We start from the raw sequence: 57,671 nt of genomic DNA, 5'->3' as shown, positions 1-57,671 counted from the left end.
GTACGGATCAGTTCGTCGTCTTCAATTGCACCTAACATCATATTTTTAGGAAAACGAGTTGTTCCGGTTAATCGCATGGAAAGCCCCCACTCGCCGTCTAAAGATACAAATAACGGGACTTTAGATGCTTTCTGCATTCGGTTGGTTACTTCGGCCTGTGCCGTGGGGTTTCCTTTATGAAATAAAACGCCGCCAATTTTTAGTTCATTGATGTAACGGAACATTTTCTGCATATTCCGGGTATCCGATTTAGGATCGGCGATAACCATGAAGAGTTGTCCGATTCGCTCGTCGTAAGTCATTGAGTCAAAAACAGAATCTACCCAATGATTCATTTTTGCTTGATCCGTTTTAGCGTATAAATTAGGATCAGCCTGCGCGTATCCGGTTGCAATGCCCGAAACACAGAGGCATGCGATATATATATAATGTTTTATGTTTATTCTCATACGAAATTCTATCTTTACTATCAGCTATTGAATACCAAAAGTACGTAAAAAAACGGGTTTAAAGAATTTTGCGGTAGAATTGATAAGAGGCTATCTTCGCAGACAGCCTCTTATTTAAACAACATTTGTTGTTAACCTAATTAAAATACTTATTTGTAAAAAGTGAGACAATCCGTCTCTGTTAAATTGCAGTTTTTGGGGGATTGAACCTGTTGGTTATAATGTGTAATGTTTAATATTGCTACATATTTCCTGTATTGTTCGGCTGTTAGAACATCCTTTAACGACTTCAGATTTTTGTAGACAACCTTTTTCATCTCTTGCTTATCTGTTTTTTTGTTTTTTGTTGCAAGATCATATTGCATTGAAATAAAATCCCTGTTAATTTCATCAACATTGCTGATCTGATACCCCTTCAGGTCAAGATATTTTATTAGCTGTTGCGTATCAGCAACAAATAATTGACCTCCTTTACCTTCCGCATGGAGCAGCCCGCCGGTCGCTATAAATACGGAGATAACTAATACCTTAATTAAATTATTCATAACACTGAGTTTTACGATAGATTAAACATGGAGTAAAGGTAAGTGTCATAAAATCAGGTTAATGTGGTTTGTTGAACAAAACGAAAAAGAATCGATCTATCACGAAATGATTTTAACCCGATGTTTTTTTTCGTTTTAAAGAACGTCTTTTTCTTTATTAGGTATAAGCGTTAATAAAGTATACAAGTATTTAATATATTTGTAATACATCAGATTGATTATGAAAATAATAGAAAACTATTCACGCCTGAAACTCCTGTTGATAGCCTTAGTCGGGGCCGTTATCATTACCTATCCGAATATTATATGCATTCCTTGGGAACTTACTGTATTACATGAGTCGCAATACTTTTCCATGTGGATGTTTTTAGGTATCAGGTATATATTTTACTCCGTGCTTCTTTGGCTTTTGCTCTACCAGAACCTGACAAAGATGAAAACGGTCGAATTGAAAACCCGATTTATTCGCACCTTCCTTATAGTGGTACCTGCCTACCTGATCTATCTTTGCATCAGTAAATGGTACGGACCGAAATTCGATTTTTTCAGCACAATTACTTGTCAGTTTCTTGTTATGGCTGCAATCAGTATATTGAGTGGTCATTTATCCATGCTTTATATCCGGCAAAGAAAAAATGAACAAGTAATAGAACAGCTGAAAATTGACAATCTGCAAAGCCGTTGTGATGCCTTGGCTAACCAGATAAATCCACACTTTTTTTTCAATTCATTGAATGGTATCGCCGCTTTGATACGCAAAAAGAATGATGAAAACACACTGGCGTATGTAGATAAACTTTCTGATGTGTTTCGTTATATTCTGCGAAGCGATAAAAGAGGGTTGGTCTCATTGGAAGAGGAATTAAACTTCATACACGCTTTTCGTTATATGCTGGAGGTGCGTTTCGCGAATAAACTGCTGTTTGATATTGTGATAGATCAACGTAAAATGAATCTGAAAATACCGGTTTTGTCGCTTTTGCCGCTTATCGATAATATAATTATGCACAACCGGATTGATAGTGATCATAACATGATGATTAAAATCTACATGAATAGTCATGACGAACTTATTGTCTCTAATCCGATATATCCTAAATTAACCTTGCCCGATACGAATGGTACGGGACTTAAGAATTTAAGCAACAGATTTCAGTTAATGTTGAATAAACAGATCCGGATTGAGGATAACGAGGAAACATTTAGCGTTTATTTACCTCTAAACTAAGGATAATATGAAAGTGTTGATAGTTGAAGATGAAACAACCGCTTATGAAAATATAGTGGATATGTTGTTTGAGATTGACCCGTTGATAGAAGTGCTTGGAAATACAGAGAGCGTTACTCAAACTGTTGCTTGGTTGCAGCTAAATCCTGCTCCGGATTTAATACTTATGGATATACACCTGTCTGATGGGTCGGCGTTTTCTATTTTCGACCATATAGAAATAGAAACGCCCATCATTTTTACTACCGCTTACGACGAATATGCCATAGATGCGTTTAAAGTGAACAGCATCGATTACCTGTTGAAACCAATAAAAATAAGCAACTTTAAACAAGCGCTGAATAAATTCAGCAAACTAACCAGTGTCGACGTGCTTCAATACCTGTCTCAGCTAACTAAATTGGCTCCGCAGGTAGTTTACGAAGACAAAATACTCCTTCCGTTTAGAGATAAGCTGTTGCCGATCGATCTGCACGACGTTTCTTTTATTTATACAACCGGAAAGCAGACCACCCTCTATTTAAAAAACGGGGATAAGTATCTCTATTCAAAATCGTTGGAGCAAATTATCCGCACATTGAATCCCGCAGACTTTTTTCGTGCAAACAAACAATTTATTATCTCGCGGGAGAGTGTAAAAAACATAACGATCTGGTTTGACAGTCGCTTGTTGATTACGCTGGATATTGAAGCACCCGAACGTCTCTATGTTAGTAAAAACAAAGCCTCCGAATTCAGAACCTGGATGGTGAAGTGCAAACAGTAAAAAACCAGTCAGGAAAGCCTGTAATCGACCAAAGGTCATTTACGAAAATCATAAGAAGCATTGTCAATGCCCGAAATAGATCGATCGCCACATTGCGCTGCGTAAAATCATTAGTACTTATTCCCATGTTTGGAATTTGTTCGTTTACTGTTGTGTTACAGTCCGGATGCATGCATTTTCTTATATTCGTTCATAAGCCGTTTTATCGTTGCGGCATCCGATTCTGTTGCCTGCGTTTCCTCCTGGTTGTAGTAATTCTTTAAGAAACTATCGGCTCCGGACCAAACGGTCGCGATGATGCCTTGAAAACGATCAGCCATCGCTGCCGTACTGTTTGTTCTGAATCGTAGCATATCGTTTAGTTGCTCTATGGCAATTTCCGGTTTTCGCCAAGGGCAGGTAGCCACATCAAAACCTTTCATCGCGAAATAAACAGCTGTCTGATCAGCGCGCTCATAGTGCCAGTCGCAAATAAAAACTTCTTTCGGAATTAAGTCTATAGCCCTGAACGTATTATTCATACTTGCTTCCCATTCTCCAATGCCTGTTGTTTTACCGTCAATCAGTCGGTCACCCCAAATCATTAATCTGGCGTTCTTTGTAGACAAATGATTCTGTATTTTTGTTACTTCACCGGCATAAAGTTCGGCTTTATCGCGTCCGCTGCAACGAGGGCATTTGTCGTCTCCGATATAAAAAACTTCATCCATCCCGGCGTGAAACAAATCCGCGTCAAATACCTCCATTAGCTCATCGACTAAGGCGAAAACTATTTTGTGTACTTCGGGATGAAGCGGACAATAGCTCTTGCAGTATAAACCATCCGGATTAGGCCATCCCGAATAGTTCTCGGTTTTTACATGAGGTGTCTCATCAAATTCGGGGTATAGGCGGAGTAGGCTATAGGTGGTTTCTGCCCACGATTGATGCCCTAACAGATTGATTTGAGGTGCGATTCGAATGTCGTGTTTTTTACACAGATCAACAATTCTTTTCACTTCAGTTTTTGTCAATGGGTTTGGATCTCTTAACTCCGGATGACTTTCATAAGCGTAATTCCAGTCGACGCGTAAGATCAATAAGTTGAAGTGAGCAGGAGCCATTTCTTCTTCAATAAACTTTAGAAACTGGTCAACTCCTTGTACCGAAGGAGCAGCAATGGCCAATCCACGTACCGGCAGGGTTGAGTTTAGTTTTTTTTCGTCTGCTTGTGCCCAAAGAGTGGTCGAAAAAAGTAGGATGGCGATAAAAGAAAATAATGTGTGCTTCATCACATAGTAATATAAAAAAAAAGATAAAGGTTATTTTTGAAAAGATATCCTTTATTTTCCCAAAAATAACCTTTATGTTTTTGGTGTTTGTAAGACGTTGATTATCAGTGTTTATGGAAAGGGGTAAATTTCGACCGGAATAGTTCGTTTTTTTGACCCGAAAATAATGGAAAAATGGACATTTGTTTTGAAGGAGATGTGGAGATTGGAAAAACAATAAAATCCAAACATCACCCTAATGCAATAGACCGTAAAATAGTACCTTTGCAAACAGATTAGAATTATGTTTAGGTTATTTAGGTATGAAAATTGTTGAAGGAGTATTTTTTATTTTTCTGTTTTATTTTTTAGGTGAATGCATAAGTTATTTAGTAGATGGGTTTTTACCGGGTAGTATCATTGGTATGGTACTTCTGTTTCTGTCGCTTCATCTTAAAATTATTAATTCGTCGAAGGTGAAAGCCACTGCTCAAATCATTACAGGAAATATGATGATCTTTTTTATTCCTGCGGCGGTTGGTCTGATGACTAATTTTGCTTTTCTTCGTGAAAACTGGATTCCACTACTTGTTGCCTGTGTTTTTAGTACAATACTTGTTTTGGTGGTCGTAGCTGTTATTCAGGAAAAGATGGAAGGAGGGTGGAGAAAATGAAATCGCTTTTTCTTTTACCGGAGTTTATGGTAGTGCTTATCTTGGGAAGCTACCTTTTGGGTGTATGGGTGTTTAAAAAAACGCGTATTCCATTTTTACATCCGTTGGTTGTTTCCGTTGCGCTTATTATTGGTTTTCTCTCTTTTTTTGAGCTCGAATATGACGATTTTATGCGAGGAGGTAAGTTTCTGAGTTTTCTTCTCGGTCCTTCTGTTGTCGCTTTGGGCTATCTTCTTTATGAACATCTGTTGCATGTAAAGGGGAATATCTTGTCTATCTCAACAGCTATATTTGTTGGAAGTGTTGTGAGCATTTTAAGCGTGGTTACTATCGCGAAGTTAATTGGGGCAGACGAAACATTGTTGATTAGTTTAGCTCCAAAATCTGTTACTATACCTATTGCTATAAATATATCGGAACATACGGGTGGCATCCCTTCATTAACGGTGGTAAGTGTAGTTATATGTGGTATTTTAGGTGGGATTGTCGGACCTTATATCTTACGACTCATCGGAATAGAGAGCAAAATTGCGAAAGGTTTAGCCATGGGGGCCGCTTCGCACGCCATTGGTACTGCAAGGGCTATTGAAATGGGAGCTGTGGAGGGAGCAATCAGTGGATTGGCAATAGGGCTTATGGGAATATGTACGGCTGTTATAATTCCTTTGCTTCTTCAGATTATACAGTGATTCTGTTATATTGATTTCTTTCGCTGTTATCTCAATTTCCCTCCTTGTCATCTCGACCGAAGTGGAGAGATCTCTGCGTATAGCTTCGTTAAAGAATAGTCTGATGGTATGAGATGCTTCGACGGGCTCAGCATGACAGGGGATGGGACAGGGTTTTAAGGGGTTTCACCCCTGTGACCCCACTTCATTTTTTGGCTTGATCCAAAAAACGAAGCAAAAAAGATCAAGGCTGCACTTCCTTCGCTAAAAAACACTGCGCTTTCGCTAAACAAATCGAAACTCGCTGCGCTCAAACAACGATTTGTTTTTAACGCTTTCGCTCCGTGTTTTTCTTAACGCTCATCCAGTGAGGCCGGTTTTTTCACGGCTCGCCGCTTATCGCGGCATCGCGCTCTTTTCTGGGTAGGAACCGCTTCTATTTGTCAACTCGACATCCTTTCCTTTCAACCCGACCATTCCTCTTTGTCATCTCGACCCAAGTGGAGAGATCTCTGCGTATAGCTTCGTTAAAGAATAGTCTGATGGTATGAGATGCTTCGACAGGCTCAGCATGACAGCGGGGAAGGAACCGTTCCTCCCTTTCAACCCGACCGTTCCTCTTTGTCATCTCGACCGAAGTGGAGAGATCTCTGCGTATAGCTTCGTTAAAGAATAGTCAGTTGGTATGAGATGCTTCGACAGGCTCAGCATGACAGCGGGGAAGGAACCGTTCCTCCCTTTCAACCCGACCATTCCTCTTTGTCATCTCGACCGAAGTGGAGAGATCTCTGCATATAGCTTCGTTAAAGAATAGTCTGATGGTATGAGATGCTTCGACAGGCTCAGCATGACAGTGGGGAATGGTTTGATTTTAAGATGGTATTGTTGATGAGGGTGTCCCACAAGGGCACTCTCTTTTATCTTTTTATGCTGCGTTCTTTTGTTGATTTAGCTTTGTCAGATTTATAATCTGAGTTTTTCTCTCTTCGTGGTGTTGATAGACTCTAAAAAGTTCTACATTCTTGTTTTTTACCGTTCTTTTTTGAGCAAAAACTGCCTTTTTCTGCTTTCGATATAGTTTGAGCAGGTTAAAGGCTATAGCAAAGACAGCAAAATCCATTGCCACTTTCTCTTTTGATTGATGGCGGAACCGATTGTAAGCTTTATTGTATTTGATTTGACCGAAAACAGCTTCGGGTTCTATGGGGCGTCGCTTTCGCATTCGTAGACCTTCTTCCGAGGTAAGCCTTTCACGGGCTTTCCGTTTATACTCCCTTAGCTTATGATTAACCTGTATTTGTCTGTCGTTTTCTGACTTATGGCATAAACTCCTGAGCGGACAACCTTGACAACGGCTGGCTTTGTAAACACTTATCTCTGAAACAAAGCCACTTTGAGTTTTACGATTTGTCGTATAAATCTTTTTCATTTGTTGCCCCATCGGACAGATGAAATAGTCTTTCTCCTTATTGTAATAGAGGTTGTCCTGTAGAAATGCATTGTTTTTAAAGGAACGTTTCTCTTCTTTGTGAAAATAATTGTATTTTACATAAGCCTCGATTTCTTTCTTTTCCAGGTAAGTATAATTCTCTTCACTTCCATAACCCGAGTCGGCACAAAGCTGTTCAGGACGTATCTTGTAGTTGCTTTCAAATCCATTCATAAAAGGGATAAGAGTCAATGTGTCTGTTGGATTAGGAAAGAGATCATAGTGTGTTATAAATTGGTTTTCTGTACCTATTTGAAGATTATACGCGGGCTTTAACTGTCCGTTTCTCATATGGTCCTCTTTCATGCGCATAAAAGTTGAATCCGTATCGGTTTTGCCAAAGCTATTACGCTCCCCCAGAGTATCCAACTTTTCTTCGTACTCCTGAAGTTTTGGCAAATGTTTATCTTCCAGCGTTTTGATTTGTTTAAGTTCTTCTTTACTACGGTTCTCCCGGTTTATCTGCTGTATCCTTTCTTTCAATTCCCGACTGTTGATGGGGGTAGGAGGCTCATCATCGGGAGCATTGTCTTGAGTAATACCGTCTTCTATCTGAGAGAGAATACCATGTATTTTAGATTCCAGCTTAGCCTTATTTCTTTCAACGCTTTTGCGCCATACAAAAGTGTATCGGTTAGCACGGCTCTCCAACTTAGTGCCATCTACATAGAGTTCTTTCAAACTGATGTAGCCCATATCTACCAGAATGAAGACGATCTGAACAAATAGCTTATGGATACTCTGCTTTAGACGAAGCGAACGGAAGTTGTTTATTGTCCTGAAATTAGGCTGTTGATCGCCAGAGAGCCAGATGTAATAAATGTTTTGTTCTAATTGAGCGGCTATTTTTCGACAGGAATAGACATTGTTCAGATAGGCGTAAAAAAGAATCTTTAGCAACATCCGGGGGTGGTAACTACTATTGCCTCCTCCTTTATATCCAAAATCAATGTCGGATAAGTCAAGCTCGTCAACAATATGATTGACTAAACGAACGGGGTGATCTTCAGGTATCTTACTGTCTATACTTACCGGAAAAAGAACACCTTGCCCCTGATTGTAGGGTTTCCATGATATTTTGGCCATAAAGCAATGATTGTCTTTGTTTTATGACTTAAATATAATAAAAAAAGAGCAATAAAAAAAGGATGTCCAAAACTTTTTGGACACCCTCATATTTCTATCCGACTACCCTTCCTGTCATCTCGACTTCCCCTCCTTGTCATCTCGACCGAAGTGGAGAGATCTCTGCATATAGCTTCGTTAAAGAATAGTCTGATGGTATGAGATGCTTCGACGGGCTCAGCATGACATTGGGTTGGTATGAGATGCTTCGACAGGCTCAGCATGACATTGTGTTGGTATGAGATGTTTCGACGGGCTCAACATGACATTGGGTTGACTATTAATATGTGTTATAATTCCCTTATTTTGATATTTTTAAACCAGCAATCGTAGCCATGGTCTTGCAAACCGATATAGCCTTCTTTGGCAGGTCCGTTTTTAAATCCTTCCCAATCTTTGAATTTGCTTTTTGAAACAAGTTCATACCACTCCGGTGTCCATAGTTCGTATTCTACCACCTTAACTCCGTTTTGTGTATGGGATACTTTACCATCTTTTACTCGAACAACAATCGTATTCCACTCTCCGGCGGGTTTGGCGTTTTGTGGTAATGCCGGTAATATATCGTATAGCGATCCGGCAAGATGGTTTGTAAGTTTATTGTCTCCGGCATTCCAGTTGTCTAAAACCTGAATCTCGGGTGCAGCATAATAGATAGGCTTGTCAGGATATTCAACAATATTGTAAAAAATACCGGAATTACCTTCTTTTTCTATTTTCCAGTCAATGGATAATTCGAAGTTCTGAAATTTCTTAGCTCCGAAAAGAATATCGCCACCTGATCCTCTTCCTGCTTTTTCTCCTCTTAACACTTTCATAGCATTGTCATCTATGATCCAGTTTGAAGCCATTTCTGTGGAATTACATTTACGCCATCCCTCTGTTGTTTTACCATTAAAGAGGAGTGTCCATCCTTCTTGTTTTTCCTGATTGGAAAGTGAATTGTCTTTTTGTGCATACACTGTCATCGTGCACATTCCTGCTAAAAGCAGTGATAAAGCCATTGTTTTCATTTTGTTTTTCATGATTTTTGATTCGATATTTATCGTTACGCCTGTTAATTCAAACGCTACAGGCTTCTAAATATAGTATTATTTTTCTAATAGTTTTGTTCCCTTGTGGGTTTTATACTATTGTAGGAATCAGCATAAATCATGCCGATTAATTATAGGTCTTTTATTTTAAGTGGATTGTACGATATGTTTTTGTCGTACACGTCACTGCCTTCTATTTTCTTTATGTATTTTACAACGCGGATGGTGATGGGCAGGATGATCACTTCATAAAGTGATTTGAGAACAGCCTGCGTGGCAACCATGATAAAGAGTTGATCGGTAGGCACAAGTCCGGCAAAGGCGATGGGGAAAAACAGTATTGAATCGATACTTTCGCCGGCCAGTGTAGACAAGATGGCGCGTGCGGAGAAGTTTTTCCCTTTTGAGGCGAGTTTCATTTTGCTCATAATAAAAGCATTGATGAAAGAACCCGCCAGAAAAGCAATTAAGCTGGCTACGGCAATTCGAGGGGCTAATCCGAATACGAAATTGAAGCCCTCTTCGCCATCCCAAAATGGCGCGTTAGGCAGTAGGATAGCGATTTGGGCAAAAGCGATCAACAGGAAATTGGACGCGAATCCACTCCAGATAATAAGACGCGCTTTTTTAAACCCCCAAACCTCGGCAATACAGTCGTTGATGATGTAAGAGATAGGGAACACGATCAGTCCGGCAGTTGTTGTAATGCCAAAGAGCTGAACTACTTTAGTTTCTAAAAGATTTGATGTGAGCAGGCATACATTAAACAGAATGCCCAGCAGCATGAAGGGTACGGATACTTTTGTTTGCATAATTACTTGTTTTTAACGAGGTGTTCAAGCACTCGGAGCGCAAAGTTAAGGAAAAACCTTTGTTTTTTCATAAAAAAAGCAAAGAAGGAGATTTATAGCTGTTTTTTTGCGAAAAAACATAACGTAAAAATGGGATTAATTTTGATATTTGCAATTGACAAAATTGATTTTATTTCATTACTAAGCTAAATAATACAGAACCGTTTTATTCTCTATGTATTTTATAGTAAGTAGACCGTGACTTGCTATTTTATAATTAATAACGACCAGAAAGCCTGACATATTCATAATCAACAGGATTCTTATTTTTTTCTATGTTAAATAGAAGATTGGTCTTGATTTGTGATGCGTTTTATTTAAAACAAGTCCTGATGATTTTTAGCTGTATTTAATATACTCTATGGAAATTACATTACAAAAAGAAAAAGAGAGCTGCCTCTATAATTGGCAAATAGAGAAAAACATTGTTGAAAAAATAGAGGTAGACAAAGATTACAAATACCTGATCGATACAACATCAAATAAAATTATTGTTGTAACAGAAGGTAGCGTGGAAGTTTGTTTCGACAATACAAAACCGTGTTTTATTCAGGAGGCGGAGATGTTTTATGTTGGTTTAGGAGTGCACCTTAGGGTAACGTCTAAAACCAATGCTGTTTTTTATATTTTCCGATTACGGGTCAAAATGGAATTGTGTAATTGTTTTCCGCTAGTAAAACTAACACATTATTTAGAACGCAATAAGGATGTGAAAGAGTTGGTTGAAAACTCAACACAGTTATACGTGCTTCCTGTATTGCCGGAGATATTAGCGAGTTTAATCTTGTTAAAAACGTTTATCGATTCGAAATTAAACTGCAATTACTTTTTCGATATTAAAATAAATGAATTGCTTTTCGCAATAGGTAAATTGTATGATCATAAGCAGCAGGCATTGTTCTTTAAAGATTTGATAAGTTCTGATATGTCTTTTTCCGAACAAATCAAGGAAAATGCTTTAAAATACAAGACTGTGTCTGAGTTGGCAGAATCTATGAATTATACCATTTCTGGTTTTGAGAAAAGATTTAAGAGAACATTCAACACTACGCCTCGCCAATGGATAAAACAGAAAAAAGCAGAAAAAATATATTATGATCTGACGATGACTGATATCTGTCTGAAAGAGATCATAGATAATCATGGTTTTAAGTCGGACAGTTATTTTAATGAATTTTGTAAAACTCATTTTGGGATTTCGCCCGGAAAAATAAGAAAAAACAGAAGTCTTAAAGAATAAAAGCCGGTTTAAATTGCGTTTGTCGCTGTTTTGAGAATTGATTTCGGCATTATACAATAATGTATTGAACCTTTTCTATGAATATTCGTCAAAAAAATATTTGATAATCAAGTGTTTTTTTTTGATGTTTTTGCCAATAATCTAAAAACTAGGGCGAAAAATCATGATAATCAAACGCGATAAACGTATGATCTTTGCAATATCAAATAAATGTTTTTTTATTAAAAACTAACCGTAAGACAAAAAAAGGATATACGAGCGAGAGAATAAAAAAAGAAGTTGTTTTTTTTAGTGTGATAAGTTTTAATAATATCCTGAGAGATGTTTGTCTGCGACAGAATCATATTATAGCCAGGCCATGATGAAAAAGATGTTGTTTATTGTATTTTATTGTTTATTGATTACTGAAGGAAAAGGGCAGGATTTTGCAGCAAAAATTAATGTTGCTGAAATAGCTACTACTACATTGAACCTTGTCGATGAGGTTGGTCTGTCAGAACAATATTCGTTGAATTTATCAGCGTCTTTAAACCCATGGACATTTTCTTATAATAAAAAAAATAAGCATTGGGTTATTCGTCCTGAAGCTCGTTATTTGACACAGCAGGTGTTTAAGGGGATTTCTATTGGTTTTCATGCGTTTAATGGCCGTTTTGTTGCAGGCGGAATTTTTGTTTTGGAATCAGTTTGATTTACACAAATTAAAATGTTTTCCTATATAAAGGATTATGCATTACGCGCAAGTATTACAGTTTGATATTTTTTTTACAAAAATAAGTGTTTCTATTATTAATTAAATTAATCTAACAAATGAAAAAAGAATTGAAATCCGCTATGTTGGCCTTTGCTGTTGTAGCTTCTACCTTTACAAGTTGCAGCAATGATGCCGAAGAACCGGTTGTTAACCCGGATGGTGCAAAAGGAAGTATTGCATTAACTATTAAAACAGGAGAGTTGAATACGCGTGCTGTTACAACAACTCAAACTGCGGCCGAATCGAAACTTAATACCGTATCTGTTTTGGTTTTCCGTGGAAGTGGAGCTGGAAACCTTGAGAAAATTGTAGATCTGAATGTTGGTACAGACTTACTTCCTGCTGGTACTAATCAGTACACTTTGAATACACCAATTGAAGTAATTGCTGAGGCAAACAAGAAAATAGTTCTTGTAGGTAATATTTCTACTAGTATCAAAAATAAAATTGTTGCTGAGGGGATGAATGCACTTGGTGCTACTTACAATGAAACATTAGCAAGACTTACAGAAGCAGATAAATTTGTTATGGCATCTGCTGTGCTTACGGAGAACGTATCTGTATCAAACACTGCTATTACCCCATTATTATTGAATAACGGTAATCCTATTGATTTGGAACGTTTAGCTGCAAAAGTAGCAGTGGTTCACTCACTTTCCGGAACAGAGGTTAGTGTTGCGGGTGGTACTATCGCACTGACGAGCGTGAAGTATAGTGTAGACAATGTGAATACCTTATTCAACCTTGTTACAACCGGACAGAAATCGCCTTTCATTGCTTTTGTTCCTCCAATAGCTAATGTATTTAATGACGTAGTGAAAGATCCTAACGGTCCTGTTAATAACTCATTTTATGTGATGGAAAACATCGCAAAGAGCACTGCTGACGATGCAACCTATGCACGTGTGCGTTGTAAATTTGTGCCTTCAAGTGTTTTAAACGGATCAGGAACAACAGGTACATATAGCCCTAATGGCACCTTTGCTATTTTGGCTATGGCTAACGGAACTGTTGCATTTTTTGAAAGTGCAGCTGCAGCTCAAAACTTTCAAACTAATAATCCATCTTTGGTTGCTCCGGGTGCTACCGTAATCGAATACAAAGAAGGACTGTGTGACTATGGAATTACTCTTGAAAAGAATCCTGGCGAATTTGATGTAGTTCGTAATACGTACTATGTAATTACAATTACCGGTTTTGGTGGTATTGGTATCCCAACTGATCCTCTTACTCCAATTCCTCCAACATCGAATGGTAGTATCAAATTTGATGTTAAGGTGAAAGATTGGGAAGGATCTTTTAACGATCAAACATTAAGCTAATAAGCACAAAATGATAGTTGGAAGTCGGGGAGTAAGAAGTATTCACTTCCCTTCTGCTACTCGACTTCCTTTACCAAAAAAATAAAAAAAATGAAATTAAAACCTCCCTTTATACAACTGCTTGTGACTGGTTTGTTTGTAGTCGGTTTGCTTTCGTGTGTGAAAGAAGACTTGTCGGGGTGTGAGGTGGATCCCCCTATTTCTGGTCAGGAGGTTGCATTTTCTTATTATCTTTCTTTTACCTATACACCTTATAATGAAGAAAAAGGCGAAGGGTATGATCCCGCTGAGCTGAAAAGCCTGACGGTATACGCCTTTGATGCCGAAGGATTTTTCGTTAAATCCGTAACCGACCATTCTCCACGTTTAGGAGATGAGAATTATGAAGTGGAAATTTCTCTTCTTTCAGGTATTTACAATTTTTTTGCCTGGGGAAATGCAGATGGCTGCTATAAATACGATCATTCAACGCTTGAACAGGGTGTAACCTCTTTTCAGGATATTAAATTGCTTTATGAAGGTGCGGTTAACGATACCGTTTCTGTGATTCCGCATCCCTTATTCTTCTCTACTATTAGAGATAAAGAATTTGTAGAACCCTCAACAACACGAGCAGAAGAAAACGATGTTATTGTACGGGATACGCTTCTGCTGCTGAAAAATACAAATAACCTCCGTTTTGAACTGAGAGGTCTTGAGATGGACAATGGCTCCTATCGTGCTGTAGTAACAGACAACAACGCCAGCTATAACTTTGACAACACATTTGCTTCCTCTGAGGAGCTACATTATACATCCCGGTTTGAAAACAAGAATACGCATTATTATGCCGAAATGACTTGCATGAAACTTGCACGTGACAGACGCCCACGTCTCAAACTATATGATGACAACACGGGTAAAATTCTCTATGAAGATAATCTGGTTGCGCTTATTCTTGAAGGAGAAAAAGCCGATCGACCGGTAGATTTTAGTATTATGCATGATTTTAAAATCCTGCTGGAGTTTGTGAGAGATCCTATTACAGGAAACTTAGGTTTAACTATAAAAGTGAACGACTGGAATGTGATTCACAAATATGTTACAATAAATTAAGGTAAACCTATTCTGTAAAGGAGTAAACAGTAAAAAATAATAAGTAAGAAAAAAAAGAAATGAATGAGACACGATATGGTGGAGTAGTTTCACCTTGCTCATTCTTCCTAAAAATATTAATAGATTCTATACAAAACAAATAGTCAAAAAGAATAGGGCATATTGTGAAATACGCTCTATTCGAACATAAATTTATTGTTCCAGAAACAACTGGAATATGATTTCCCGGGTCTGTACAAATTGTGAAATTAGTACAGACCTTTTTACATTTTAGGGGCATATCTCCGAAAAAAGAAACATTTATTTACAGATAATTCTCCTTAAAGACTTCTGTTTTTTTACTTTTATACGTTCAGTGGAACGTGTTTAATCGTGTGATAATAAGTTGTATAAGTATTTATGGCGGCTTGTTTTTATTTACTCTTTTCATTTACCCATCAAGAGTATTGGGGATAATGGTCTTTATCTTTGTTCTGTATTATGAAAGTGTAAATAATCGGTGTACTTCTATCAATCTTGTTAATCGAAGTAAAGCCTAAATTTAATATAAACGCACCATGAACGGAAAAAAAGTTAAAGAAAAGGGATGGCTAAGACTATTCCTGTTATTTATGTTAGGAATTGGTATTCATTCCAATTTGTTTTCCCAATCGCAGGGAAATCACACAATCAATGGTAATATTAAGGATGCTTATGGCGAAGCTATAATCGGAGCCAGTGTTCTTGAAAAAGGAACGACAAACGGAACTATTTCCGATTTTGACGGTAATTTTACATTGTCTACTTCGGGCAGTGCGATTCTATCTATATCCTATATAGGGTATATAACACAGGAAATCCCGGTGGACAATAAAACATCATTCCAAATTACACTGAATGAAGATGTGGAAGCTTTAGAAGAGGTAGTTGTTGTTGGGTATGCCACAGGAAGCAAACGAACTATTTCGGGTGCTGTGGAACGTGTGAAAAAAGAAGACATGAACGTGGGTATTGTTAATAACCCGTTGGAGTCTATCAGAGGTAAAGTAGCGGGAGTGGTTATCAGTAAAACAGGTGGAGATCCGGCTGCCGGACCTTCTATCCGTGTGCGTGGTACAACATCGCTTTCAGGTGGTAATGATCCGTTGGTTATTATCGATGGTGTGTTTGGTGATCTTGGTCTTTTGAATGCCTTGTCTCCTCAGGATATCGAAACATTCACTATTTTGAAAGATGCTTCTGAAACAGCTCAGTACGGTTCTCGTGGAGCGAGTGGCGTAATTGTAGTTACTACCGCTAAAGGTAAAGCCGGTGTGGTAAGTCTTAGTTATGATGGAACTTTCGGTGTTGAAACGGTATACAAAAACATCGAAATGATGGATGCGGCAGGATATCGTTCCGCGGTTGAAGCAGGAGGTTATGGCAACGCGCTTGACCTTGGTGCGAATACAAACTTTATCGAAGAGATGCAACGTACAGGTTTTACACAAAACCACCGTGTTTCTTTTGGAGCCGGTAACGAACAGTCAAATTATCGTGCTTCTGTAGGTGTAATTGCAAACGAAGGAGTGATAAAAGGAAGTGATATGAAAAACTACACGACCAAATTAGACGCTTCACAGAAAATGTTTGATGATAAGATGAAAATAGAATTCGGGATATTCGGTTCTAAAAAGATCAACCATTATGTGAACGATCACCAAAAGACATTCTACTCGGCTGCATCATTTAATCCTACTTTCCCTATTGGACAGAATGCGGACGGAACTTGGCCGGAAGACCCGAATGCCAACGAAATAGATAACCCGTTAGGGCGTCTGACTATTCAGGATAAAGAAGAAAACGCTTATATAAATGTACACGGAAAGATATCTTACAACTTTACAGATGATTTAATGTTGAGTGCTTTCGGTTCTTATACATTTAACGACAAAAACAACTCCGTATATACACCTAATAATGTCAAAGCCGGTATTCGTGAAGGTGGAGGTAAAGCTCTCCAGAAAGAAGAGAAAAGTAATATCCTGATGGGTAACATCACACTTACTTACAAGAAAGAATTCGACAAACATCATTTTGATGCTTTGGGATTGATGGAAGGTCAAAAGTATGAGTATAACGGATTTGAAGCTAATGCCAGAGGTTTTGGCACAAACTACTTCGGATTCAACAACCTGAAAGCAGGAGCAAACGTGAAATATGGAGATGTGTCTTCTTATGCTAATTCATATAATATCGCGTCGTTTATGGCTCGTTTGAACTATATGTTCGATAATCGTTATATCGCTACGGTAAATTTACGTACGGATGCCTCTTCCAAATTGGGAGACAATAACAAATGGGGATTTTTCCCTTCCGCATCTGCCGCATGGGTGGTTAGTAATGAAGGATTCCTGAAGGATGTTGATCAAATTACCAATATCAAATTGAGGGTTGGTTATGGTCTGACAGGTAATCAGGATGCAATCTCTCCTTACAATTCTCTTTCGTTGATGCAACCGACAGGTATTACAACTGTAAACGGACAACAAACCGTAACTTATGGTTATGCACGTAATGCAAACCCTGATTTGAAATGGGAAAAGAAAAAAATGTTTGATGTGGGGGTTGACTTCGGTTTATTCGAGAATCGCTTGAGTGGTTCGGTTGACTACTACGTTTCACGTACTACCGGATTGTTGTATGAATATGCTGTTCCGGTTCCTCCGTTCCTGTATGACAAATTGTTGGCGAATTTAGGTGAAATGGGTAACGACGGGGTTGAGGTTGCATTAAACTTTGATGCGATCCGTTCAAAAGATATAGATTTAAAAATCGGCGTAAACGGTTCATATCAAAAGAATGAAATCCGTTCATTAAGCGGTACCTATATGGGACAAGATTTGTCTACTTCCGAATATATGCGTTTGGTTAGCATCAACGGTGCCGGTTTTATCGGCGGTAATACCGGAGTAACTTATCAGATGGTAGGACAACCTTTAGGTGTATTCTATTTGCCACATTCAAGAGGTTTGATCAATGACGGGTTAGGTAGCTACACCTATCAGGTAGAAGATTTGGATAAAGACGGAACGGTTGATATTAATGATGGTAACGACCGCTATATCGCCGGACAAGCCATGCCGAAGGTATACTTGGGAGCAAACATAAACTTCAGATACAAACGTTTTGATGTTCAACTACAAATGAACGGAGCGTTTGGTCATAAGATCTATAACGGTACGTCGTTGACTTACATGAATATGAATACATTCCCAACCTACAACGTATTGCCGGATGCTCCTGCAATGAATATTAAGGACAACACAGTAACCGACTATTGGTTGGAAAAGGGAGATTATCTGAATCTGGATTATGTTTCGTTCGGTTATAATTTCGATGTAAAGAACTGGGGTAAGACAATCAAAAATATTCGTTTGACGGCTTCGGTTAACAACCTGCACACATTTACAAACTATTCAGGATTGTCTCCGATGATCAACAGCTCTGTAAACAAGAAAGACGGCAACGACCTGGGAGTAGACGACAAACGTTTCTACCCACTATCACGTACTTATTCACTTGGTTTGAACATCACTTTCTAATACTTAAAAGACATGAAGAAGAAATTATTATATAGTGGTTTATTGGCATTTGCCTTGGTAGGTTTCTCTGCCTGCGACTCGTTTCTTGACGAAAACCCAAAAGATCAGATGCCTGAAGAAGAGGCTTATAAAAGTCCGGAATTGATCTATCTTAACACAGTTGCCAATCTTTATACACTGATTGGAGCTTCTGATGGAAGTAACGGATTAGGTGGAACCGATAGAGGTTTATACGATATACAAACATTCACGGCAGATGAGGCTATCCTTCCTGTACGTGGTGGTGACTGGGAAGACGGTGGTTTGTGGAAACGCCTGTATCAGCACAAATGGGATAAATCTGAAGGTCCTTTCAAAGGAACCTGGGATTATTTATACCGCGTTGTCGGATTAGCGAATCAATCACTTGACAAGCTTAATTCATTGATAGAAGCTGATCCGGAAAATGTTTATTTGCCGGTTTATAAAGCAGAAGTGCAGGCTGTACGCGCGATGTATTATTACTATCTGCTGGATTGTTTCGGACGTGTGCCTATCGTAGAAAAATCGGATGTGCAGATATCGGATGTAAAACAAGCGGAACGTAAAGACGTTTTTGATTTTGTTCGCAAAGAATTGCAGGAAGCAGCGCCTTTGTTAAGTACATCAAATAGTTCAAAGGAAGGCGAATATTATGGTCGTATGACTCGTCCGGTCGCTTATTTTCTATTGACCAAACTGGCGTTAAACGCTCAGGTATATTCGGATAATGACTGGACCGATAATAACGGTACGCCTAATGGCAGCACTGATTTTGAAATGAACGGACAAAATGTATTATGTTGGGATGCGGCTATTGCCTATGCGGATTCAATTACGGCTTTCGGCTATAAACTGGCTCCTGCATTTACGGCTAACTTTAGTGTGGGTAATGAAACATCTCCGGAAACGATCTTTACTATCCCGATGGATCCGGTAAAGTATAGTGCACAGTTCTATTATATTATTCGTTCAGTTCACTATGCGCATGGTAAGGCTTATTCTATTGATGGTTGGAATGGTGCTTCTGCTACAAAAGATCTTTTGTCAGCGTTTCGCAAGAGCAAAAACGATCCTCGTCTGGAACTTTCATTCTATACGGGTAAAGTAGAGGGTCCGGACGGACAACCTATAATGGATGGCGACAATGAACTTGAATACAAACCGGATGCTATCTCGGTAGATGTATCAGGTGCGGCAGAAGAAAAGACAGCAGGTGCTCGTTGGAAAAAATATGCGATTGACCCTTCAGGTCAACAGGCCGGTAAGTTACAAAGCGTGGATTATGTATTATTCCGTTACGCTGATGTATTGTTGATGAAAGCCGAAGCTAAGCTTCGTAAAGGCATGAGTGGAGATGATGAAATCAATGAAGTGCGCGGACGTGTAGGCGCGGATGTGTTTTCAAACGCAAGTCTGAATGATCTGTTGGACGAACGTGCCCGTGAACTTTCATGGGAGGCTGTTCGCCGTCAGGATTTAATACGCTTTGGTAAGTACACAACAATTGTTACGACTGATGGTCGTGCATCTGCTCCGTTCCGCAATGTGTTTCCTATTCCTCACGATGTGGTGTTATTGAATAAAAATCTGACACAAAACAAGGGATACGAATAATACTAACTTCCAACTTCAAAAAAACAACAATATGAAAAAGATATTATATTATTTGTCGGTATGTATGCTTTTGCTGGGAACAGCAACAAGCTGTGAAGATAATGACAACTGGACAATCATCGAAGAAGCTCAACCGGGAACATACATTGTTGGTTCAGCAACCATCTTTAGTGGTGAAGCTTCCACTTCCGCGCTGAAACCGGTCAGTTTGGATCACGAAACTGAAAAAAGCAAGAATGATGTGATCGGAATTTATACCTGGCTGAAAGCAGACGGAGAATTTAATATTTCCGTAGCCAAGGAAGCCGGACAAGAACCCGTTCACTTTGGTAAGGGTGAAACCGTAGAAGAAAAAGAAGGTGTTATCACCATTAGCAAACTGGATATGGGTGCTGCCGCTTTCAAAGTTTCTAAAGACGGACTTTATTACGTGGTAGTGAACACCAGCCTGAATCAGGTTTCTGTTTTACCGGTTAATTGGGGAGTTATTGGTGCAGCTACCGCAGGGGGCTGGGATAAAGAAACACTCTTTAATGCTCCTGTATTTAATGAAACAAATACATCTGTGGAATGGACAATGTCTACAACCTTGTCTGCCGGAGAATATAAATTTCGTTACAGTGGAGACTGGGGATATGAAATTCCATACGACGAGACTTCGAAGGTGAAACTGTTTACGGATGTGACCGGAACGAAAGAAGGCAACGAAAATAACTTGACCGAAGGATATACTGACCTGCAAACCGGTGGAAGCAATTTAGTGACCAATATCGGTGGAGAATACAGTGTCTATATGAAATACGATATCCGTGCCGGAAAATTCACCGCGCGCTACGTATTAACTGGCGATCCGGTTATACCTCCTACTTATCCGGAGCAGTTATTCCTTATTGGTGATGCATTCAATGGATGGGAGCCATCGACAGACGCGAAAGAGTTTATTCCTGTGAACGGTACGCCAAGTTCGTTCTGGAAAATAGCTTACCTGCAAGAAGGTGGATTTAAAATGACCATTAAGTTAGGTTGGGGTGGCGATTTTGGTATAGCGGAAGAAAATACGGATGCTATCGGCGAATACACGAAAGGTGGAAATAACATCAACGTGAAGACTCCGGGCTATTATCTGATCTATATTAACCTGGAAGAAGAAGTAATCTCAGTAACCGAAGCAAACGTTTTCCTTATCGGAGACGCTAACGGTGGCGCATGGGAATACAAAGACGAGTATAAATTCAAAGCAGAAGGTAAAGAGCTTGTTTCGCCCGTATTTGCGCAGGATGGTAATTTGCGTATGGCTATTAAGCATGCTTTATTGTCGGATTGGTGGAAGGCTGAGTTTAATGTAATCAACGGTGTGATAGAATTCCGTGGAAACGGAGGCGATCAAGCTGCTGTTGCGGTAACTTCAGGACAGAAAGTTTCACTTAATTTTAATGAAGGAACCGGCGTTATCAACTAAATGCTCCTATGGCGTATTGCGAGGTCTTCACAGCTCGCAATACCTATGCCATAATGGAGATAACCGAAAACACAAAAAGACAGAAAACGAAAGTAAGTAGAGTTATTATCATGAAAAGGTTATCATTATTCTTAGTAGGTATTAACTTGTTATTCCATCAGGTAGAAGCGCAACAAGTCGCTTCTCCTGACGGGAATATACAAATGAAGTTCGCCCTGGAAAGCGGCACACCTGTATATGAACTTTCTTATAAAGGCAAACAGGTTGTCAAAACAAGTAAACTAGGCTTAGAACTAAAAAAAGAAAATACAGATGCCCCCGCGGACTTCGACGATTTTGACACGAAGGCAAATCTAAACGATCTGGAACTAACACAAAAAGCATCGCTATACAACGGTTTTGAAGTTGCTTCTACAAAAACTGCAACTTTTGATGAAACATGGCAGCCGGTATGGGGTGAATCAAAAAACATCAGAAATCACTATAATGAATTGGAAGTGACATTGGATCAGCCTGCTACAGGGCGTCAGATGTTAATCCGTTTCCGCGTTTTTAACGACGGATTGGGGTTCCGCTATGAATTTCCTCAGCAGAACAACCTCACTTACTTTATTATAAAAGATGAGCGTACCGAATTTGCTATGGCAGGAGATCACACGGCGTTTTGGATACCCGGCGATTACGATACGCAGGAATACGACTATACCAAATCCAAACTATCCGAAATAAGGGAACTTATGCATAAGGCGATCACACCGAATACTTCGCAAACGCCTTTCTCTCCAACAGGAGTACAAACAGCCTTGATGATGAAAACAAATGACGGTCTGTACATTAATCTGCACGAGGCCGCGTTGATAAATTATTCTTGTATGCATCTTGATCTGGATGACAAGCGCATGGTCTTTCAATCTCACCTAACACCGGATGCGGTAGGGGATAAGGGATATATGCAGGCTCCCTGTCATTCTCCTTGGCGTACTGTGCTTGTCAGTGATGATGCACGGCAGATATTATCGTCTGATATGACGTTGAACCTGAATGATCCTTGTAAGATTGAGGATACATCATGGATTAAACCAGTTAAATACGTAGGTGTATGGTGGGAAATGATCACCGGGAAAAGCTCATGGGCTTATACGGACGAATACCCGACAGTTCAGTTAGGTGTAACCGATTTCGCATCGGCTAAACCAAACGGAAAACACGGCGCTAATACGGCGAACGTAAAAAAATATATCGACTTTGCCGCTGAACATGGCTTTGATGCGGTACTGGTTGAGGGATGGAACGTTGGTTGGGAAGATTGGTTTGGCAAGTCTAAAGATTATGTGTTCGACTTTGTTACACCATACCCCGATTTCAAGGTGGATGAAATTCAAGCTTACGCTAAAAGTAAAGGTGTAAAAATGATGATGCATCATGAAACCTCTTCGTCTGTGCGTAATTACGAGCGTCATTTAGATCAAGCCTATCAGTTTATGGTAGATAAAGGCTATAACTCCGTAAAGAGTGGTTATGTTGGCAATATGATTCCCCGCGGTGAACATCATTACGGGCAATGGCTGGTGAATCATTACCAGTTTGCGGTAGAAAAAGCAGCAGACTATAAAATCATGGTGAATGCGCACGAAGCTGTTCGGCCTACAGGACTTTGCCGTACATACCCGAATCTGATTGGTAACGAGTCTGCCCGCGGAACAGAATACGAGGCTTTTGGAGGAAACAATCCGAACCACGTCACTATACTACCTTTTACCCGTTTAATCGGGGGACCGATGGATTATACTCCCGGTGTTTTTGAAATGGAGATCAGCAAGATAAATCCGGATAATCATTCACACGTAAACGCAACACTCGCTAATCAGTTGGCTCTTTACGTAACGATGTATAGTCCGTTGCAAATGGCGGCGGATTTTCCGGAGCACTATAATCGTTTTCCGGATGCGTTTCAATTTATTAAAGACGTAGCGCTGGATTGGGACGAAAGCCGTTACCTGGAAGCTGAACCGGGCGATTATGTAACGGTGGCGCGCAAAGCAAAAGGAACGAACAACTGGTTTGTTGGAAGTGTGGCCGGAGAAAACGGCTATCTTTCACAGATAAGCTTCGACTTTTTAGAGCCGGGCAAAACCTATACCGCTACAATCTATGCGGATGGAAAAGATGCTCATTACAAAACGAATCCACAATCATACACTGTACGTAAAATGAAAGTAACACATAAGTCGAAGCTGAAACAACAGCTGGCTCCTGCGGGAGGTTATGCCATTAGTATAGTTGAGATTGAAAAGTGAAGAATAGAGTAGGCAGACAACATAAAAAAGAATAATGAAGAAGATCGCAATATTTAGTCTGTTATTTGCCGGATTACTTTCCGGCTGTAGCGATAACGATTCGGATCCGGATATAATCGATCCTGAAGCACCCAAAGAAGCACCTCTTCCATACGGATTGAAGGACGGAATTACCCGTGTTTCGGATGATTCATTAGCTTTTGTGTTGTTTGCTCCGGGCAAAAGCACAGTACACCTTATCGGTGATTTTAACGACTGGAAGAATACCGATCAATCTAAAATGTATAAAGACGGCGAACGCTTCTGGATTAAGATCGGCAATTTGCAGAAAGACAAAGAATATATTTGTCAATACCTGATTGATGAGACGATTCGTATTGCCGACCCTTATACCAATAAGATAGCTGACCCGGAATTCGATAGCAAGATATTGTCAAGCGTATACCCGGGTATATTGCCTTATCCAAGTGGAAAGACTTCGGAAATAGCGATGGTCGTATCTACTGAACGTAAAGAATACAACTGGGAAATCGCGGATTTTAAGGTGGAGAATCCGGATAACCTGGTTATTTACGAATTGCTGATCCGTGACTTTACGGATGACCGTACAATAAAAGCCGTAAAGGAAAAAATCCCTTATCTGAAAAACTTAGGTGTGAATGCGATTGAATTGATGCCGTTTAGCGAGTTTGAAGGAAATGATAGTTGGGGCTATAATCCCTCTTTTTACTTTGCTGCTGATAAAGCTTACGGAACAGTGCAGGATTATAAATCATTCATTGATGAATGTCATGTTAACGGTATCGCTGTGATTATGGATATGGTGTTGAACCATAGTTTTGGACAGAGTCCGATGGTTCGTATGTATCAGGACGGAGATAAAGTAAGCAAAGAGAATCCATGGTATAATGTGAACTCGCCGAATCAGGCCTATTATTGGGGATATGACTTTAATCACGAAAGTAAGTATACGCAACAATTTGTAGATAGTGTATGTGGTTATTGGCTGAAAGAATTCAAAGTGGACGGTTTCCGGTTCGACTTTACAAAAGGATTTACCAACACCCCCGGAGACGGGCAAGCATACGATCCGGCCCGTATCCGTTTATTGAAACGTATGACCGCCGAAATTTATAAACGCAAGCAAGATGCGGTGGTGATTTTCGAACATCTTACCGACAATAAAGAAGAGAAAGAATTGGCAGACTATGGTATCTACCTGTGGGGTAATATGAACTACAATTATTGTCAGGCTGCAATGGGGTGGGAGAACAACTCTTTAGACGGAAGTTCCTATAAAGCGCGTGATTGGGATAAACCTCGTTTGGTTGCTTACATGGAAAGTCATGATGAAGAACGGCTGATGTATAAAAACAAGATGTGGGGAAATGCTTCCGGAGCATACAATGTACAGGATTTAGCGACAGGTCTTCAGCGGTGTGAAGCTGCAGCGGTAATATATCTTAGTTTCCCCGGACCAAAAATGATCTGGCAATTCGGTGAATTAGGTTACGATTATAAATTGGGCAGCACAGCCGAAGAAGGACGCTTAGATAAAAAACCGATCCGTTGGGATTATGTAACCGTTCCGGAACGAAAAGCCCTTTTGGATACTTATACAGCAATGCTTCATTTAAGAAAAGACAATCCGATATTTTCAACGACCGATTATACGGTGAGTTCCGGAGAAGGAAATATCAAGCAAATATTGTTGCGAGGAGCTGAAGGGTATGTTGTAACAGTTGCCAATTTCGGATTAGCTACCGAACAAGCCTCCGTACGTTTTGATAAAAAAGGAACGTGGAAAGAATTTTTTACGGGAGAAACCCTTGAGGTGACCGGAAGCCAACAACAAATTCAACTCAATCCCGGAGAGTATCGCCTGTATATATTGTAGAAAAAATGCCCTGTTGTGTAGAAGCAAACAGTAAAATGTTTCTGCACAATAAGGCTGTTTTGAATCTGTAAGAACAACCATAATATCATGAAACGAATCTTTTATCTGTTTTTAGTATCCTTTATCTGTTTATCTACTGTGTATGCCGGTACAGTAAAAAAAGTAGAACCGGCCTTTTGGTGGGCTGGTATGCAAAATACCGAACTTCAGGTGTTGCTGTATGGAGAAGATATAGCCGGATATAACGTTTCAATCACTTCATCGTCGGTGAGGTTGAAAGAAACAGTCGTGTTGGAAAACAAGAATTATCTGCTGCTCTATCTGGATACTAAAGACGCTCAGCCGGAATCGTTTGATATTGTGTTGCAGTTGGGAAAAGAAAAGAAAGTCATCCCTTACGAAATCAGGCAACGGAAAGCGGATTCACGTGAAAGAATCGGTTTTAATGCGAGCGATGTGCTCTACCTTATTATGCCGGATCGCTTTGCGAATGGCGACAGTTCGAATGATGTTATTCGGGGCATGAAAGACGAAAAGGTAAACCGTGCGGATCTGCACGCCCGACATGGGGGCGATTTTAAAGGTATAGAGCAAAAACTAAACTATATTGCCGATCTTGGCGTAACGGCGGTTTGGTTGAATCCAATACTTGAGAATGATATGCCCAGTGGTTCTTATCATGGCTATGCGGCAACAGATTATTATAAAGTGGACCGTCGTTTCGGAACAAACGATGAGTTTGTATCTCTTGTTGATAAAGCGCATCAAAAGGGACTCAAGATCGTTATGGATATGATATTCAATCATTGCGGTAGCGAGCACCATTTCTTTACAGACAGACCGTCCAGCGATTGGTTTAACTTTCCCGAAGGTTTTGAACAAACTTCCTATAACACAACTCCCCAATACGATCCGTATCATTCGGAATACGATAAGAAAAAAGCGATAGACGGTTGGTTTGTCGAATCTATGCCCGATTTAAATCAGCGCAATCGTCATGTAGAACGTTATCTGATTCAGAATAGTATTTGGTGGATTGAATACAGCGGTATTGACGGTATTCGCCAGGATACACATCCGTATGTAGATTTTGATATGATTGCTCGTTGGTGTAAAGAGGTGACAACTGAATATCCGGATTTTAATATTGTAGGCGAAACCTGGTATTCAAGTAATACCGCTATTTCATACTGGCAGAAAGACAGTAAATTGGCTGCTCCCAAAAACTCTAACCTACGTTCGGTAATGGATTTTCCGTTAATGAATGTGATGACAAACGCTTTTGACGAAGAAACAGTTAATCACGGAGGACTGAATAAACTGTATGAATATTTAGGTCAGGATATACTTTTTCCCGATCCGATGGAGTTGCTTATATTCTTAGATAATCACGATTTATCACGTTTTATAAGAAACAAAGAGCAGATTTCAAACTTCAACCGTTTTAAGCAAGCCTTCGCGTTCTTGTTGACAACAAGAGGTATCCCGGAAATTTACTACGGAACAGAAATTGCAATGACCGGAGACAAAGCCAATGGCGATGGTTCTTTGCGCGAGAACTTTCCCGGAGGATGGGCGAGCGACGAGCGCAGCGCGTTTACACCTGATGGTAGAACGGCGGAGGAAACCCGGACTTTTGAATACCTTAAAAAACTACTCAATTGGCGCAAAGGTAATGATGCGATAGCCAAAGGCAGCCTCAAACATTTCTCTCCTGCCGCGACCGGTGTGTATGTGTACGAACGAAAGTACGAAGATAAATCGGTAGTGGTTCTATTGAACGGACTGAATAAGGACGTCGATCTTCCTCTTAATCTTTACCGTGAGATACTCCCCAAGAAATCAACAATCAACATTATTGATGGCAACCAATATAACTTACAGGAAGGCTCATTAAAAATCCCATCAAGAGATGTTATAATATTTGAGTTTTGACAAAGGAGCATTGACTAATTTTTCCCAGCCACTCCGGCCACCACTCTCTCTTAGTCAACCGATCCTCCCTGTCATCTCGACCGAAGTGGAGAGATCTCTGCATGGAGCTTCGTTAAATAATAGTCTGATGGTATGAGATGTTTCGACAGGCTCAACATGACAGTGTGTTGTGATAAGATCCTTCGACAGGCTCAGGATGACAAAGGATGGGACAGGGTTTTAAGGGGTTTCACCCCTGTGACCCCACATCATTTTTTGGCTTGATCCAAAAAACGAAGCAAAAAAGATCAAGGCTGCACTTCCTTCGCTAAAAAACACTGCGCTTTCGCTAAACAAATCGAAAACTCGCTGCGCTCAAACAACGATTTGTTTTTAACGCTTTCGCTCCGTGTTTTTCTTAACGCTCATCCAGTGAGGCCGGTTTTTTCACGGCTCGCCGCTTTTCGCGGCATCGCGCTCTTTTACGGGTAGGAACCACTACTCTCTTTATTTTTCTACGAACACTGACCACCCTCCCTGTCATCTCGACCGAAGTGGAGAGATCTCTGCATGGAGCTTTCGTTAAATAATAGTCTGATGGTATGAGATGTTTCGACAAGCTCAACATGACAGTGGGAAGGATCCACCCTCTTTGTCATTCCGACCGAAGTGGAGGAATCTCTGCATAAGGCTTCGTTTATCAGTGAAAAAAACACCTCGTAGATAAGGCTGTAAAAAGACATTACTATATCTTTAAAAAGATATCCTTTATTTTTGGAAAGATATCCTTTATTTTTTCAAAAATAACCTTTATGTTTTTTGACATCCCCAAGGCCTTGAGAAACAGTTTGTTATAACTTGCTTCTCTGAGGGGTAAAATGGGGGTGATTTTAACTTAAAAAAAACGAATTAACATCAACCTTAAAGAGGAATTTGGATTAATATATCTGACGAAAGGGCTAAACTAATAACTGAAAAAATCTTTTTGAAAGAGATATTAAAATTATAAAGCAGTTATACGTTCCTAAAAATCAAATTACTGATATTCAAAATTAATATTTTGTTTGTATATTTAAAGAAGGGCTTATATTTTTCTTATTTTTGCGAAATGGAAGATGAGTATTCCAAAGCAGTCAGAAGCTAAAATTTGAACCGAATCATGAGGTAAGGACACAGAGCCGAATTGCGGTAATATTATTTTTGTCGTTTCTAAAAAACAAAATTCTGACCGAGGAAAATAGAGAGAAATAAAATAAGTGTGGAAGAAAATGTTACTTTCTGAAAAAACGGCTGAAATAGTATAATAGTTCATGAATGTCAGCTTGAAAAAAAAGGAGTAACGTTTGATAATATGTAATAAAACATACAAAACCAATTACAGAATTGAGATTTAAAGTATGGAGGAATTGAATTATATAGATTTGTTTGCGGGAGCAGGGGGGCTTTCAGAGGGATTTATCCGTACCGGATTTAACCCGGTTGCTCACGTTGAAATGAACAAAGATGCTTGTGATACTATTAAAACAAGAACAGCTTATCATTGGCTGAAAGAAAATGGAAAATCTGAAATCTATTACAATTATCTGAAATCTGAAACTAAAAACAAAGAAGAACTTTGGGAAGAGGTTCCTCAAAATTTAATCACTTCAATTATCAATAAAGAAATTTCAGAAAAGTCTTTGTCGGAAATTTTTGAAGTGATAGACAGAGAGTTGGGAGATAAAGAAGTGGATGTTATTATAGGAGGACCGCCTTGCCAGGCATATTCTGTTGCTGGCAGAGCTAGAGACCCACACGGAATGAAAAAAGATCAGCGGAATTTTCTTTATAAATACTATGTTGAATTTCTGAAAAGATATCAGCCGAAAATGTTTGTATTTGAAAATGTTCCAGGAATTCTAACAGCCCAAAATGGTGTACATCTGGAAAATATTTTCAAGGCTGTAAGAAAAGCAGGATATGAATTAAGTCTTCCAACAAATAACCAACAAATTCTTAATGCTAAAAATTTCGGGGTTTTACAAGATAGGAAAAGAGTAATAATCATAGGTTGGAAACAGGAGTTGAATTTGATATATCCTGATTTTGAAGAGAATGAACCACAATATGAAGTTCTGAAAGATTTGTTTTCCGATTTGCAAAAATTGCAAAACGGAGAAGGAACTTTGAATGCTGTTGATTATGCAAAGCCAACAACAGATTATCTGGAACAAGCGAAAATTCGAAATGGTTTAGAGTTCGTAACGCAACATTTAGCTAGACCTAACAACGAAAATGATTTAGAAATCTACCGTATTGCTGTTGATGAATGGAACAACGGTAAACGTTTGAACTATGCCAATCTGCCGCCAGCATTAATAAAGCACAATAATACAAAATCATTCACTAACAGATTTCAGGTTGTAAACGGGCAAGGCATTTCACATACTGTAGTTGCGCATATAGCAATGGATGGGCATTATTATATTCATCCTGACAAAAAGCAAAACCGCTCTATAACAGTTAGAGAAGCAGCACGATTACAGTCTTTCCCTGATGATTATTTTTTTGAAGGAAGCCGTACAGCAGCTTTCAAACAAATTGGCAATGCTGTTCCTCCTTTAATGGCTGAAAAGATTGCGGAGAAAATCAGAGAGATGATATGAGCGAATTTGTCAAAGCCGAAATAGCCAAGCCAAACCCAAAAACAACAATCAAATCTTACAGAAGTTTTGGTTACAATCTTTCTACTGCTATTGCTGATATTATTGACAATTCAATTTCCGCAAGTGCTGACGAAATTTGCATTGAATACAAATGGAACGGGCAGGATTCATTTATTTCTGTTTCCGATAACGGAACGGGAATGAATAAAGATGAACTTGTCTTAGCAATGACACCAGGATGTAAAGACCCTGAGGAAGTAAGGACTGAAAAAGATTTAGGACGTTTCGGAATGGGCTTGAAAACTGCTTCTTTTTCACAGTGCAAACGGCTTACATGCATCACCAAACGTGAAAATTATGCAATAATCAAACGTTGCTGGGATATTGATTTCATCAATGCTGAAAATGAATGGCAGTTGCTGGATTATGTTTCTGACGATTCATTTCTTGAAAAATTGAAAAAGCAAAAATCAGGAACATTAGTTCTTTGGGAAAAGTTAGATCGGATTATCGGTAATGCAGAATCAATAAACGAAAGTGTTAAAAATGCTTTTTATCAGGAAATGATAAATGTAAAACATCATTTAAGTTTGGTGTTTCATAAATTTATAGAGAGTAAACGAGTGAAAATTTTCTTTCAAAACGAAGTCATTGAACCATACAATCCATTTTTACTCAACCTAAATCCAAAGCCTGAAATGGGGTTACCTGAAAGTTTTGGTAATGTGGAAATTACTTACTTCATTTTACCCCATATGTCAGAAATAGGGAAAAGTGATTATGAAAATTCAGGAGGTTCGTTAGGTTGGTTTCAGGAACAAGGATTTTATATTTATCGTGGAGAAAGATTGCTTGTTGCCGGCGACTGGCTTGGACTTCAAAAGAAACGTGACTATTCAAAGTTGGCGAGAATTGCAGTTAATTTCACAAATGAAAATGATTTTAATTGGCATCTTGATATTAAGAAATCAACCGCAATACCCCCAATAGAAATTCGTAAAGAGCTTGATCGGATTGCAAGAATGGCAATTATGAAATCAGCAAAAATATATAACTGGCGTGGACAAAAAACGATTTCAGAAAGTGGAGAATCTAATCTCGAACCATTATGGACGGACGATAAAACCAGAAACGGAATAAAGAAATACCAAATCAACAGAAAGCATCCAATTATAAAATTGTTGCTGGAAGAAAATAGCAAACTATTTGGAAAAGTATTGAAGTTATTGGAAGATAACGTTCCGATTGAGTTGATTTTAAGTAATCAAAACGAAGATCCAGCTTTCCACGAATTAGAAAAACAATCTGAGATACCAAGTCAAGAGTTAATCAATTTAGCTGTTGAATTATACAATATAAATGTATCACAAGGAATACCGAATGAATTAGCAAGTCAACAAATTATGAGTGCTGTTCCGTTCAGTTTATATCCACTAATTAACGAGTATTTGAAATGAATAATATTAACCAAACAGCTAAACTTATTTGCCATGCCTATCTCAATTTGATACCACATGAAAGCATCAATGAGGAAACTATTTTTAAAATTATTGATGAGAAAATTATGTCTTCGCCTGAATTTTCAAACGTCGATAAACAAGCCTTGTTTGAAAATCTCAATGCGGATTTTAGTATTGGAAAAGGTGCAATTACCGAACTTTATGATGAAAGTGTTACGCCTTGGTTGAATGACGAAAAGGCAAATGTTAACTTTGAATTATGGAACAGATACAAAGCGTATATGCAGGAAAACGATTCGTCATTTCCTGTAAATGATTTGGACGATTTCACTGATAGAATTCTTGACAAGTGTGTTAATCCAAAGGAAACAAAATCATTTGACAGGCGTGGAATGGTTGTCGGACACGTTCAGTCAGGTAAAACGTCCAACTATGTTGGGCTTATTAATAAAGCAACTGACACAGGTTACAAAGTAATTATCATCATTGCAGGTACAATCAGTTCACTACGCAGACAGACACAAGAAAGAATTGATTCGGGTTACATAGGAAGAAATAGTTCTGCATTTATCAGAGAAAAAGAGAACAAAATTGTTGGTGTAGGAAAATATAAAGTCGGAACGGATATTTATTCGCTTACTTCTGCATATTATAAAAGTGGAGATGAGGGCGATTTCAACCAAAAAATTGCTAATGGATTAAATATACCAATCGGGAAAAATCCTGTTGTTTTTGTTATTAAAAAGAACAAAAGCATTCTTGAAAACTTGATTGACTGGTTTTCAAAAGATGTAAATGCTATAAATGTGGACGGAACACCAAAATTGTTTAACGTTCCGGTACTAATAATAGATGATGAAGCAGATGCAGCTTCTGTTAACGCTTCCAGAGATATTAACGACATCAAAACAATAAACCGTTTAATCCGAACTTTGCTGAATGTTTTCAACCAGAATACTTTTATTGGTTATACGGCAACTCCTTATGCAAACCTGTTTATTTCACAAGATTATAACGAAAAACAAACAACAACTGTAAAAAACAAACAATACAAAATCGGAGAAGATTTATTTCCAAGAGATTTTATCATAAATATCAAAACTCCCACAAATTATATTGGTGCCGCAAAAATTTTCGGTTACGAAAACCCAAATTCCGATCTCACAAAAGAACCTTTGGATATTTTTCGAGAAATCAATGATTTTGACCCACCATTTTTCAGAACAATCAATAAAGAAAACAAAGATGTTTTACCTGAATATCTTCCCGCAAGTCTTAAACGTGCAATAAAATCGTTTATTCTGACTTGTGCAATCCGAAGACTCAGAGGACACGAAAATAAACACAACTCCATGCTTGTTCACGTTGCTTTGCTTGTAAGGTGGATTGATCGGATTGCGTATTTGGTAAACGAAAAAACGAAAAAATATCAAAATGCTATTCAAAGTGAAGATGAAACTTTGCTAAATGAATTAAAAGAATTGTACGAAACTGACTTTTTACCCACAACACAAAATATCTTGGAAAATTTGGATTATACCGACATCAGGATAAAACAGCATACTTGGGAAGAGGTCAAAAAGGAATTAAAACAAGCTGCTTTAAAAATTGACGTTCGTTCTGTTCACGGCACACGTTCAACAACTAATCTAGAGTATCATAAAATTGAGGAAATTGACTACAACCGGCACGAAAACGGATTATCTGTAATTGCCGTTGGTGGCAGCCGCTTGTCAAGAGGGATTACACTGGAAGGACTATCAGTTTCTTATTATTTGAGAACAACTCGAATGTATGATTCTCTTATGCAAATGGGGCGTTGGTTTGGGTATCGTCCCGGCTACGTTGATTTATGTAGATTATATACAACTAATCAGATTTTTGACTGGTTTAACCATATTACAATGGCAACCGAAGAAATGCGGAACGACTTTGACGAAATGACCGCAACGCATCAACGTCCGAAAGATTTTCGTTTAAAAGTCAGAAATCATCACGGTTTGCTAACCATTACAAGCCTGAATAAATTACATTTTTCGGAAGATATTGAAATTTCGTTTTCGGGAGAAAATCCGCAAACTTACTGTTTACTGAAAACAAAATCTGCGATTGACAACAACTTTAATGCTCTGAAAAACCTGGTTGATACAATTGGTTTCCCTTCAAAAGAAAATAGAAAAGAACTGAAAGGAAATACAAGATATTTGCTTTATCCAAATGTAAATATTGAAGCCCTTTGCAGTTTTATTGATGCTTACAGAATTGAACAGCCAAGCATTATCAATGCAACGTTAAGCGACTACATAAGAACTCAATCAAAGGCGGATAAAATTAAAGAATGGAGCATTTGTATTGTTTCAAATACGGATGAAAAAGTGTTTGTAGATTATAATGGAAAAACACCAAGAAAAGAACGCAAACCCAACGAATGCGTTGCAACATATCAACTACAACATAATAACGAAGTTATTACTATGGGGTGTAGTGTTCGTAATCAGCAAATCGGACGAGGTGGTGAGTTTTATTTAATTTCGAAAAACCAGATTGACCAAACCGGTGACCGGCAGGTTGATTTAACTTTACAAAACAAAGATTTTACTTACAACGATATTAAAGAACAACGAAAAGCTGAAAAGAAAGGGCTTTTATTGATTTACGCATTAGATGAAAGAGGAACGCCAAACGTTAATAATGGTATTCCAATCATTGGATATAGTTTGCATTTTCCAAGGATTGATGATGAAGTTAAAGTTTCGTACACTGCTTCCATTAACCGTGAATTTGATAATGAAGTAATGGACGATGACGACAACCCTGAAACTGACAACCAATGATAGACATCAAAACAATTTGGGAAAATCACAAGCCAACAGGCGATATAATTATCAAAACAAGAATTGATAAAATACCACATTTACACTGTTTTGTAGCAACAAACCATATTACAGGACAGCATTTGTTTATTTTGTCTGTGGCAAATAATGTAGCATTCCCAGAACTGAAAAAATATCGTTTCAAAGGAGTTGAGATTTTTACGATTGAAGCAGAAACCAATATGGAACTGAACATTTATCTACTGGACAAAGATTTAAAAGATATTTTTTCATTGTTTATTCAAAATATTCTTGAAGATATTCAATTATGCATTACGGAAAGTGAAGCAATAACAACAGCACTGAATGTAGTTTCAAAATGGAAAAAACTTTTTGATAAAATCAACTTTAATGGTTTGTCAATGGAACAACAAAAAGGTTTAATTGGCGAATTGTTGTTTCTCAATCATCTTTTAGATAAAGACAAAACATCTATAAACGCAGTAAATGCGTGGACTGGTACAGAACGGGAGTTTCAGGCGAAAGATTTTACCTTGGGAACTATTGGTGTTGAAGTCAAATTTTCCTCATCGAAACAACCACGAATTATAGTTTCAAACGAAAGACAATTAGATGTTGAAAATTTCAACGATTTATTTTTGATTTTGTATTCAGCTGAAGCCGTTAAAGACAATGGAATTTCACTTAATTCAATAGTAGAACAAACCCGGAATAAAATATCAACTGAAGAAGAACGTAGTATATTCTACGGGAAACTGCAGCTAAACGGATATTTTGAAGAAGACAGAGGATATTATAACAAAATGTATGCGCTAAAAAAAATCTTTGTCTTTGCTGTAACTTCTGAATTCCCTAAAATCGTAAAAAAGGATTTGCCGTTGGGAATTTATGATACTTCGTATTCAATAGAAATTTCTTCAGTAGAAAATTTTATAGTAGAACCTGAAACCATAATTGAAAATATTTAGTGAATGGAAAGAGCGTTAGAAAACTATATTGAAGAATTAAAATCTGATGTTGCTTCTCTGGTTTATTCCGAAGGAGAAGGAGCAAGTTTTGAAGATAAATTTACAGAATACTGCATTGAGGTTTTTGAATTAATAGGAAAGTCTGAAGGAGCAAGGGTTTTGTCTTACATTCATCCAAACAGTCAGGGCGGAATTGACTGGAAGATAAATGGCTATTGTTTGAAAGATTTGTTTAAAGACGAAAACAAAAAGGAATACTTTGAAACACTTGATTTATTTATCACATTTTATAAAAATGAATATAATTACAATATCACAAAAGATGATTACACAAAATCACTCAATCAAATAAAACGCTTTATCAATGCGGCTTTGAAACGCCATATTGATTACATTGATAAATCAAATACTGAACTCACTCACTTAATTGATATAATCGAAAAACAAGGAAAAGATTTTGACCGTATTAATGTTTATTTTCTGATAAATGGTTTTTCAAATCACGACAAAGAGAAAATTGAAATTAATGACGTTGATGTTTTCGTTCATACGTGGGATGTTTCGAGACTTTTTAAAATCAATGAATCCAATAGTGTTCACGAACCGATAGAAATAGAATTTGAAAATTTTACTGAAGACGGAAAAGGCTTACAATGCTTGCAAGTACCAAGTATTGACGAAATGTACGATTGCTATTTGGCAATTGTGCCGGGCGAAATTTTAGCGAAGTTGTACAAAGAATTTTCAAATGAATTATTAGAAAGCAATGTTCGAGCGTTTTTAGGACAGGCAGGGAAATTCAATAAAGGAATCAGAGATACCATTCGCACTAAACCACAAATGTTTTTGCCATACAATAACGGAATTACGGCAACGGCAGAAAGCGTTGAAACGAAACTTATAGATAACCAGTTAGTTATTACCAATCTTAACGATTTTCAGATTGTAAACGGAGGGCAAACAACGGCTTCATTATATCACACACAGAAAAAGTTTAAAGATGCTGATTTAAGTAAAATATTTGTTCAGATGAAACTCACTGTTATCAAAGATAAAGAACAAAAGAACATTGAAGTTCCGAATATTTCACGCTTTGCAAATAGTCAGAATAAAGTTTCTGAACTGGATTTATCTTCAAATAACCCGTATTTTGTGCAGATTGAAAATTTGTCAAGAAAAAAATATGTTGTTAATCCTGAAAATAAAAATCAGTCGCTTTTGTGGTTCTTTGAACGTGCAAACGGACAGTATCGTGAAACGCTCAATAAACAAACAGCAGCACAACAAAAGAAATTTAAAGAGCAAAATCCGTCAGACAGAAAATTTGTAAAATCAGATGTTGCCAAATTTATTAACGTTTGGGAATTAGAACCGCATTTTGTTTCACAAGGTTCACAGAAAAACTTTATTCACTATACGAAAAAGATTAATGAGTTAGTCAGTAAAAACAAAATGCCTGGCGAGAATTTTTATCGTAAACTCATTGCAAATGCAATTTTATTTAAAACTACTGATAAGCTTTTTGGTCGTAAAAATGTAGATGCAATTGGAGATACAAGCATCAAAGCATTAACTGTTGCCTACACGGTTTCTTATTTTCATTTTCTGACGGAGAACAGACTTAATTTATGGAAAGTTTATGAAGAACAAAAAACGGACGACATCCTTAAAGGTCATTTAAAGAAATTGCTTGTTTTTGTATATAACCATATAGTTTCAGAAGCAAACAATAGTTTGATATCAGAGTACGCAAAACGGGCAACTTCTTGGGAAAATCTGAAAGACACTCCTTATTCTGAAAATTTAATTTCAATTCTGAAATATTATTTGATTTCTGAAAAAGAAAAAGTGCAACGAGAAAATGAAAAAGAACTTGAAGCAAATAATGTAGAAGATAGTATTTTTGTAATTAGTGAAATTCAAAAAATGGGATTGAAATTCTGGGATGGTTTTAGAAGTTATATTAACCTAAATAAGCCAGATGGATTTGATTATATGATGATGTTTGATTTGCTAAAAAAGTTAAAAGAAAGTAAAAATTTAACAGCAAGAGAAATTAACTTTGGCAAAAAAGTTCTTGACTATGTTCAGGTAAATCCAACACTTGTGGACGAAGCAAAAGCATTATCTAAACTTGACGAAACAGAAATTGTTGAAGTGAAATTTATCTACGACAAACTTTTGCTCCTATCAAAAGACGACTGGAAACGAATTGTTGATATAGCAAGCCAGACAAAAATATTTAATAACCTTGAATTAGCAAATGTAAAATCAGTTCAGATTGCATTAGCAAAAAAAGAAAACGTTAGAGAGCAAGCACTGATAAAAACATTTGAATCGTTGAAAAAGCTAAAGAAATTTGGAATAAAGATATAAGTCCCAACAAAACTAATTTACGTAATCAAATTTAATTCATTTCATATTTACTATGAGCTAACAGAAGTATATTGAAGCACAAATCAATAAGCTTTGTAACCTAATAGTCAATAGTTTTTTTTGTAAATCGTTATAAAAACTTAGTATTTAACTGATACAGCTTTTCTCTGAAAGCTTTAACTTAAAAAAAGCGAATTTTCGGTCGGATAATTTTCAAAACCTGATTTTATTACATAACTGTTTCCATATTTCTTTGTGTTCCGTGAGGAATAGCGAGCATTATCATGTATATTTGTGATATTGTTGATAATGGCCTACTGGGAATATTATGAGGAAAATTGTTGTTTTCTGCTTTCTGCTTACTTTGATTACGACATCTGTATCCGGACGAAATATGATTGATTCTCTATTATTGAAGTTGGATGAGGTTGTGGCGGATCGTGGTGTTTTTTTGCAGGAAAAAGAACAACAAATCGCAGAAATAAAAGAGAAACAAAAAAAGGCTTCTAGCAACGAAGAACGGTATGGTTTATATGGAGAACTGTTTGAAGTGTATAAAAACTATCAGATGGATTCGGCCTTGTTTGTTGCAAATGCAAGGATTAAAACTGCCGAAATGATCGATAATCCCCGGTATCAGTTGATTTCTTCCATGAATCTTGCGGAAGTGATGATTGGAACGGGAATGTATAAAGAAGCATTCGACCTTCTGGACAATCAAAGCCGGGAAATACAAACTATTGATGTGTTGACTTATCGTTATCATCTGTATCATTCGCTTTATGTATTGATGATGGATTATTCTATCTCCGAAAAACAAAAAGAGGAATACAAGCAGCTGTCTGTGCAGTATAAAGATTCTATCCTGAGCGTTTTGTCTGATGATCAAATTGGTTGGCACATGGTAAGCACTACTCGCTTGCTGGCCGAAAACCGAACGGAGGAGGCGTTGGAGATGGGGCTGGCATGTTACAGTAGATTCGGTGTTTCCAACCAGTCAATAGCCATGTCTGCCTATACGTTGGCTGAAGTTTGCAGACAGATGGGAAACCGGGAGGAGGAGAAAAAGTATTTGGCAATCTCGGCTTTAGGCGATTTACGGGGAGCTGTTAAAGAGTATATCTCTTTGCGGGATCTGGCCTTGATGCTGTATGAAGATGGGGATATAGCCCGGGCCTACGATTATACAAAATGTGCGATGGAAGATGCTATATTCTGTAATGCGCGATTGCGTGCTTTGGAGATTTCACAGATACTGCCTATTATTAATGAGTCGTATGACCTGAAAATGCAACGTGAAAAAGACAGGCTTGCTTCGCTTTTAGGGGTAATCTCGCTTCTTTCACTTTTCTTGATGGGTGCGCTACTTTATATTTATAAACAACTGAAAGCACTCTCGGTGACACGTAAACGATTGAAGCAAAGTAATTCCGATCTGGAAATATTTAATGCGAACTTAAATAAACTGAACCGGGAATTGTCGGAGTCAAATCTGGTGAAAGAGGAATATATTGGCTATGTGTTTAGTATGTGTTCTGCTTACATTGACAAAATGGAAGATTTTCGTAAAAAGACCAATCGTAAATTAAGGGCCGGACAGATTGAAGAGTTATTACGAAACACGAGTTCTTCCTCGCTTGTGTCTGATGAGTTGAAAGAGTTTCACCTTAGTTTTGATACGATCTTTTTAAAATTATATCCCACATTTATCGATGAATTCAATTCGCTTCTTCTGCCGGAAGAGGCTGTGGTTCCGAGAGAAGGCGATTTGTTAACTCCCGAACTCCGAATCTTCGCTCTTGTGCGCTTAGGTATTTCTGATAGTGCTAAGATAGCGGACTTCCTTCACTACTCAACCCAGACGGTTTACAATTATCGACTGAAGGTAAGGAATAAATCCCGTTTGCCTAAAGACGAATTCTCAGACGCGGTTAATAGAATCGGACGTATTGTCATGTAATCTGTCATATTTTCTACGCATTTCCCCTTGTTGTTTTTTTGGCATACCATTTGTGTTATGGTTGATACAAAATGAAAATAACAATTTAAACTATATACAGAAATGGGTAAAATAATAGGAATAGACTTAGGAACAACCAATTCGTGTGTGGCTGTACTGGAAGGAAACGAACCGGTAGTTATCACAAATAGCGAAGGTAAGAGAACAACTCCTTCAATCGTGGCTTTCGTTGAAGGCGGCGAAAGAAAAGTGGGAGATCCTGCTAAACGTCAGTCAATTACTAATCCGGAAAAGACAATATTTTCAATCAAACGTTTCATGGGTGAAACATTTGATCAGGTATCAAAAGAAATACCACGAGTACCTTATAAGGTAGTGCGTGGAGATAATAATACGCCTCGTGTTGATATTGACGGACGTCTTTATACGCCACAGGAAATTTCTGCTATGACACTTCAAAAGATGAAGAAAACGGCAGAAGATTACTTGGGACAAGAAGTGACAGATGCGGTAATTACCGTTCCTGCTTACTTTAATGACGCGCAACGTCAGGCTACAAAAGAAGCCGGTGAAATTGCCGGACTGAATGTGCGCCGTATCGTAAACGAACCGACTGCCGCTTCATTGGCCTATGGGCTTGATAAATCGAATAAAGACATGAAGATTGCTGTATTCGACTTAGGTGGTGGTACATTCGATATTTCAATCCTTGAATTAGGTGACGGTGTGTTTGAAGTAAAATCAACCAATGGTGATACTCACTTAGGTGGTGACGACTTTGACCACGTGATTATTGACTGGTTGGCCGAAGATTTTCTGGCCGACGAAGGCATTGATCTTCGTAAAGATCCGATGGCACTACAGCGTTTGAAAGAAGCTGCTGAAAAGGCGAAAATTGAATTGTCGAGCACAACAAGTACTGAAATCAACCTGCCGTATATTATGCCGGTAAACGGAATTCCAAAGCACTTGGTAAAAACATTGACACGTGCAAAATTTGAACAACTCGCGGATTCTTTGATTCAGGCATGTATCGAACCTTGTCGTAAATCATTGAGTGATGCCGGATTGAATACTTCTGATATTGACGAAGTGATTCTGGTTGGAGGTTCAACACGTATCCCTGCTATCCAGAACGTTGTGGAAAAATTCTTTGGCAAATCTCCGTCAAAAGGTGTAAACCCGGATGAGGTGGTTGCCGTAGGTGCTGCTATTCAAGGTGGTGTATTAACCGGAGAAGTAAAAGATGTATTGCTGCTTGACGTAACTCCTCTTTCTTTAGGAATTGAAACAATGGGTGGTGTAATGACAAAATTAATTGAGTCTAACACAACAATTCCAACAAAGAAGTCGGAAACCTTTACAACAGCGGTAGATAATCAGCCATCTGTTGAAATACATATCCTACAGGGAGAACGTTCTTTGTCAAGAGACAACAAGTCGATTGGACGTTTCCACTTAGACGGAATTCCTTCCGCTCAACGTGGGGTTCCACAAATTGAAGTAACATTTGATATAGATGCCAACGGTATCCTTAACGTATCTGCGAAAGATAAAGGAACCGGCAAACAACAAAGCATCCGTATCGAAGCATCAAGCGGTTTGAGCGACGATGAGGTAAAACGTATGAAGGAAGAAGCTGCTGCAAACGCTGAAGCCGACAAGACGGAAAAAGAACGTATCGACAAGCTGAATCAGGCTGACAGTATGATTTTCCAGACAGAAAAACAACTGACAGAATTAGGTGACAAATTGCCTGCTGACAAAAAAGCTCCGATCGAAGCAGCCCTTGCAAAACTTAAAGAAGCTCACAAAGCGCAAGACATTGCCGCAATCGACGCTGCTACAGCAGAACTAAACAGCGTATTCCAGGCAGCAAGCCAGGAAATGTACAATGCCCAAGGCGGAGCCCAAGGCGGTGCGCAACCAGGCCCGGACTTCAGTCAAGGCGCAAACAACGCTGGCAGCAACAACGCCCCCAAAGACGGCGGCGTAACAGATGTTGACTTCGAAGAAGTGAAGTAAAAGGCGATTAAGATTGATCACTAAATACAAGAAAAATCCCTGTAAGCTATTTGTTTACAGGGATTTTTGTTTTTGTATATTTGCAGATAGCTATTGTTTTTGATAGTTTTTTATTATACATATTGTTCAGTATTTGTAACAGAACTTATCTAGTTGCATATTCCGGTGATACCCGGCCAGTGATACCGGCTATACCCTGCCAGTTTTTATTCTTGTAGTTTTGTGTTTTTACCTGACAATATTACTGTTTTTTCTTCTCATCGATTCTCCTTGTAGTTCAAACCTGTGAACAGAATAAATTATTCTATCTATTATCGAGTCAGCCAGAGTTGGACGCTAGTTATTCATTAATTTGTACATTTACAAAAAAATGTAATTCACTCATGAAATATCAAATCCAACTATTCCAGCAAAAACAAGTCCGATCAGTATGGGATGAGGAGCAAGAAGAATGGTATTTCTCAATAATTGACATTATTGCAATCCTGACTGAAAGTGCAAACCCTAGACGATATTGGAGCGACTTGAAAATCAAGTTGCAGAAGGAGGGAAGTCAGTTGTACGAGGATATCGTACAACTGAAAATGGAATCATCAGATGGTAAATTATATAAGACTGATGTAGCAACTGCCGAACAACTCTTCCGTATCATCCAATCCATCCCCTGCCCTAAAGCTGAGCCTTTTAAACTATGGATTGCAGAAGTGGCAGCGCAACGGCTCGACCAAATGCAAGACCCCGAATTATCTATCGACCAAGCAATGGCTGATTATAAACGTTTAGGCTATTCGGACAATTGGATAAATCAGAGGCTGAAAAGTATTGAGATTAGAAAGGACTTGACCGATGAGTGGAAAAAGCATGGACTGAAAGAAGGAATGGAATTTGGGGCACTAACAGATATCATTTATAAAACATGGTCTGACAAAACGGCTAAGGAGTACAAGCAATTCAAAGGACTCAAGAAAGAGAATTTGCGAGATAATATGACCAACAAAGAATTGGTACTAAATATGCTTGCAGAACTATCCACTAAAGAGATTTCGGAATCCACCAATCCCGAAAGTTTCTCAGAACATACCGATGTAGCAAAACGAGGAGGAAATATAGCTAAAGAGGCTCGCTTGAAGTTGGAAGAAGAAACAGGCAAGAAAGTAGTGAGTCCGTTGAATGCAAAAAGTATTCATTCTCTCAAGTCGGACAACAAACAAGACAATCTCGAAGATATCAACTCTCAATAATCACTATTTTTGCACCCCAACATCTGTATCACATTTGTACCATTAAGATATAAACTACTGATATTCATATATGGTTATCTTTGAAGAAGTGAAATAAGAGGCGATTAAGATTGATCACTAAATATAAGAAAAATCCCTGTAAGCTATTTGTTTACAGGGGTTTTTGTGCTTTTTGATAATAACCAATGCCAATTGATCTATTTTAATAAACTACAAAAGCGAGAAGGAATCGGCATCTTTCCAAACTGGAAACTTGTTGCGTAGTTTATCTGATTCTTCTTTGTTAAGGGTGTATGTGCGGGTGGTTTCTTTGTAGGCAGGGATGCGGAGGAGTTTTTCTCCTTTGGGAGAATAGATTACAGAGTCTCCGGAGTGATTGAAGTTGTTTCCGTCTATTCCTACTCTATTAACTCCACAGACGAAGGTCATATTTTCTATTGCGCGGGCAGGTAATAATGTTTTCCATACAGTCGAACGGGTATCGGGCCAGTTCGCTACGTAGATAAGCAGATCGTACGCATTGTCTGTGTTACGACTCCATACGGGGAATCGCAGGTCATAGCATACAAGCAGACGGATATTCCATCCCTTATAGTGTATTATCTCACGACTATTACCGGGGGTATAGAAGTTGTCTTCTTTTCCCATTCGAAAAAGGTGTCGTTTGTCTACCGTATGGCAATCTCCGGTTGGAGTGATGAAGAATCCACGGTTGAAGTACTCGTCGCCAACTTTAGCAATGAAGCTTCCGGCTATGGCAAAATCAAACGCTTTAGCCCATGATTTTAGGGTGCTTATTGTTTTGCCATCCATTGTGTCTGCCAGCGTAGAAACATTCATAGAGAAGCCTGTAGAGAATGTCTCCGGAAGTATCGCTAAGTCCGTTTTACCTTTCAAGCGTTTCAGTTTCTTTGCAAAGTGCAGCAGATTAGCATCCCTGTCTTCCCAGAAGATAGAGGCTTGTAAAATAGAAACGCGTAGAAGTTGCATAACAAAACTGGTGTTATATTTTGACGAAGTTTTTAGGATTTCGTGCAGTTACGTCATTGTAACAGGCACGGATATTGTTTATATCTTCCGTTACGTCTCCGGTAGGGTAGAAGAGACCTTTTGTGCCTATCTCTTTATCGTTATAATCAAAATAAGCTAACAGAATAGGAATCTTGGCGTTTAGGGCGATATAATAAAAACCCTTTTTCCATTCTTCAGATCTTTTGCGTGTTCCTTCCGGAGTAACTGCAAGGTGAAACTGTTTGCGTTTATTGAATTCGTCAACCATTTGGTCTGTTACAGACGTTTTTTTACTCCGATCCACAGGAACTCCGCCTATCCAATTGAAAAATAAATTAAAGGGGAAGAAAAACCATTCTTTCTTAATTAGAAAGCTGGCTTCACGCCCGATCGAAAGATAGAATAGCTTGCCGAGAATAAAATCCCAGTTGCTGGTATGGGGCGCTACACAAACTACACATTTTGGAACGTATTCACCAATTGGTCCTTGTTTCCATCCCATCATCTTCAGCAGCGCCTTGCTTATCGCTTTCTTCATGCTTACTTCGTATCCTGATTAAGCTTTTCTAAATCCAGCCCGATAGCGTTTGCTTCTGTTTCCAGATCAACAAGCAATTTCTTGTAATATTCTTTTACCAAGACTTTATTGTCTTTTGCATCCGGATGGTTTGCACGAGCGATGAAAGAACTCTCCATATCCAGAATTCTACTCATGATCGCTTCAATAGCATCCTTATCAATGTCCTTGACAAACAATGTACATAGCAGTGCGTCAGTAAATAATTCTCCGGCGATGTAACTGATGTTTTTCTTTAAAATTCTTTTCTTTGCCATAATCTTTCAGGTTATATTTATGCAAAACTAAGCATTTGTTATTAATTAAACCTTTTGTGGGGTGCAAAAAACCCCAAATAGCTTATATTTGTAGTTTTACTAAATGATATAAAATATTTATGGATAAAAATACCGGTACGTTTGAGTATCTGTTTGAAAGTAGTTGGGAGGTATGTAATAAAGTTGGTGGTATTTATACCGTTCTTTCTACGAGAGCTCATACAATGCAGGAATTGTTTAATGACAAACTGATTTTTATAGGTCCGGATATCTGGAACTCCGAAAACACAACCGATTTTAAGCAAGACACATCCTTATACAGTGACTGGGTTTCTTATGCGAAAGAGACTGAGAAGTTAAAGCTTAAAGTAGGACGATGGAACATTCCGGGGAGACCTATAGTTGTTCTGGTAGATTTTAAACCGTTCTTAAAAGAGCGGGATGCTATTTTCTATGCTATGTGGGAAGACTTTAAAGTTAACTCTATACAAGCTTACGGAGACTATGATGAGTCCTGCGTTTTTGCTTATGCTACAGGAAAAGTGATCGAAAGCTTTCATCGTTTTTACAAACTGAAAGACAAAAAGGTGGGTGCCATTTTTAATGAATGGATGCTTGGAATGGGGGCTTTATATACTAAAAAGCATTTGCCGGAAGTCTCGACTCTTTTCATCACCCATGCAACTTCTATCGGTCGTTCTATTGCCGGCAACAACAAGCCCTTGTATACTTACATGGAGCAATATTGTGGGGATCAGATGGCTGATGAACTCAATATGCAGGCAAAACATTCCATCGAAAAGCAGGCTGCCCATCATGTAGATTGTTTTATGACGGTAAGCGATCTTACTGCATGGGAGGCTTCTCATTTGTTGGATAAAGCACCGGATGTTGTAACGCCCAATGGCTTTGAGCAGAATTTTGTGCCACAGGGAAAAGAGTACGACCAAAAGAAAACTGCCGCCAGAGATAGATTAAAAAATGTGGCGGAAAAACTTTTAGGACACAGTATTAGCGCTGACGCTTTATTTGTTTCCATAAGTGGAAGATACGAGTATAGAAATAAGGGTATTGATGTTTTTATTGAATCGATGAATCGTTTGAGAAAATCAACTGATTACAACCGGGAAACAGTAGCCTTTATCTTAGTTCCGGCCTGGATGCGTGATGCCAGAGCTGATCTGAAAGAGATTCTTGACAAAGATATTACAACATCTTATCCGTTACAGATGCCATTCCTGACGCATTGGCTGAATAATATGAATGAAGATCGTGCGATAAATCAGATATTGCATTCCGGATTTACCAACAGTCCGGACGATAACGTCAAAATAATCTTTGTTCCTTGCTATCTGGATGGCAAAGATGGAATCTTTAACAAATCATATTACGATATACTGATTGGGATGGATGCAACGGTTTATCCCTCTTACTATGAACCATGGGGATATACGCCGTTAGAGAGTGTAGCCTTTGGAATTCCTACCATTACAACCAACCTGGCCGGTTTCGGACTTTGGGCTAAAAAGCATCTGTCCGGAGAGAAAATTGAGGAAGGTGTTGTTGTTATAAATCGTACAGATGATAATTACGGAGATGTCGCGGATTCAATATGTCAATCTCTACAGGCCTTGTCTTTGAAAAGTTCTGAAGAAAGAAACATGATTAAGACTTCTTGTTTTAATCTGGCGGCACAGGCAGAATGGCGTAAATTTATCACCCACTACTTTGAGGCATTCCGTATTGCCGAAGGAAAAAGCTCAGAAAGAACAATTTAGAATAAAGCCTGAAGTTAGCGTAATAATCTATATCTTTGTGAGAGACGGAAAGAAAAAAATATTTAGATCACTAATAAATTTGAAGTAATGAAGATTAAAGTAAATAATGCGAATAATCCTGTATGGAAGGAAGTGTATGCGCAAGCCCAACTTCCGAAAGAATTAAGCTCGCTTTACGAAATGGCTACTAACCTATGGTGGTCCTGGAACCATGAATGTACAAAACTATTTAAGAAACTCGACGAAAACCTTTGGAAATCTACAGATGGCAATCCTGTTTTACTACTTCAAAAACTGTCCCATCAACGAGTAGAAGAAATCATTTCTGATAAAGCGTTGATGACTGAAATAGAACAGCTCTATGCCCAGTTCAAAGCCTATATAAATGTAAAACCAAATAGTACAAAACCGTCTGTTGCTTATTTCAGTATGGAATATGGATTGACGCATGTGCTTAAAATATATTCAGGTGGTCTTGGTGTACTGGCAGGAGATTACCTGAAAGAAGCAAGTGACAGCAATATTGATCTGACAGCTGTCGGATTCTTATATCGCTATGGCTATTTTACACAAAGCCTTTCAATGGAAGGTCAGCAGATTGCAAATTATGAGGCTCAGAACTTCGGATCACTACCTATAACACCGGTAACTGATAGTTCAGGGGCACATATCCTACTGGAAGTACCGTATCCCGGACGAACAGTTTATGCGTTTATCTGGAAAGTAGCTGTTGGACGTATCTCGCTTTATTTGCTGGATACAGATGTGCCTGAAAACAGCGAATGGGATCGTTCTATTACTCACCAGTTATATGGTGGAGATTGGGAAAATCGAATGAAACAGGAATATCTGTTAGGTATTGGTGGAATACTGATGCTGAATAAATTGAATATTAAGAAACAGGTATATCATTGTAATGAAGGTCATGCGGCATTGATAAACGCACAGCGTCTTGCTGACTATGTACAACATGATAAGTTAAGTTTCCAGGAAGCGCTTGAGGTTGTACGTTCCTCGGCTCTTTATACAGTACATACTCCTGTACCGGCCGGACACGACTATTTTGATGAAGGACTATTCGGACGTTATATGGGAGAATTTCCGGCTAAATTGGGAATCAGTTGGCAGGATTTCATTGATATGGGGCGTGAAAATCCCGGATCAAATGAAAAATTCTCTATGAGTGTATTTGCTTTAAACACTTGTCAGGAAGCAAATGGAGTTAGCTGGTTGCATGGAAAGGTTTCTCAAAAGATGTTTGCGCCGGTATGGAAAGGTTACTTCCCTGATGAATTACATGTAAGTTGGGTTACCAATGGTGTACACATGCCTACATGGGCAGCTTCGGAGTGGAAAGATTTCTTCAAGAAGCACTTTGATCGTAACTTCTTGAACGATCAATCCAACAAGAAAATATGGGAAGCCATTCAGCAAGTTCCCGACAGTGAAATATGGGAAATCAGAAAAACATTGAAGCAGAAGTTGGTTCGTTATATCCGGGAGGAGTTTAAAGATAATTGGCTGAAAAATCAGGGAGACCCATCAAAGGTTGTGTCTGTTTTGGAGCGAATTAATCCGAACGCGTTACTGATCGGTTTCGGACGTCGTTTTGCTACCTATAAACGTGCTCATCTTTTATTCACTGATCTGGATAGATTGGCTAAGATCGTGAATAACGAAAAATGCCCAATTCAATTTATCTTCACCGGTAAGGCTCACCCGGCAGATGGAGGAGGGCAGGGCTTAATCAAACATATTGTTGAGATTTCTCGTCGTCCGGAGTTTCTGGGTAAAATCATCTTCCTTGAAAACTATGATATGCAACTTGCCCGTCGCTTGATATCCGGGGTCGACGTATGGTTGAATACACCTACTCGTCCATTGGAAGCTTCGGGAACATCGGGCGAAAAGGCTGAAATGAACGGTGTTCTGAATTTCTCCGTACTTGATGGTTGGTGGTATGAAGGTTATAAAGAAGGTGCAGGATGGGCTTTGACCGACAAGCGCACGTATGACAATCAGCAATATCAGGATCAGTTGGATGCCGTTACGATCTATTATACATTGGAACACGAAATTATCCCAACCTTCTATGCGAAGAACGAAGAGGGATATTCACCCGAATGGATACAGTATATCAAGAATTCCATGTCTCAGATCGCACCGGATTATACGATGAAACGTATGCTGGACGATTATATTGAGCGTTTCTATAACAAACTGGCTACTCGTTCCACGAGATTAAAGGAAAACCATTTTGCGAAAGCACGTGAAATTGCCGCATGGAAAGAGGAAGTAGCTACCAATTGGGATAGTTTTGAAGTAGAATCGTTTACATGTGATAATGATTTAATTCAGCTTGGACAGACTGTAGGAGAGGAGTATACCTTTAATCTGGTGATCGACCGTAAAGACCTTAAGGGTATGTTGGGGGTTGATATGCTGGTGGCACAAGACAATGCAGACACCCATTCAATGGATATACTGAAAACAGTTGCCTTTGTACTAAAGAAAGAAGAAGGTGCTAAATTATATTATGAATTGAAGTTTACTTCAACAATTCCCGGATTAAAGAAACTCGCGTTCAGAGTATATCCTGTAAACCCGGAATTACCTCATCGTATGGATTTCGCGTATATACGTTGGATTCAGATGTAATACAACAAGCAAAAGTATAACATAAAAAAAGCCGGCATGAGCGTTTAGTCTCAATGCCGGCTTTTTTAGTTATAATCAAAAAACTTAGAAAGTATAAGCTAATCCAAGCGCTACTGTAAACGCGTGAACATCATATTCTCCTTCAAATTTTCGAGGTTGTTGTGTTAAAGTCGCCTTATCGGTGTAAGAACCTGTTCGACCAAATCCGGTCACATAATTAAAGGCGAAATCGATTGAAAATGCTTCAGCCGGACGGAATGAGAATCCTGTAGTGAGTCCCAGTTTGTCCATACTTGGCGTTTCGGGATTCAGAAAATCACTTTTTACCGGTGATTCATCGAAGTAAGCACCTAAGCGAAGATCAAAACGTTCGGTCAATGCATATTGAGCACCTGCTCTGTAAATGATTGTATTCTCGTAATTCTTAGGAGCGGAAATGTTGTATTTGCCTAAATCCTTTTCCGGATAAAACTTCACATTAAGTGATTTATAGGCACCCCAACCAACAAATTGTAACTCTCCCGAAAATAGCCATTTGTCGTTCGGTTTGTATGTTGCTCCAACATTGAAGTTTGAAGGTAAAGGCAACTGAGCATTAAGATAACCCATATCCAGCGGAGGAATTTGCAACCCGGGTATTTGTTTTATCTCAGCTTCATTCGCATATACAATCTTAGCTGTTCCTTCGCCTACCTCCATGTTAACTTTCGAGCGGTAAGAAACACCAACGGTAAGTTGGTCGTTTACATCAAACATGGCACCTACATTAAAGCCAAGTTTTATACCCGCATCACCCGATAGTTCAGCATAAACAGGCGTTATATCTTTGTATTTCTCGGCCAATGGAGCCAACTGGGGAACCATAGCGGCCAAATCAGCCATGTCGCCGGATGAAAAAAGCGCCCGGCTCAATGAGAAATTACCAAACATCACCATCATTCCGGCTCCTATACTCAGGCGATCGAATGGACGATATGATAAGGTAGGCTGGAGGGAAAACGCTTTCAGTGAAATATCCTGCACCAGATGAGCTCCTGCCCAGTTTTTGCCCCAGTTCATAGCGCTGCCATAAGGGGTGTTCAGGCTTATTCCTGCCGAAAGATTATCATAAATCTTAAAGCCGGCATAGGCATACAAGGGGGTGCTTGGGTCGTTGTCGCTATTGAATTTCTTTGCACCGTCAAGCGTAGTGTATGAAGCTTTCGAAAATACGCCGGCAGCACCTACAGACAGATCAATCTGCTTGTCGAGAAATCCGAGACCGGCCGGGTTAAAGTGCATACTTTCAGCTCCCAGTTTCATTGCTGCTCCGACATGTCCCATGCCGGATTGCTTCGTGCTTTGAACATTTACCTGATATCCTTCTGCTGCTGCATAAGACAAAGGAAGCATGGCTAAGCATGCGAAAAGTAAAACTCTCTTCATAAATAATTAAATTAGTTATACGTGTGTGTTTTTCCTCTCGCAGAGACAGAAAAACGGGTCAAAGATAAGATAGTTTTTTATTAAACTGCACACTTTGTCTGAAAATGTGCATAAGGACGAAGCCTCCGGTGAATCGCTTCAGCGGAGGCCTCTTAACACATTATTGAACATTTCTAACTAAACTAATACTATGTATGTAATTATATCTTTTCGGTTTATAAGGGCATATTCCCATGTTTTTTAGGCGGATTACTATGGCTTTTATTCTTCGCCATATCTAATGCCTGTATCAATTTCCGGCGTGTTTGTCTCGGAAGAATGATCTCGTCGATATAACCGGCCTCTGCCGCGCGATAAGGATTGGAGAATTTTTCTTTATATTCCTCCATAGCTTGCTTTTTAGCGGCTTCGTCTGCTTTTCTGTAAAGGATATTTACAGCTCCTTCAGCTCCCATAACCGCGATTTCGGCAGTAGGGTAGGCTAAGTTGATATCGCCACCGGTTTCTTTGCTCGACATAACGATGTAGGCTCCTCCATACGCTTTTCTGGTGATCAGCGTAACCTTTGGAACGGTAGCTTCCGCGTAAGCGTAAACAATTTTAGCACCGTGGCGGATAATTCCGGCATGTTCTTGTCCGCAGCCCGGAAGGAAACCCGGAACGTCTTCAAAGGTTACTAAGGGAATGTTGAAGCAGTCGCAGAAACGAATAAAGCGAGCCGCTTTGTCCGATGCATCAATATCTAATACACCGGCAAGATACGCCGGTTGATTGGCTACGATGCCGACTGACTGACCGGCCATACGGGCAAAGCCTACTACAATGTTTTTAGCAAAGTGAGGCATTACCTCAAAGAAATACTGATCATCTACAACCGGTTCGATTATATCTTTAATATCGTAGGGGATATTCGGATCGGAAGGCACAACTTCGTCCAATGTGTCGACCTCACGGTTGATGTCGTCGTTTACCGGCTTGATAGGCGCGTCTTCCATATTATTTGAAGGCAGGAAGCTAAGCAGTTCGCGGATACTCATTAACGTTTCCTCTTCGGTGTTGCCAAGAAAATGAGCAACTCCACTTTTGCTGTTATGCGTATAAGCACCTCCTAACTCTTCTTTATCTACCTCTTCATGCGTAACTGTTTTAACAACATCCGGACCGGTCACAAACATGTGACTTTTTTCTTTTACCATGAAAATAAAATCGGTTAACGCCGGAGAATAACACGCGCCACCGGCACAAGGCCCAAGGATAGCAGATAGTTGAGGAATCACACCCGAAGCCATTGTGTTCTGATAGAAGATGGAGGCATAGCCGGCAAGACTATCCACCCCTTCCTGAATACGTGCTCCGCCGGAATCATTCAGTGCGATAACCGGAGCTCCGTTTTTCAGTGCCAGAGTCTGTACTTTCACTATTTTAGCCGCATTTGTTTTACTCAGTGTTCCACCGTATGCGGTGAAATCATAGGCGTAAACAAAAACCTGACGTCCGTCTACTTTTCCATAGCCGGAAACAATACCGTCTCCTGCTATCTTCGTTTTTTCCATGCCGAAGTTTGAACAGCGGTGAGTCACGAATTTATCCAACTCTACAAACGTGCCTTTGTCTAAAAGCATTGCTATACGCTCACGGGCCGACATGCGTCCGGCGTCATGTATCTTTTGCAGTTTGTCGGCTCCACCACCCAATTCGGCCGTTTTATCTAATTCCTGAAATCTATTATATTGTTGTTCCTTCTCCATTGTTTCCTTCAGTTAAAATGTCTAAAGCGATAAGCACCTGGTTTGCGTTTACGGCATCCCCTTCTTGTACTAAGATATCTTTAATTAAACAATCCGCGTTTACTTTGTAGTTACTCTGCATTTTCATTGCTTCAATAACAACAGCCGTATCACCCGCATTCAGCCGATCTCCCACTTTTACCGGAATCTTGACTACTTTACCCGGCATTGGAGAAGCTATATTGTCGTTTTGTTTCTCCTTATTACTCTTTTTCATGCGCAGGTATTTAGCTTGTGTGTCTACAATATCAACCGTGTATGACGAAAAGTGCATATTCACTTTGTAGTTTTTGCCTCCGTTAGAACGGGTCAGTCCGGCATTGTACGATTTACCGTCATGCAAAATCGAGCAAGCACCATTCTCGGTCATTACAACATCAACATCATACAAAACCCCGTCAATAGCTATACTTACACTATTGCCCTCTTTGTTTACAAGCGAAACATCCGCAATTCTATCTCCTATATGAATTTCCATCTTGTTTTCGTTAGATTCTTAATACGCCTTTTTGCAATCCGAATTCCCTCCAGCGACTGATCGGACGATTATCCTGCGAGTTCTCATTGGTGTTTTCTTCCAGATTTACCAGATAATCAATATAAGAAGCGATCAACGCGATATTTTCGATTTCCTCATTGTCTTTGTTTACCTCCGGGTTTAACAGTTTATTGTTGTTTGCGATAAAGGCGGTTGTATAGTCGCCGTTAACGAAATCAGGCACATCCATGATGCGGCGCAAATAACTGATGTTCGTTTTGAGTCCCGCTATTTTGTACTCATACAAAACCCGTCTCATTCGCTCTATGGCATACTTGCGATTCGTGGCCCATACAATCAGTTTCCCAATCATCGGGTCGTAATAAATAGGTATTTCATACCCTTCATACACGTTGCTGTCCATACGAACGCCAATTCCGGTTGGTTCGATAAGTTGGCGGATAACACCGGGCGAAGGCATAAAATTGTTTTCCGTATCTTCCGCGCAGATACGGCATTCTATCGCATGTCCGCGTTGAGAAATCTCGCTTTGCTTGAAACGTAGCGGTTCGCCGTTGGCTACATGAATCTGCTCCTTCACCAGATCAATACCCAACACCTCTTCAGTGATAGGATGTTCAACCTGCAAACGGGTATTCATTTCGAGGAAGTAGAAGTTCCGGTTTTTATCAACAAGAAATTCAATGGTGCCTGCTCCTATATAATTAACCGACTTGGCAGCGGCAACCGCTTTCTCGCCCATTTCACGCCTTAGTTCCGGTGTAATGAATGGCGAGGGACTTTCTTCTACTATCTTTTGGTTGCGGCGTTGAATAGAACATTCACGCTCACAAAGGTGGATCACGTTACCGTGTTTGTCTCCCAATATCTGGAATTCGATGTGATGCGGACCTTCCACAAATTTCTCCAAATAGACCGTATCGTCACCGAAAGAAGAAAAAGCTTCAGAACGAGCAGTCTCGAAGGCCTCATCTACTTCGCTTTCATTATTAATAAGTCGCATTCCTTTTCCGCCACCGCCCATAGACGCTTTCAGCATAACCGGAAATCCAATCTCTTTACATAAGCGATGCACTTCCGCAAGGTCGGAAATACTGTCTTGTGTACCCGGCACTACCGGCACACCTGCCGAAATCATTTGCTTGCGGGCCATAATCTTATCACCCATCGCAATCATCGTTTCGGCGGTTGGCCCAATAAAAATGATACCTTCCTTTTCGCAACGGCGTACAAATTCATCATTTTCTGAAAGAAAGCCATATCCGGGGTGAATCGCGTCGGCCCCATGTTTTTTGGCTGCCCGGATCACCGCTTCAATGTTCAGGTAACTCTCAATAGACGAAGCCGGACCGATGCAAGACGCTTCATCAGCATAAAGCACATGCTTTGAAGTGCGGTCTGCTTCCGAAAACACAGCTACTGTCAGTATTTCCATTTCCCGGCACGAACGCATAATTCGCAAGGCGATTTCGCCTCTGTTGGCTACCAATACTTTTTTAATCATAATTCATTCAATTAAATTTCTGGTATTCTATTGCAGATCCTCAATGACCGCACAATAGATTTCCGGACAACATAACGTTATCATATACCCAAACAAACAAAAGAAGACCCTTGTTCGTGGCTCCCTTCATTTTTTTTCATTTTATAAATCAACTTAACTAACAAACGTGACCTTCATCCCATACTCCTCGAGGATGTAAATCATTATTACGAATGGCAGGTCTTCTGACTGGCTCTTGCTTCAACGCCTTCCCGGATAACCAGTGGCAATGGTTTATGTTGAAGCTGTTCGCAGAGCATCACAGCAGCGGGTCTGTTCAGGATTCTCACCTGATTCCCTTTTTAATCTTCTTATCCCTGAACAAGGATAGAAGAACCAATTCAGGAGCAAATATAGAAAAAATAAAAATCATGCACCCTCAAGCAGCACATTTTTTCAAGAAAAAACCAGTAGCAAACAACCTGTTTTGAGCCCGTTTGTATAACGCTGATAATCAGCCTCTTTAAAAGCCCGAAAAACATAAAGGTTATTTTTGAAAAAATAAAGGATATCTTTCAAAAAATAAAGGATATCTTTTTAAAGATATAGTAATGTCTTTTTACAGCCCTTTTTTTTAGCCCTTTTTCCCACAAAACCAACATCACTTTTTAAACAAAAAACGCACCCGGTCGCCTTTGTCATTCCGACTTCCCTCCCTCTTTGTCATGTTGAGCTTGTCGAAACATCTCATACCATCAGACTATTATTTAACGAAGCTCCATGCAGAGATCTCTCCACTTCGGTCGAGATGACAAATAGGGAGATTTGGTTGACAGGGAGATTTGGTCGGTGTTCGTAGGGGCGAAAAATCTTTCGCCCTTATCCACAATCCATCTAATAATCATTTGAATACCACTGTCATCCTGAGCCTGTCGAAGGATCTCATCCCATCTGATTGTCGTCTGATTACGCTATATGCAGAGATCTCTCAATTTTTTTCATTGATTCTTGCCGGAATAACGGAAAAACTCTATTATTGCAGACCGCTATTTTACGATAACGGTTGTATACTATGAAATAGGGTAATGGTGGTTGGGTATCTTTATTCTATGTGTCGCGATTATCAGAATGGAATAACACAATATCACCGATAATTTTGGAAATATGTGCCGGGATTTTTGAAGATGTTTATATGTTTTTATCACAAACAATTCACTTATGAAATACATTATGCGTACATTATTTATATTTGTAATTGTGTCTATATACAATCCATGCACATTCTCACAATCATCATTTGATGATAAATTGTATAAAGAATGTGCGAAAGAGATATTCCTCCAAGGGATCGATCAATATAATGAAGGTATTAACAGGTCTAATAAATATTCAAGAGATAAACATTTTTCAGGAAAACTTCAACTTGCAGACACTGCAGGTATTAAATTTTGCATGCCAATCCTAACTCTTAAATATTTGTCGAATAATATTAATGAGGACGATTTACTTTTGATTGATTTGATAGATTATAATTATGATCCTTATTCTCAAATAGCATTTATAGAAAGAAATAATTATATAAATTTTATCTATATTGTTAAAGGTATTTCTCTAGGATGGCAGAAAAAAATGATGGATAATTTAGATGATGAGGATTTTGAAGACTATCGGATACCTCCAGGCTATAGTGATTCTACTCTTTCAGTCTCTTCTACGTTACAATTAGAAACTTCCAAGCAAAAATTCAATTACTCTCATTTTAAAACCTATTTACAAGGTCAGGCTAATATGGAAGTGTTTTTTATCTATCCAATGAAGGAATTATGGGCTTTAAATAATGGTAAATTGAAGAAATTATCATTCTCAAAAAAAGGAATTGTTGAAGAAGATGGCGAAGCGTATTTCTCGAAATTATTAAAGGAACATGGAGTAGAAAGGCTCAGAGATGTGATTGGAGGGGGGGAATGGGAAAAAGTTATTTATAAATAAGAAATCCCGACTCCATCAGTGTAGATTACAAAGTTTTCTACAATGACGAAAGAAGGAACTTATCCCATGTGATTCCTATCTGTCCTTTTACCGTTTAACGAAGCTATATGCAGAGATCTCTCCACTTCGGTCGAGATGACAAATAGGGAGATTTGGTTGACAGGGAGAGTTGGTCGGTGTTCGTAGGGGCGAAAAATCTTTCGCCCTTATCCACAAATCCATCTAATAATCATTTGAATACCACTGTCATCCTGAGCTTGTCGAAGGATCTCATCCCGTCTGATTACGATCGATTTACGCTATATGCGGAGATCTCTCCACTTCGGTCGAGATGACAGGGAGGGAGGTCGAGATGACAGGGAGGGGAGTCGGGATGACAAAGAAAGAGGGGCTGACAAAGAAAGACAAGATCAATATAACAGAAAAGGAGAAAATGGACGTAGGATTAATTTAATAGAATAATGATGCATTTACTGTTGTTTTACAATAAAAATAGTAAATTGCAACTGTTTTTTTGCAAATCTCTTGTTGTGGAAGAATCGGAACGGGTCAAAAATTTAAACCGATCTATCCGGGTTTACTTGCTGCGATAAAAGGGCATAATTTTTGTACAGGAAAATAGGTTGAAGTGGGTAGAGGCATTTTGGGGTTAATAATACGGCAATAAAAACCGTATCCGGAAAAGAAACCGGTTCAGGAAAAACTCTTTTCTTATTGATATACCGAACCCTTGTTATTTAAAAAACTATGAATAAAATATATTGGAAAGATTATTGGGCAGACAAAACCGATGGACAACATCGCCGACAAGATGAAGACTTCATGGAAAATGAAGCAAAGGAAAAACTTTTTCTTCTTGAAGGAGGAAAGTCTATTTTGGACTTTGGTTGTGGTGCGGCAGAGCTGTTGACCTATTATAGTAGGGTTTATGATTTTAATGTAGGAGCAGACTTCTCTGCCTCTATGTTGAAAAGTGCAGCAATACGATTAGAGCAATTTAATTCTATTGATAAAGTCCGACTTCTGCATGCGGATGACTCACAGGTATGGCGGCAAATCGAAAAAGATTTAGGGGAAGTTTATAAATTCGATCGCATAACGGCAGGTCAGGTAATTCAGTATCTTGATAAGAAACAAATTGAAATGTTTATTTGTAATGCTCTTCCTCACTTAGCCGCCAATGGACGTTTGTGTTTTTTTGATGTTGTTGATTCCAGAACGTACGAACTATGGCGGTCCAAACTATTCAAAAGTCCGAATTTTAACATGAGTGTTTTGTTCAGATTGATAGTAGGGCGCTTACGTGCGTTAGGCAAAACAATAAAGGGTACTACCGTATCTGAAATGGGATATATGTATCCACCATTCTTTTTTGAATCGCTTGCAAATAAATATGGTTTGAAACTACATGTTGTTAATTCAATGTATTATGAATATAGATAT

Annotated in this window: 39 protein-coding genes and 1 riboswitch (2 of these 40 only partly in view); of the genes, 26 read left to right on the top strand and 13 right to left on the bottom strand. The window is 38.9% G+C overall.

All coding sequences use genetic code 11. From position 1 onward, the window contains the following. Positions 1-449: the start of a serine hydrolase domain-containing protein gene (locus B9Y81_RS02145; RefSeq protein ID WP_085535343.1), read on the bottom strand. The gene continues 2,602 nt to the left of window position 1, outside the view; the window shows 449 of its 3,051 coding nt (coding positions 1-449); the start codon lies at positions 447-449; the stop codon falls past the left edge of the window. Between the two features lie 149 nt (positions 450-598). After that, entirely contained in the window at positions 599-994 is a 396-nt protein-coding gene (locus B9Y81_RS02140) for a hypothetical protein (protein WP_085535342.1), read from the bottom strand. A 220-nt stretch (positions 995-1,214) separates the two neighbouring features. Here B9Y81_RS02140 and B9Y81_RS02135 point away from each other — a divergent pair, with 220 nt between their 5' ends. Beyond that, the gene (locus tag B9Y81_RS02135; protein WP_085535341.1) at positions 1,215-2,222 is read left to right on the top strand and encodes a sensor histidine kinase; all 1,008 of its coding nucleotides are present in this window, start codon (positions 1,215-1,217) and stop codon (positions 2,220-2,222) included. Between the two features lie 7 nt (positions 2,223-2,229). Next, positions 2,230-2,988: a LytR/AlgR family response regulator transcription factor gene (locus tag B9Y81_RS02130; protein WP_085535340.1), complete on the top strand. Its 759-nt coding sequence runs from the start codon at positions 2,230-2,232 to the stop codon at positions 2,986-2,988. Positions 2,989-3,143: 155 nt separating this feature from the next. On the opposite strand, the gene B9Y81_RS02125 is transcribed toward B9Y81_RS02130, so the two are convergent. After that, positions 3,144-4,259, bottom strand: a complete 1,116-nt coding sequence (locus B9Y81_RS02125) for a family 20 glycosylhydrolase (protein WP_085535339.1) — start codon at positions 4,257-4,259, stop codon at positions 3,144-3,146. A 302-nt stretch (positions 4,260-4,561) separates the two neighbouring features. On the opposite strand from B9Y81_RS02125, the gene B9Y81_RS02120 reads away from it, so the two are divergent. After that, positions 4,562-4,912 (top strand): CidA/LrgA family protein, encoded by a 351-nt coding sequence (locus B9Y81_RS02120; RefSeq protein ID WP_085535338.1) that lies wholly within the window; start codon positions 4,562-4,564, stop codon positions 4,910-4,912. Continuing rightward, positions 4,909-5,601 carry an LrgB family protein gene (locus B9Y81_RS02115; RefSeq protein ID WP_085535337.1) on the top strand — a complete coding sequence of 231 codons (693 nt, stop codon included), beginning with the start codon at positions 4,909-4,911 and terminating at the stop codon, positions 5,599-5,601. The genes B9Y81_RS02120 and B9Y81_RS02115 overlap by 4 nt, the downstream gene beginning before the upstream one ends. Positions 5,602-6,505: 904 nt before the next feature. Here B9Y81_RS02115 and B9Y81_RS02110 read toward each other — a convergent pair. The 3 genes from B9Y81_RS02110 to B9Y81_RS02100 form a co-directional block, all read right to left on the bottom strand. Further along, complete coding sequence (locus tag B9Y81_RS02110; RefSeq protein ID WP_085535336.1) at positions 6,506-8,155, bottom strand: IS1182 family transposase; 1,650 nt, start codon at positions 8,153-8,155, stop codon at positions 6,506-6,508. A gap of 329 nt (positions 8,156-8,484) precedes the next feature. After that, on the bottom strand, positions 8,485-9,219 hold the full coding sequence (locus tag B9Y81_RS02105) for a 3-keto-disaccharide hydrolase (RefSeq protein ID WP_095996235.1): 735 nt from the start codon (positions 9,217-9,219) through the stop codon (positions 8,485-8,487). 140 nt (positions 9,220-9,359) lie between these two features. Then, positions 9,360-10,040: a queuosine precursor transporter gene (locus B9Y81_RS02100; RefSeq protein WP_085535335.1), complete on the bottom strand. Its 681-nt coding sequence runs from the start codon at positions 10,038-10,040 to the stop codon at positions 9,360-9,362. Between the two features lie 400 nt (positions 10,041-10,440). On the opposite strand from B9Y81_RS02100, the gene B9Y81_RS02095 reads away from it, so the two are divergent. The 18 genes from B9Y81_RS02095 to B9Y81_RS02010 all read left to right on the top strand — a co-directional run bounded on the left by B9Y81_RS02095 (position 10,441) and on the right by B9Y81_RS02010 (position 42,764). Continuing rightward, the gene (locus B9Y81_RS02095; protein ID WP_085535334.1) at positions 10,441-11,319 is read left to right on the top strand and encodes a helix-turn-helix domain-containing protein; all 879 of its coding nucleotides are present in this window, start codon (positions 10,441-10,443) and stop codon (positions 11,317-11,319) included. Between the two features lie 358 nt (positions 11,320-11,677). After that, positions 11,678-12,010: a DUF3575 domain-containing protein gene (locus B9Y81_RS02090; RefSeq protein WP_085535333.1), complete on the top strand. Its 333-nt coding sequence runs from the start codon at positions 11,678-11,680 to the stop codon at positions 12,008-12,010. Between the two features lie 119 nt (positions 12,011-12,129). Then, positions 12,130-13,395, top strand: coding sequence for a fimbria major subunit (locus B9Y81_RS02085; protein WP_085535332.1), 1,266 nt, complete (start codon positions 12,130-12,132; stop codon positions 13,393-13,395). 90 nt (positions 13,396-13,485) lie between these two features. After that, positions 13,486-14,490: a FimB/Mfa2 family fimbrial subunit gene (locus B9Y81_RS02080; RefSeq protein WP_085535331.1), complete on the top strand. Its 1,005-nt coding sequence runs from the start codon at positions 13,486-13,488 to the stop codon at positions 14,488-14,490. A 557-nt stretch (positions 14,491-15,047) separates the two neighbouring features. Further along, a complete protein-coding gene (locus B9Y81_RS02075; RefSeq protein ID WP_085535330.1) occupies positions 15,048-18,053 on the top strand; it encodes a SusC/RagA family TonB-linked outer membrane protein in 3,006 nt (1,001 codons plus the stop codon). A 12-nt stretch (positions 18,054-18,065) separates the two neighbouring features. Next, positions 18,066-19,688, top strand: a complete 1,623-nt coding sequence (locus tag B9Y81_RS02070) for a RagB/SusD family nutrient uptake outer membrane protein (RefSeq protein ID WP_085535329.1) — start codon at positions 18,066-18,068, stop codon at positions 19,686-19,688. A 31-nt stretch (positions 19,689-19,719) separates the two neighbouring features. After that, positions 19,720-21,147, top strand: a complete 1,428-nt coding sequence (locus tag B9Y81_RS02065) for a SusF/SusE family carbohydrate-binding protein (RefSeq protein ID WP_085535328.1) — start codon at positions 19,720-19,722, stop codon at positions 21,145-21,147. A gap of 110 nt (positions 21,148-21,257) precedes the next feature. Continuing rightward, the gene (locus B9Y81_RS02060; protein WP_085535507.1) at positions 21,258-23,444 is read left to right on the top strand and encodes a glycoside hydrolase family 97 protein; all 2,187 of its coding nucleotides are present in this window, start codon (positions 21,258-21,260) and stop codon (positions 23,442-23,444) included. A gap of 34 nt (positions 23,445-23,478) precedes the next feature. Then, entirely contained in the window at positions 23,479-25,341 is a 1,863-nt protein-coding gene (locus B9Y81_RS02055; protein ID WP_085535327.1) for an alpha-amylase family glycosyl hydrolase, read from the top strand. A gap of 87 nt (positions 25,342-25,428) precedes the next feature. After that, positions 25,429-27,276, top strand: coding sequence for a glycoside hydrolase family 13 protein (locus B9Y81_RS02050; protein ID WP_085535326.1), 1,848 nt, complete (start codon positions 25,429-25,431; stop codon positions 27,274-27,276). A gap of 1,376 nt (positions 27,277-28,652) precedes the next feature. Next, positions 28,653-29,900 (top strand): DNA cytosine methyltransferase, encoded by a 1,248-nt coding sequence (locus B9Y81_RS02045; protein WP_085535325.1) that lies wholly within the window; start codon positions 28,653-28,655, stop codon positions 29,898-29,900. Then, positions 29,897-31,357 (top strand): ATP-binding protein, encoded by a 1,461-nt coding sequence (locus B9Y81_RS02040; RefSeq protein WP_085535324.1) that lies wholly within the window; start codon positions 29,897-29,899, stop codon positions 31,355-31,357. Before B9Y81_RS02045 ends, B9Y81_RS02040 begins: the two co-directional genes overlap by 4 nt. After that, the gene (locus tag B9Y81_RS02035; RefSeq protein WP_085535323.1) at positions 31,354-34,194 is read left to right on the top strand and encodes a Z1 domain-containing protein; all 2,841 of its coding nucleotides are present in this window, start codon (positions 31,354-31,356) and stop codon (positions 34,192-34,194) included. The genes B9Y81_RS02040 and B9Y81_RS02035 overlap by 4 nt, the downstream gene beginning before the upstream one ends. Next, positions 34,191-35,162, top strand: coding sequence for a PD-(D/E)XK motif protein (locus tag B9Y81_RS02030; protein ID WP_085535322.1), 972 nt, complete (start codon positions 34,191-34,193; stop codon positions 35,160-35,162). Before B9Y81_RS02035 ends, B9Y81_RS02030 begins: the two co-directional genes overlap by 4 nt. Before the next feature lie 3 nt (positions 35,163-35,165). Next, positions 35,166-37,538: an AIPR family protein gene (locus B9Y81_RS02025; protein ID WP_085535321.1), complete on the top strand. Its 2,373-nt coding sequence runs from the start codon at positions 35,166-35,168 to the stop codon at positions 37,536-37,538. A gap of 394 nt (positions 37,539-37,932) precedes the next feature. Next, positions 37,933-39,498: a DUF6377 domain-containing protein gene (locus tag B9Y81_RS02020; RefSeq protein ID WP_245832381.1), complete on the top strand. Its 1,566-nt coding sequence runs from the start codon at positions 37,933-37,935 to the stop codon at positions 39,496-39,498. A 102-nt stretch (positions 39,499-39,600) separates the two neighbouring features. Beyond that, positions 39,601-41,523: a molecular chaperone DnaK gene (gene dnaK / locus B9Y81_RS02015; RefSeq protein ID WP_085535319.1), complete on the top strand. Its 1,923-nt coding sequence runs from the start codon at positions 39,601-39,603 to the stop codon at positions 41,521-41,523. Between the two features lie 383 nt (positions 41,524-41,906). After that, positions 41,907-42,764, top strand: coding sequence for a BRO-N domain-containing protein (locus B9Y81_RS02010; RefSeq protein ID WP_085535318.1), 858 nt, complete (start codon positions 41,907-41,909; stop codon positions 42,762-42,764). Positions 42,765-42,974: 210 nt separating this feature from the next. Here B9Y81_RS02010 and B9Y81_RS02005 read toward each other — a convergent pair whose 3' ends face one another. Genes B9Y81_RS02005 through B9Y81_RS01995 form a run of 3 tightly spaced genes read right to left on the bottom strand, consistent with a single transcriptional unit; the run spans position 42,975 to position 44,609 of the window. Further along, complete coding sequence (locus B9Y81_RS02005; protein ID WP_085535317.1) at positions 42,975-43,754, bottom strand: amidohydrolase; 780 nt, start codon at positions 43,752-43,754, stop codon at positions 42,975-42,977. 13 nt (positions 43,755-43,767) lie between these two features. Continuing rightward, a complete protein-coding gene (locus tag B9Y81_RS02000; RefSeq protein WP_085535316.1) occupies positions 43,768-44,313 on the bottom strand; it encodes a 1-acyl-sn-glycerol-3-phosphate acyltransferase in 546 nt (181 codons plus the stop codon). Between the two features lie 2 nt (positions 44,314-44,315). Continuing rightward, positions 44,316-44,609: a hypothetical protein gene (locus B9Y81_RS01995; protein ID WP_085535315.1), complete on the bottom strand. Its 294-nt coding sequence runs from the start codon at positions 44,607-44,609 to the stop codon at positions 44,316-44,318. Between the two features lie 119 nt (positions 44,610-44,728). Here B9Y81_RS01995 and B9Y81_RS01990 point away from each other — a divergent pair, with 119 nt between their 5' ends. Both B9Y81_RS01990 and glgP read left to right on the top strand, forming a co-directional pair. Beyond that, complete coding sequence (locus tag B9Y81_RS01990; protein ID WP_085535314.1) at positions 44,729-46,387, top strand: glycosyltransferase; 1,659 nt, start codon at positions 44,729-44,731, stop codon at positions 46,385-46,387. A gap of 87 nt (positions 46,388-46,474) precedes the next feature. Next, positions 46,475-49,045, top strand: a complete 2,571-nt coding sequence (gene glgP / locus B9Y81_RS01985; RefSeq protein ID WP_085535313.1) for an alpha-glucan family phosphorylase — start codon at positions 46,475-46,477, stop codon at positions 49,043-49,045. An 84-nt stretch (positions 49,046-49,129) separates the two neighbouring features. Here glgP and B9Y81_RS01980 read toward each other — a convergent pair whose 3' ends face one another. The 4 genes from B9Y81_RS01980 to accC form a co-directional block, all read right to left on the bottom strand. Beyond that, positions 49,130-50,470, bottom strand: a complete 1,341-nt coding sequence (locus B9Y81_RS01980; protein ID WP_085535312.1) for an OmpP1/FadL family transporter — start codon at positions 50,468-50,470, stop codon at positions 49,130-49,132. 215 nt (positions 50,471-50,685) lie between these two features. Continuing rightward, a complete protein-coding gene (locus tag B9Y81_RS01975) occupies positions 50,686-52,218 on the bottom strand; it encodes an acyl-CoA carboxylase subunit beta (protein ID WP_085535311.1) in 1,533 nt (510 codons plus the stop codon). After that, positions 52,196-52,735: an acyl-CoA carboxylase biotin carboxyl carrier protein subunit gene (locus B9Y81_RS01970; protein WP_085535310.1), complete on the bottom strand. Its 540-nt coding sequence runs from the start codon at positions 52,733-52,735 to the stop codon at positions 52,196-52,198. Before B9Y81_RS01970 ends, B9Y81_RS01975 begins: the two co-directional genes overlap by 23 nt. A 10-nt stretch (positions 52,736-52,745) precedes the next feature. Beyond that, positions 52,746-54,260 carry an acetyl-CoA carboxylase biotin carboxylase subunit gene (gene accC, locus B9Y81_RS01965; protein WP_085535309.1) on the bottom strand — a complete coding sequence of 505 codons (1,515 nt, stop codon included), beginning with the start codon at positions 54,258-54,260 and terminating at the stop codon, positions 52,746-52,748. 197 nt (positions 54,261-54,457) lie between these two features. Beyond that, positions 54,458-54,656, bottom strand: a riboswitch (cobalamin riboswitch). Between the two features lie 801 nt (positions 54,657-55,457). Between accC and B9Y81_RS01960 the strand changes: the two genes are divergently transcribed. After that, positions 55,458-56,228, top strand: coding sequence for a hypothetical protein (locus B9Y81_RS01960; RefSeq protein ID WP_085535308.1), 771 nt, complete (start codon positions 55,458-55,460; stop codon positions 56,226-56,228). A 747-nt stretch (positions 56,229-56,975) separates the two neighbouring features. Next, positions 56,976-57,671, top strand: the 5' portion of a protein-coding gene (locus B9Y81_RS01955; protein ID WP_085535307.1) for an SAM-dependent methyltransferase. 21 nt of this gene lie beyond the right edge of the window; only the first 696 of its 717 coding nucleotides appear in the window; its start codon is at positions 56,976-56,978; its stop codon lies beyond the right edge, outside the window.

This window comes from Massilibacteroides vaginae (assembly GCF_900178525.1).
Classification (GTDB): domain Bacteria; phylum Bacteroidota; class Bacteroidia; order Bacteroidales; family Tannerellaceae; genus Massilibacteroides; species Massilibacteroides vaginae.
This window is presented reverse-complemented; position numbering and strand designations above follow the sequence as displayed.

Coding starts and splice junctions, on each gene's coding strand:
- B9Y81_RS02090 (WP_085535333.1), top strand. CDS start 11,678: ATGATGAAAAAGATGTTGTTTATTGTATTTTATTGTTTATTGATTACT.
- B9Y81_RS02000 (WP_085535316.1), bottom strand. CDS start 44,313: ATGAAGAAAGCGATAAGCAAGGCGCTGCTGAAGATGATGGGATGGAAA.
- B9Y81_RS02035 (WP_085535323.1), top strand. CDS start 31,354: ATGAATAATATTAACCAAACAGCTAAACTTATTTGCCATGCCTATCTC.
- B9Y81_RS01975 (WP_085535311.1), bottom strand. CDS start 52,218: ATGGAGAAGGAACAACAATATAATAGATTTCAGGAATTAGATAAAACG.
- B9Y81_RS01960 (WP_085535308.1), top strand. CDS start 55,458: ATGAAATACATTATGCGTACATTATTTATATTTGTAATTGTGTCTATA.
- accC (WP_085535309.1), bottom strand. CDS start 54,260: ATGATTAAAAAAGTATTGGTAGCCAACAGAGGCGAAATCGCCTTGCGA.
- B9Y81_RS02115 (WP_085535337.1), top strand. CDS start 4,909: ATGAAATCGCTTTTTCTTTTACCGGAGTTTATGGTAGTGCTTATCTTG.
- B9Y81_RS02045 (WP_085535325.1), top strand. CDS start 28,653: ATGGAGGAATTGAATTATATAGATTTGTTTGCGGGAGCAGGGGGGCTT.
- B9Y81_RS02040 (WP_085535324.1), top strand. CDS start 29,897: ATGAGCGAATTTGTCAAAGCCGAAATAGCCAAGCCAAACCCAAAAACA.
- B9Y81_RS02120 (WP_085535338.1), top strand. CDS start 4,562: ATGAAAATTGTTGAAGGAGTATTTTTTATTTTTCTGTTTTATTTTTTA.
- B9Y81_RS01980 (WP_085535312.1), bottom strand. CDS start 50,470: ATGAAGAGAGTTTTACTTTTCGCATGCTTAGCCATGCTTCCTTTGTCT.
- B9Y81_RS02110 (WP_085535336.1), bottom strand. CDS start 8,155: ATGGCCAAAATATCATGGAAACCCTACAATCAGGGGCAAGGTGTTCTT.
- B9Y81_RS02100 (WP_085535335.1), bottom strand. CDS start 10,040: ATGCAAACAAAAGTATCCGTACCCTTCATGCTGCTGGGCATTCTGTTT.
- B9Y81_RS02025 (WP_085535321.1), top strand. CDS start 35,166: ATGGAAAGAGCGTTAGAAAACTATATTGAAGAATTAAAATCTGATGTT.
- dnaK (WP_085535319.1), top strand. CDS start 39,601: ATGGGTAAAATAATAGGAATAGACTTAGGAACAACCAATTCGTGTGTG.
- B9Y81_RS02075 (WP_085535330.1), top strand. CDS start 15,048: ATGAACGGAAAAAAAGTTAAAGAAAAGGGATGGCTAAGACTATTCCTG.
- B9Y81_RS02070 (WP_085535329.1), top strand. CDS start 18,066: ATGAAGAAGAAATTATTATATAGTGGTTTATTGGCATTTGCCTTGGTA.
- B9Y81_RS02095 (WP_085535334.1), top strand. CDS start 10,441: ATGGAAATTACATTACAAAAAGAAAAAGAGAGCTGCCTCTATAATTGG.
- B9Y81_RS02060 (WP_085535507.1), top strand. CDS start 21,258: ATGAAAAGGTTATCATTATTCTTAGTAGGTATTAACTTGTTATTCCAT.
- B9Y81_RS02020 (WP_245832381.1), top strand. CDS start 37,933: ATGATTGATTCTCTATTATTGAAGTTGGATGAGGTTGTGGCGGATCGT.
- B9Y81_RS02055 (WP_085535327.1), top strand. CDS start 23,479: ATGAAGAAGATCGCAATATTTAGTCTGTTATTTGCCGGATTACTTTCC.
- B9Y81_RS02005 (WP_085535317.1), bottom strand. CDS start 43,754: ATGCAACTTCTACGCGTTTCTATTTTACAAGCCTCTATCTTCTGGGAA.
- B9Y81_RS02105 (WP_095996235.1), bottom strand. CDS start 9,219: ATGAAAAACAAAATGAAAACAATGGCTTTATCACTGCTTTTAGCAGGA.
- B9Y81_RS02135 (WP_085535341.1), top strand. CDS start 1,215: ATGAAAATAATAGAAAACTATTCACGCCTGAAACTCCTGTTGATAGCC.
- B9Y81_RS02130 (WP_085535340.1), top strand. CDS start 2,230: ATGAAAGTGTTGATAGTTGAAGATGAAACAACCGCTTATGAAAATATA.
- B9Y81_RS02140 (WP_085535342.1), bottom strand. CDS start 994: ATGAATAATTTAATTAAGGTATTAGTTATCTCCGTATTTATAGCGACC.
- B9Y81_RS01990 (WP_085535314.1), top strand. CDS start 44,729: ATGGATAAAAATACCGGTACGTTTGAGTATCTGTTTGAAAGTAGTTGG.
- glgP (WP_085535313.1), top strand. CDS start 46,475: ATGAAGATTAAAGTAAATAATGCGAATAATCCTGTATGGAAGGAAGTG.
- B9Y81_RS02065 (WP_085535328.1), top strand. CDS start 19,720: ATGAAAAAGATATTATATTATTTGTCGGTATGTATGCTTTTGCTGGGA.
- B9Y81_RS02010 (WP_085535318.1), top strand. CDS start 41,907: ATGAAATATCAAATCCAACTATTCCAGCAAAAACAAGTCCGATCAGTA.
- B9Y81_RS01995 (WP_085535315.1), bottom strand. CDS start 44,609: ATGGCAAAGAAAAGAATTTTAAAGAAAAACATCAGTTACATCGCCGGA.
- B9Y81_RS02030 (WP_085535322.1), top strand. CDS start 34,191: ATGATAGACATCAAAACAATTTGGGAAAATCACAAGCCAACAGGCGAT.
- B9Y81_RS02080 (WP_085535331.1), top strand. CDS start 13,486: ATGAAATTAAAACCTCCCTTTATACAACTGCTTGTGACTGGTTTGTTT.
- B9Y81_RS01970 (WP_085535310.1), bottom strand. CDS start 52,735: ATGGAAATTCATATAGGAGATAGAATTGCGGATGTTTCGCTTGTAAAC.
- B9Y81_RS02050 (WP_085535326.1), top strand. CDS start 25,429: ATGAAACGAATCTTTTATCTGTTTTTAGTATCCTTTATCTGTTTATCT.
- B9Y81_RS02125 (WP_085535339.1), bottom strand. CDS start 4,259: ATGAAGCACACATTATTTTCTTTTATCGCCATCCTACTTTTTTCGACC.
- B9Y81_RS02085 (WP_085535332.1), top strand. CDS start 12,130: ATGAAAAAAGAATTGAAATCCGCTATGTTGGCCTTTGCTGTTGTAGCT.